The organism is Flavobacterium sp. LC2016-01 (genome assembly GCF_009711135.1).
GTDB lineage: Bacteria > Bacteroidota > Bacteroidia > Flavobacteriales > Flavobacteriaceae > Flavobacterium.
Genome location: NZ_WMIC01000010.1, coordinates 173,014 through 214,041, shown reverse-complemented (window position 1 = coordinate 214,041; position 41,028 = coordinate 173,014). Strand labels below are relative to the sequence as shown.

The 41,028-nt window shown below is 34.5% G+C and carries 41 protein-coding genes (1 of these 41 only partly in view); 11 read left to right on the top strand and 30 right to left on the bottom strand.

Annotation, left to right across the window (positions count from 1 at the left end; translation table 11 throughout):
* Nucleotides 1-243: 243 nt before the first annotated feature.
* From GKZ88_RS19380 to GKZ88_RS19300, 17 genes are all read right to left on the bottom strand, one after another.
* A complete protein-coding gene (locus GKZ88_RS19380; protein ID WP_155103967.1) occupies nt 244-756 on the bottom strand; it encodes an XdhC family protein in 513 nt (170 codons plus the stop codon).
* 294 nt (nt 757-1,050) lie between these two features.
* Nucleotides 1,051-4,743, bottom strand: coding sequence for a hypothetical protein (locus GKZ88_RS19375; RefSeq protein ID WP_155103966.1), 3,693 nt, complete (start codon nt 4,741-4,743; stop codon nt 1,051-1,053).
* Between the two features lie 238 nt (nt 4,744-4,981).
* Nucleotides 4,982-5,632 carry an NAD(P)H-binding protein gene (locus GKZ88_RS19370; protein ID WP_155103965.1) on the bottom strand — a complete coding sequence of 217 codons (651 nt, stop codon included), beginning with the start codon at nt 5,630-5,632 and terminating at the stop codon, nt 4,982-4,984.
* A 357-nt stretch (nt 5,633-5,989) separates the two neighbouring features.
* Nucleotides 5,990-6,523: a DsbA family protein gene (locus GKZ88_RS19365; RefSeq protein WP_155103964.1), complete on the bottom strand. Its 534-nt coding sequence runs from the start codon at nt 6,521-6,523 to the stop codon at nt 5,990-5,992.
* 26 nt (nt 6,524-6,549) lie between these two features.
* A complete protein-coding gene (locus tag GKZ88_RS19360; RefSeq protein ID WP_155103963.1) occupies nt 6,550-7,011 on the bottom strand; it encodes a redoxin domain-containing protein in 462 nt (153 codons plus the stop codon).
* A gap of 196 nt (nt 7,012-7,207) precedes the next feature.
* Nucleotides 7,208-7,741: a peroxiredoxin gene (locus tag GKZ88_RS19355; RefSeq protein WP_155103962.1), complete on the bottom strand. Its 534-nt coding sequence runs from the start codon at nt 7,739-7,741 to the stop codon at nt 7,208-7,210.
* Nucleotides 7,742-7,942: 201 nt separating this feature from the next.
* Entirely contained in the window at nt 7,943-8,716 is a 774-nt protein-coding gene (locus GKZ88_RS19350; RefSeq protein WP_155103961.1) for a DUF2490 domain-containing protein, read from the bottom strand.
* Between the two features lie 91 nt (nt 8,717-8,807).
* On the bottom strand, nt 8,808-9,551 hold the full coding sequence (locus tag GKZ88_RS19345; protein WP_155103960.1) for an SDR family oxidoreductase: 744 nt from the start codon (nt 9,549-9,551) through the stop codon (nt 8,808-8,810).
* A gap of 66 nt (nt 9,552-9,617) precedes the next feature.
* Entirely contained in the window at nt 9,618-10,031 is a 414-nt protein-coding gene (locus tag GKZ88_RS19340; RefSeq protein ID WP_155103959.1) for a DUF2721 domain-containing protein, read from the bottom strand.
* A 22-nt stretch (nt 10,032-10,053) separates the two neighbouring features.
* On the bottom strand, nt 10,054-11,415 hold the full coding sequence (locus GKZ88_RS19335) for an NAD-dependent succinate-semialdehyde dehydrogenase (RefSeq protein ID WP_155103958.1): 1,362 nt from the start codon (nt 11,413-11,415) through the stop codon (nt 10,054-10,056).
* A gap of 141 nt (nt 11,416-11,556) precedes the next feature.
* The gene (locus tag GKZ88_RS19330) at nt 11,557-12,225 is read right to left on the bottom strand and encodes a type 1 glutamine amidotransferase domain-containing protein (protein WP_155103957.1); all 669 of its coding nucleotides are present in this window, start codon (nt 12,223-12,225) and stop codon (nt 11,557-11,559) included.
* 38 nt (nt 12,226-12,263) lie between these two features.
* Complete coding sequence (locus tag GKZ88_RS19325; RefSeq protein ID WP_155103956.1) at nt 12,264-12,554, bottom strand: putative quinol monooxygenase; 291 nt, start codon at nt 12,552-12,554, stop codon at nt 12,264-12,266.
* A 316-nt stretch (nt 12,555-12,870) separates the two neighbouring features.
* Entirely contained in the window at nt 12,871-13,686 is an 816-nt protein-coding gene (locus tag GKZ88_RS19320) for an alpha/beta hydrolase (RefSeq protein ID WP_155103955.1), read from the bottom strand.
* Nucleotides 13,687-13,844: 158 nt separating this feature from the next.
* Complete coding sequence (locus GKZ88_RS19315) at nt 13,845-14,435, bottom strand: Crp/Fnr family transcriptional regulator (RefSeq protein ID WP_155103954.1); 591 nt, start codon at nt 14,433-14,435, stop codon at nt 13,845-13,847.
* A 148-nt stretch (nt 14,436-14,583) separates the two neighbouring features.
* Nucleotides 14,584-15,645, bottom strand: a complete 1,062-nt coding sequence (locus GKZ88_RS19310; protein ID WP_155103953.1) for an NADH:flavin oxidoreductase/NADH oxidase — start codon at nt 15,643-15,645, stop codon at nt 14,584-14,586.
* 62 nt (nt 15,646-15,707) lie between these two features.
* On the bottom strand, nt 15,708-16,103 hold the full coding sequence (locus tag GKZ88_RS19305) for a heme-binding protein (RefSeq protein ID WP_155103952.1): 396 nt from the start codon (nt 16,101-16,103) through the stop codon (nt 15,708-15,710).
* 355 nt (nt 16,104-16,458) lie between these two features.
* On the bottom strand, nt 16,459-18,027 hold the full coding sequence (locus tag GKZ88_RS19300; protein ID WP_155103951.1) for a Na+/H+ antiporter: 1,569 nt from the start codon (nt 18,025-18,027) through the stop codon (nt 16,459-16,461).
* 211 nt (nt 18,028-18,238) lie between these two features.
* On the opposite strand from GKZ88_RS19300, the gene fdhD reads away from it, so the two are divergent.
* The 4 genes from fdhD to GKZ88_RS19280 all read left to right on the top strand — a co-directional run bounded on the left by fdhD (nt 18,239) and on the right by GKZ88_RS19280 (nt 23,626).
* Nucleotides 18,239-19,120, top strand: coding sequence for a formate dehydrogenase accessory sulfurtransferase FdhD (gene fdhD, locus GKZ88_RS19295; RefSeq protein WP_155103950.1), 882 nt, complete (start codon nt 18,239-18,241; stop codon nt 19,118-19,120).
* Nucleotides 19,121-19,251: 131 nt separating this feature from the next.
* Entirely contained in the window at nt 19,252-21,621 is a 2,370-nt protein-coding gene (locus tag GKZ88_RS19290) for an FdhF/YdeP family oxidoreductase (RefSeq protein WP_155103949.1), read from the top strand.
* A 65-nt stretch (nt 21,622-21,686) separates the two neighbouring features.
* Nucleotides 21,687-22,604, top strand: a complete 918-nt coding sequence (locus tag GKZ88_RS19285; protein WP_155103948.1) for a bestrophin family ion channel — start codon at nt 21,687-21,689, stop codon at nt 22,602-22,604.
* A gap of 233 nt (nt 22,605-22,837) precedes the next feature.
* Nucleotides 22,838-23,626, top strand: a complete 789-nt coding sequence (locus GKZ88_RS19280; RefSeq protein WP_155103947.1) for a type 1 glutamine amidotransferase domain-containing protein — start codon at nt 22,838-22,840, stop codon at nt 23,624-23,626.
* 108 nt (nt 23,627-23,734) lie between these two features.
* On the opposite strand, the gene adhP is transcribed toward GKZ88_RS19280, so the two are convergent.
* The 3 genes from adhP to GKZ88_RS19265 form a co-directional block, all read right to left on the bottom strand.
* Nucleotides 23,735-24,775, bottom strand: a complete 1,041-nt coding sequence (gene adhP, locus GKZ88_RS19275) for an alcohol dehydrogenase AdhP (RefSeq protein ID WP_155103946.1) — start codon at nt 24,773-24,775, stop codon at nt 23,735-23,737.
* Nucleotides 24,776-25,030: 255 nt separating this feature from the next.
* Nucleotides 25,031-25,483 (bottom strand): GNAT family N-acetyltransferase, encoded by a 453-nt coding sequence (locus tag GKZ88_RS19270; protein WP_155103945.1) that lies wholly within the window; start codon nt 25,481-25,483, stop codon nt 25,031-25,033.
* A gap of 219 nt (nt 25,484-25,702) precedes the next feature.
* Complete coding sequence (locus GKZ88_RS19265; RefSeq protein ID WP_155103944.1) at nt 25,703-26,179, bottom strand: peroxiredoxin; 477 nt, start codon at nt 26,177-26,179, stop codon at nt 25,703-25,705.
* Between the two features lie 159 nt (nt 26,180-26,338).
* Between GKZ88_RS19265 and GKZ88_RS19260 the strand changes: the two genes are divergently transcribed.
* Nucleotides 26,339-26,977, top strand: a complete 639-nt coding sequence (locus GKZ88_RS19260; RefSeq protein ID WP_155103943.1) for a Crp/Fnr family transcriptional regulator — start codon at nt 26,339-26,341, stop codon at nt 26,975-26,977.
* A gap of 96 nt (nt 26,978-27,073) precedes the next feature.
* Nucleotides 27,074-28,132 (top strand): proline iminopeptidase-family hydrolase, encoded by a 1,059-nt coding sequence (locus GKZ88_RS19255; protein WP_230392561.1) that lies wholly within the window; start codon nt 27,074-27,076, stop codon nt 28,130-28,132.
* Nucleotides 28,133-28,178: 46 nt separating this feature from the next.
* Here GKZ88_RS19255 and GKZ88_RS19250 read toward each other — a convergent pair whose 3' ends face one another.
* Together GKZ88_RS19250 and GKZ88_RS19245 are read right to left on the bottom strand one after the other, a co-directional pair.
* Nucleotides 28,179-28,757 carry a Crp/Fnr family transcriptional regulator gene (locus GKZ88_RS19250; RefSeq protein ID WP_155103942.1) on the bottom strand — a complete coding sequence of 193 codons (579 nt, stop codon included), beginning with the start codon at nt 28,755-28,757 and terminating at the stop codon, nt 28,179-28,181.
* A gap of 122 nt (nt 28,758-28,879) precedes the next feature.
* Nucleotides 28,880-29,740 (bottom strand): alpha/beta hydrolase, encoded by an 861-nt coding sequence (locus tag GKZ88_RS19245; protein WP_155103941.1) that lies wholly within the window; start codon nt 29,738-29,740, stop codon nt 28,880-28,882.
* Nucleotides 29,741-30,141: 401 nt separating this feature from the next.
* Here GKZ88_RS19245 and GKZ88_RS19240 point away from each other — a divergent pair, with 401 nt between their 5' ends.
* From GKZ88_RS19240 to GKZ88_RS22555, 3 genes are all read left to right on the top strand, one after another.
* On the top strand, nt 30,142-31,062 hold the full coding sequence (locus GKZ88_RS19240; RefSeq protein WP_155103940.1) for a helix-turn-helix transcriptional regulator: 921 nt from the start codon (nt 30,142-30,144) through the stop codon (nt 31,060-31,062).
* Nucleotides 31,063-31,182: 120 nt separating this feature from the next.
* Nucleotides 31,183-32,040, top strand: a complete 858-nt coding sequence (locus tag GKZ88_RS19235; protein ID WP_196216500.1) for an AraC family transcriptional regulator — start codon at nt 31,183-31,185, stop codon at nt 32,038-32,040.
* 122 nt (nt 32,041-32,162) lie between these two features.
* Nucleotides 32,163-33,716, top strand: a complete 1,554-nt coding sequence (locus GKZ88_RS22555) for a sigma-54 dependent transcriptional regulator (protein WP_230392560.1) — start codon at nt 32,163-32,165, stop codon at nt 33,714-33,716.
* A 32-nt stretch (nt 33,717-33,748) separates the two neighbouring features.
* Here the strand turns inward: GKZ88_RS22555 and GKZ88_RS19225 are convergent, their stop codons facing one another.
* The 8 genes from GKZ88_RS19225 to GKZ88_RS19190 form a co-directional block, all read right to left on the bottom strand.
* The gene (locus tag GKZ88_RS19225) at nt 33,749-34,276 is read right to left on the bottom strand and encodes a YceI family protein (RefSeq protein ID WP_155103938.1); all 528 of its coding nucleotides are present in this window, start codon (nt 34,274-34,276) and stop codon (nt 33,749-33,751) included.
* Between the two features lie 14 nt (nt 34,277-34,290).
* The gene (locus GKZ88_RS19220; RefSeq protein ID WP_155103937.1) at nt 34,291-34,704 is read right to left on the bottom strand and encodes a nuclear transport factor 2 family protein; all 414 of its coding nucleotides are present in this window, start codon (nt 34,702-34,704) and stop codon (nt 34,291-34,293) included.
* A gap of 119 nt (nt 34,705-34,823) precedes the next feature.
* Nucleotides 34,824-35,510 carry an alpha/beta hydrolase gene (locus GKZ88_RS19215; protein WP_155103936.1) on the bottom strand — a complete coding sequence of 229 codons (687 nt, stop codon included), beginning with the start codon at nt 35,508-35,510 and terminating at the stop codon, nt 34,824-34,826.
* Between the two features lie 79 nt (nt 35,511-35,589).
* Entirely contained in the window at nt 35,590-36,459 is an 870-nt protein-coding gene (locus tag GKZ88_RS19210; RefSeq protein WP_155103935.1) for an alpha/beta hydrolase, read from the bottom strand.
* A gap of 47 nt (nt 36,460-36,506) precedes the next feature.
* Nucleotides 36,507-36,923 (bottom strand): nuclear transport factor 2 family protein, encoded by a 417-nt coding sequence (locus GKZ88_RS19205; protein ID WP_155103934.1) that lies wholly within the window; start codon nt 36,921-36,923, stop codon nt 36,507-36,509.
* A 33-nt stretch (nt 36,924-36,956) separates the two neighbouring features.
* Nucleotides 36,957-37,493: a carboxymuconolactone decarboxylase family protein gene (locus GKZ88_RS19200; protein ID WP_155103933.1), complete on the bottom strand. Its 537-nt coding sequence runs from the start codon at nt 37,491-37,493 to the stop codon at nt 36,957-36,959.
* Nucleotides 37,490-38,071, bottom strand: coding sequence for a DUF417 family protein (locus GKZ88_RS19195; RefSeq protein WP_155103932.1), 582 nt, complete (start codon nt 38,069-38,071; stop codon nt 37,490-37,492). The genes GKZ88_RS19200 and GKZ88_RS19195 overlap by 4 nt, the downstream gene beginning before the upstream one ends.
* 216 nt (nt 38,072-38,287) lie before the next feature.
* Nucleotides 38,288-38,482 (bottom strand): hypothetical protein, encoded by a 195-nt coding sequence (locus tag GKZ88_RS19190; protein WP_155103931.1) that lies wholly within the window; start codon nt 38,480-38,482, stop codon nt 38,288-38,290.
* Between the two features lie 675 nt (nt 38,483-39,157).
* On the opposite strand from GKZ88_RS19190, the gene GKZ88_RS19185 reads away from it, so the two are divergent.
* Together GKZ88_RS19185 and GKZ88_RS19180 are read left to right on the top strand one after the other, a co-directional pair.
* On the top strand, nt 39,158-40,519 hold the full coding sequence (locus GKZ88_RS19185; RefSeq protein WP_230392559.1) for a sigma-54 dependent transcriptional regulator: 1,362 nt from the start codon (nt 39,158-39,160) through the stop codon (nt 40,517-40,519).
* 287 nt (nt 40,520-40,806) lie between these two features.
* A protein-coding gene (locus GKZ88_RS19180; protein ID WP_155103929.1) for a histidine kinase dimerization/phosphoacceptor domain -containing protein crosses the window boundary here: on the top strand, nt 40,807-41,028 show its beginning. Its footprint extends 2,232 nt past the window's final position; the window shows 222 of its 2,454 coding nt (coding positions 1-222); the start codon lies at nt 40,807-40,809; the stop codon falls past the right edge of the window.

Sequence of the window (41,028 nt, the reverse complement as noted above, 5' to 3'; positions counted from 1 at the left end):
GAACCGAAGCCTAGCTTCCCTGGAAGTATATTTTTTATTGACATAATACCTATATTTTATTATTACTATTATTTTAGAAAAACGATTATCCTTAAATTAGAAACATGAAGTACTGCCGGAATATCACAATAATAAAAACTGCTGCTCCACATGTAAAATTCGTCAAAAATTGAATCTTAATATATTTCGAAAACGTCTTTTTTATTATAAATTCCTAATATTAAATCATTCACTATGAAATAATTATACAAAAACAGGCTTTAGCAATTGCGTATAAGAAGTTAGCGACTTATCTAATTCAGTACTTGAAAATCCAAAGCTCTGATCTCCTATGTGAAAAAGAGAACCTAAACCGGGCCGGGTGCCTGCTATTTTTTTATAAAAAGATTCTATTTGAAGTGGAAGTCTACCTCTTGTCGCTGCCTCAAAAGTATTCCATGCACAATCATCTGGTAAAAAAGGTTCCAGAAGTATGTACAGAAGACCGTCACTTCCCTGTCTGTAACGCCCCTCATAAACCATAATTTTAGCTTTGTCTGATAAAAGAACGGACTGACATTGCCTTAAAATTTCATCTTCAACAGGACCTTGGTTTACTGCTCCTGCAATAGTAGCATCTTCAAATACCAGCATTCTAAGCCCAGGCTGTCTATAAGAAGAACCTTCCACAGCAACAACTGTAGCCATTACCGCTTTAATTCCTTTCGCTTGAGAGCTCCTATAAGCTTCTTTTAATTTTAATAATTCATCTAGCATAGTTTTATATCATTTAAAAATCTTTTCCCTTCGCTTACAGGTGGTATTAAGGCTATTTAATCTGTAAAATTTACAAGTTGTTCTTTCTCTGCATAAGAATTATTAACTGCAATTCTTATTGACGTTAAATTTTGAAAATCAGGGTAAAATTCAATCCTTTTTTTTCTTTAATTCCAATACAGAGATCTCTTGTCTAAAGTCCAATTTTAGAATAGACTTTCTAACTATATCTCCTGCAATTCCAAATAACAAGATGTCCATAAATTATTTAATTTATTATTCTAAAAAAACTTCTTAATAGCTGAAATTGAATCCTATAAAAACAATATTTCCTTCCTCAGAATTGAAATACGCGGCCTGAAAACTTAGCGAACTCAATCCTCCTATCCAGATGCCTCCTCCCTGTGACGTGTGCCATTTTTGGGAAGGATCATCTTTGATCCATACACGACCAACATCAAATCCTCCATAAATACCAAAATCAATTGGCAGTATGCCCGTTTTAAAACTTGCAATTTTTAATTTAAGATTTGAACTGTCGTATAAACTGCTCTTGCCGCTGAAACGTTCATTGCGGTATCCTCGTAATCCGTGATTTCCTCCTAAAGAAGAAGCATGGTAGAAATAATAATTGTCGCCAAAAATGGTACGCCCTTCAACAAGGGTCTGAAACACAAGTCTTCCAGATTTGGTTAGCTTGTCTTCCAGTCCTACTTTGGCCAATGCATATCCAAAATTATTATCCTGATTATCGGTATTAAACTTCCAGCCTGCCTTGGTTTCTGCATATAAGCCTTGGGTAGAAAAATCCTCTGCATTTCGATTCTTATAAAGCAGTGATGCCTCTGCACCAACATAATTCTGATGTTCAAAAACAGCCGGATCCATATTGGACGTATTAAAATATCGGTCATCCATTTCTTCTACTTCATAACCTTCATACAGCGCCTTAACTTTAAGCTTACGGTATTGCAGACCTAAATTGAGATTGGTCTGTCTGGTTCTGGCACGATTGTAATCTTTTCCCAGTGCATCATCATTATTTAGCGTTTCATTCCCAAAACCAAAGAAATTATTCGAAAATCTCGCTCCTGAAAAGTAAGCTTCTGCCAACAGATTAACATGCGGAAAAATATTAAAAAAAGTACCGCTGTATCCTGCCTCAGCAGACTGATAGGTAAAATAATAATTTGCAAAAATCTCATGCTGCTGCTTGTGCGGATTTCCATTAAACCCATTATAGGTATACTTATCTTTTATACCCAGAAACACACCGTCATCTGTAGCAAAACCAACTGCAGGAAGCAGAATATTGCTGCTGGGAAGAAAATATCTGAAATGCAGGTTATTCGTTTCGTACAATGATGAAAACTGTTTTTGGGAAGGTTTCTCTGCATCAATTATATTCTGTTCATAATTGTAATCATAAACACGTGTTTTTTTACTGTTGTGTAACGTATAGCGATCTGTTCCGTATCCCCCGATCATCCGTATCAGTATTTCATTGTCGCCCTCGCCTTCTGTAATAAAAACATCATCTCCGTTTAATCCGTAAATCCAGGCTTCACAGGACTGATTGGAATTAAGATTTACAGCATAATACGGCACCGTGCTGTTTTCTTCGGTGAAGATCTCGATAACAGTACTTCCTTGTGGCTGTCTTTTTATGTGAAATATATCTTTATTGTCCGTTCCATAAATAATTACTTTTTTGTTGATCTGACCAGCATACTTTTCAGCAATTTTATCGATATTTTTAAGCCTGTTTTTAAATTTAATTTTGATGTTTTCCAAAGACTGATCCTCCATTTCTGAAGGTAATTTTGAAAAAGCATTGTCAATTACAGCATCAGTAATGCTTTTTTGAATGGATAACGCTTCCTCTTTCCAGATATTTTCATCATACTGTGAAACAAAAATTTTATCGAGATTATAGGCTTCAGAATTGAACCATTTTACGCTAGCTAAATCATCATCATACGTTTGCCAGAAACGAGTTTCGGGAACAGCGTGTTTTATCACAGTCAGAGCCGCTCCGTCAAATTTGGAAAATGCGGCATCACGATCGCGGGGTATTGGTACATAAACTCCTTCTTGATTTCCAGTTTCATGCAATGCCCATCTCCATTGATCTTCATGACGATCCCAATCTCCCAAAAGCATATCAAAAATTCTTGAACGGATATACTGGCGCTTGTCAATGCTGTATTTATCACTGTCACGGAGTTTTTCTAATACTTCAGTTGTACCAGCAAAATCCGTAATTGGCCCTTTAGTCTCCGATGATGAATGCTGATATCCTTTAAAATCCTTTTGTCCCTTAGAAGGTCGTTCTTCAATAAAATATAAACCATCTCCATATTGGTCATTCAAATCTCCAAATTTTGACTGTTTTGGAAAATAATAAAGTTTGGTGTCCGAATGATTAATTGAAGCGGCTTCGGCAATATCACTAACTGCAAGCTGTGCATAAGGATGTGAAGTAGTAAAAAAATCAGAAACCATATCTTCAGCAGAAGTGTTATCATAAGCATTTTGATCAAAAGCAATTCCTTTTAATTTGAATCGGAGAAATTTAAGTGCATCTTTTCGCAATGATCTCATAACATATTGACGTCCATCTCTATTTTCTAATCTTAAAGATTGCGATTGATGGCCCCCGCCTTCTTTTAAAATAGTCACACCTCCATATAAAGTATCCAGCAAAGCTGTTTTTGCTGTAATTGGGCTGGAGTAATATTTTCTATAATGTTCTCCCCAAAGCAATCTGTAAAACCCTGATTTTGAAGTTTCCTCATCTGTAAGTATCTGCGCTTTTGAAACAGCGGGAAAATCAGATTCAGATTTAGTGGTAACAGCCTTTTTTTCGATAACTGGCAAAGCGTTATTTACTTGATGACGATATAACAGTTTATCATTTTCAAAAGCATGAAATTCAACATCAGAGGAGCCATCTTCATAATAATTAAGCTTGGCATATCCATTAACACTCGAACTGAAAATCCCCTCGTAACTCAGTTTTCCGCCTGGTGCAGTTATGATTTCCTTTGATAATTTTGATGCTTCGCTTTTGGAAAGTGAACCGCTTATAATCTGATGAATACCGCCGCCTTCCAAATACTGTAGTCCAGCCTCATGTCCTGATACAATCGTAATATTATTTGATAATTTTGCCAGAGCTGATACAAAACTGGCCAGTTCTCTGTATCTATTGTAACTCAGATCCTTCGGACTGCTGCCACCCAATTTCCTTACGGCTTTATCTCCAAAACCTAGTATCGGTAAAGGATGCAGATAATCATTAAAACTGTATTTTCCTCCATGTTTTCCATTACTGAAAATAGGATGATGCATTACAATGATGACATTTTTAAAAGCAGCATCTCGGATCATACTTTCCAGTTCTTCCAAAAAACGTCTTCTGGTTTTTATATCTGGTGAATTTTCATTGATATATTTGACGTCATCCCAGTCAGAAATATACCATTGTGAATCTATAAATATAATTTCAAGATCTTTATTGACTGTAACACTAATTAGCGGATTGCCATTCTTAGGCTGTTGCTGAAAAGATTTATTACCTGCATCTTTTAAAATTTCCTGAGTAAAGGCTGTTTTTCGGCTGTCTTTGTATTTCCATTCAAAATCACCTGGAATGAAATATGTTTTGCCTTTAAAGTTTCCAGCTGCTGCTAATTGCTGCTCTATTGACTCCTTGTCAATGAGGCTGTCTTTTTTTTGTTCTGAAATATTATCTCCCAATAATAAAAGAGCTGAATTTTCGGGCGCCTCCTTAAGTATAGTTTGGAACTGCTGCAGATAATTGCTGTCTTTACCTCTCACTCCATAACCTCCTGTCAGATAAATGGACTGGTTCAGTTTTTTTTTGACCTCTTGGGAACTTACATCTCTTGACTGGTTATTAAATGTTGCACAAGCTGTAAAAAACAGTCCTGCACCCAGATATAAAATAAATATTTTTTTCATGATATTCTGTTTTAATGAAAAAGATAAACTGGACATTCCAGACCTGTCTAAAATCTTTGTCTAAAAGATTTAATAGTTCCGAAAAAAACAGTTCTATAATAACCCAGTAAGCAATCCATATACCATTTATACAAAAGCATATAAATCAACAATTTAAGCAAAAAATATTTTAGTTTTTATTATATCTCGCTAATTTATGTTCCAGAATTAGTGACATTTAAAAACAAATACCATCATTTCAAGTGTTTTTGGCAAAATCAAATATGCGATCGAGTTTGATAACAGAAGTACCTGTAGGCAATACTTTTGGTGCCTTTGCTAATTTCTCGGCAAGAAGCGATGTCGGCATAGGACTATATCTTTCCAATAGACCGATTGAATTAAACAGCTTCAGTGTGCCAACTATAATTTTTTCGCCCAAACGACTCGAACCATCTCTTAGAAGTAATCCCGGCTTGAAAATAATAAACTGTTCATAATCCATTTCTGAAATACTTTCTTCTATTTCTCCCTTCATTGTGGAGTAAAAAATACTACTGTCAACAGAAGCATTAAAAGAGGATAGCAGTACAAAAGAAAAAATGCCGTTTTCTCTGGCTAATCTTGCAAACGTCACAGGAATATCATAATCAATTTTCCACTGATTTTTTTTCGAGCCTGCATCTTTTAGAGTTGTTCCCAAACACGAAAAAATAACATCACCTACTATTAGCTTTTTGTAGCTTTCGATACTTGAAAAATCTATAATATGTTCTGCAAGCTTGTCATGTTGTTTTCCTGTTGAGCTTCGTACAAAAACGGTAACTTTTGAATAATCTTTGTCGGCCAAAAGTTCATCAACCAAAAATCCTCCTGTTGAACCCGTTGCTCCAATAATCACTGCTTTCATAGTTTTTTTTCGAATTATTTAGAGTTACTTGCATCAAAAAATAATATTTGAAATTCTTTCGAATTTATCGATATGTCAGATCTTTGAATCTGCTTCTTTTGCGGAAGAATTAAGGCTATCTTCTACTTTTTAATCTTCATTTTCTAAGAAAAAATATGCAGCAGTATCATCATAAAAGGAATTAGAAGAAGTATCAAGAGTAAGTGAATAATATCTTTATCTGATCTTTTCATAATGGTCCCTTCTAGTGTGATCTATTTATTTCAAAATTAGCATAAGGCAAAAACAAAATGATAGGAATAAATTCCTTTTAATTATAATTTTTAAAGATTTTAAATCCGGTATATTATTGTGTTTTTAGCCTTTTTGAATGATTCGATCAAATACCGACCATAACTCAGAATTCTGCCAGTTTCCATTGAATTTTTCACCATTGATAAAAAATGTGGGAGTTCCTGCAACCCCGCTTCGCACACCTCCATACATATCTGCTTCTACTTTTGAAGTGCTGTCTTGCGTAATTTCAGTAAAATCTTCAAGAAATTTTTCAATATTCAACCCCAACTTTTCACCCATTTCAAGAATGTTTTCAAGTTCCAGTTCCTCATCGGTTTCATACAAAGCATCATGCATTTGCCAATATTTATTCTGTCTGGCTGCTGCCTCCCCAGCTATGGCTGCAAGTCTGGCAAAGCGATGAATGTTCGTCAGGGGAAAATTTCTGAATATAAATTTGAGCTGCTCTCCATAATCCATCTGAAGTTTTTTTATAACATGATAGGCTTGACGGCAATAAGGACACTGATAATCTCCATATTCAACAAGTTCGATAAGAGCATTCTCATTACCTTGTATGTGATCTCTTTTTCCTATAGGTGAAATTAAAGACATAGGATTTTTTTTTAAAATTATTATATTCAATTTTTATCCAATTCTTCAAGTGCATTCAAAATACCGTCTGCACCCGGATTGACTCCTATTGGAGACTTGTAGTTCCAGCGGATGATTCCTTTTTCATCCAATACGTAAAGCGATCTTTGGCATTCTCCTAAATCCTTGTCATAAACTCCATAGAGCTCTGAAACAGCACCTTTAGGCTCAAAGTCGGAAAGCAGTGGGAAATGAAAATTTCTATCCCTGCTGTAAGCCAAATGACACCATTTACCATCAACCGATATACCTAAAAGCTCGGCATTATGCTCTTTAAAATATTTAAGAGTTTCGTTATAAAGAGACATCTGATCACCGCACACAGGACTCCAATCTGCCGGATAAAAGGCAAGAATTACTTTTTTGCCTCTAAGCTCACTTAAACTGATGTTTTGGTCAGGTGTAACGGGCAGTGAAAATTCAGGGGCTTCCATTCCAATATTTAACATGATAAATAGCTTTTTTGACTGCCTTACAGCAGCATAATTATTTAAAATTTAATACTTCTAATTTAGCTGCTTTAAAAAAGCCCATCGATATATTAAACCGCCATTTACTTATAAAAATTAAATATGCCGTGAAGTCATACAACTTTAGAGGAATCTTTATTTCTAAAATTCGAATTAGGTGTTACAATTACAAAAGCTAAACTTGGACAGCTAAAAAATCCAGTGTTCTCTCGACATGTTCTTCACCATTGAATAGGTTTCTGAATTTATAAATCAGAACTCCAGATCGGTCAAATATAAAAGTTTCCCTGCCTCTTATAAATATCCCTTTTTTAACACCAAACTGCATACTTACTATATTGCCGGTATCACTCAAAATCTTAAAAGGCAGATTATTTTTTTCTGCAAATTTTTTATGACTGGCAACATTGGCTGAATTAACACCTACTATCTGTATACCTGCCAGAGAAAAGGTGGTGAAAATTTCACTAAAGGCACGCGCTTGTGCTTTGGATGTATTCCCTCCATTAACAGGATAAAAATAAATTACAGTGATTTTTCCCAGAGTTCTTTCATTGCTTTTCCAAAGTGCTCCGTTCTGATCTTTTAAAGTAAATAAAGGAATTCGATCCCCTATCTTCAAACCTTCAAATTTTTTCTGGTTTAATTTCATAACTTTTATCTTGTTTTTAAACCATGTAAAAATCTTTAGAATAAATATCAATTCCATTCACATAGGATAATTTTTAGATAAAATTTCATTTTTCAATGATGTAAAAATAAAAGAGAAAAAAATAAAACCTTAGAAACAATATTTCCAGAAGTTCTAGTCAATAATATTACTTCTTAACCTATCAACGATGCATTCTACAGCAACAAAAAAGGCTACAATTGTAGCCTTTTTCTCCATTCATTAAAAAAAATATAAAAACTAAGGCGATTTTTGAAGGTCAAATTTTTGACGAATCAGCAGCCAAAATACTTGTCCGTGAATAAAACGGTTTGGAGTGAAAGTAGATAAATACTGATTTGACCAGATTAAGGAAACATTTAATTTTTTACTGAAATAAAAAGTGGGACTTATAAGAAATCTATTCTGATCAAATTGATTGTGTATAATGTTCTTACCGGCATTAATCATAATTTCATCTCCTATACCCAGTGACATCCTAATATCTGGATTTTTTTTGGAAAATTTAAATAATGGGATATCAAACATAATCATGTATCGAAAACGCCAATTAAACCAGTTAACGGAACCAACTTGGTCTGATGTTAAAGGTTCAAAAAATCTTTCTTCTACCCTTAATCTCTGATAAACTCCGATATTCCAAAACTTATTTTGTATCGACATTTCCTGATAGGGCCGATGTTCAATACGACTAAGCTTTTCATTATCATAGAAATAACCGATATGCGCAAAGCCAGCATGTATAGATACATTATCACTTAATTTATATTCGAACCCTGCTCTGATATAATAAACATTGCCCGTAATATAATTATCCATCCAGCGATAACCGGAATCTACGAGAATCAAAGACTTACTGCCCGTTTTTAACTGGGCAGAATATTCAAACCATTGTTGATTCTGTTCAATAACTTGCTTCTCCTGGGCGTCTGTGTACGCAACAACGAATAAAAAAGAGAGCAAAACAATCTTTACTCTTGTTTGTAAAACGATAGTAAATGACTGCGCTCTCATAATTTATTTTGTCAAGAATTTAAAAATATGTGCTTATTCTTCTAAAACTTAAATGATTCAAATAATTGACAAACCTTATAGAATCCTAAAATTAAAAATCCTGTATTGTTGGTCGAATTACAATTTCATTGATATCAACATCATCAGGCTGTTCTATAGCAAAGGTGATGGCTCTTGCCACTGAAGAAGGCGGAATTGCTAATTTGTAAAACTCATTCACGCCAACAGAACTTTCTTGGTGTTTTGTACTATTCTTCAGCTCAGAATCAATAGCCCCAGGCTCAATAGTTGTAACACGAATAATACTTCCAACTTCATGTCGCAAACCTTCACTTATTGCTCTGACCGCATATTTTGTTCCGCTGTAAACCGTGCCTCCAGGACTAAAAACTTTAATTCCTGCAACCGATCCTAAATTAATAATATGCCCCGATTTCTGTTTTTGAAAAATTGGCAGCGCCGCCGCAATACCATAGAGTACTCCCTTAATATTGATATCGATCATATTGTCCCACTCGTCCGTTCTTACATCGAACATCGGAGCAATAGGCATTATTCCTGCATTATTGATAATGACATCTATTCTGCCGTAAGTGCTTACTCCTTTATGAACAAGAGCCTGAACATCTTCTTTTTTAGTTACATCTGTCGCCCAATAAACGGCTTCGCCACCAGCCGACTTAATATCTTTTACGATACGTTCCAAATGTTCTGTACGCCTGGCGCCTAAAACAACTTTTGCGCCTTTTTCTGCAAGATGCCTCGCAGTAGCTTCTCCTAAGCCACTACTTGCTCCTGTTATTACTATTACTTTATTTTTAATATTTTTATCCATTTTGATGTTTTTAAATTATAAAATCATTTGCATGATATTCATAGCTTTTACTTTTGTTGTTAAAAATCATTTCTTATCTGATTCTTTTTGAAGTTCAAAATTGGTCAGAACAATGTGTAGTGCGCCAGTACTGTAATGAACCTCAACCAATAGCAAAATCAGCGAAATCGAAAATGTTATAACCGCTAAAGCAAATGCATATTCGCCATAAATTGGCTGCCCTATATAAATCAAATAAATCGAAGCCACAGTAAACAAATAACCAGCAACTGTCCATTCCTGCATATTTTTAATCAGACGCAGCCTTGTCTTTAAATTTTTAATTTGATCATATAGATAATGATCTGTTTCATTTTTTTCCTGCTGTACAATTAATTCCCGCACTAGGGCCCCTACTGCGTAAAATCGGTTGGTGTAAACCAGCATGAGCAGACTAAAAGCAGGGAAAAGTATGGATGGAGTATTGATAGAGATTTCCATGATAAGCTTTTTTAATGATCACTTATTCGTATTTGTTTATATAGACCGTTTTCACATTAACAAATTCCTGTATTCCTTCATAAGAAAGTTCACGGCCATAACCTGAAGATTTAACCCCGCCAAAAGGGAGTCTTGGATCACTTTTGACTCTTTCATTTATAAATACAGAACCGTCATCAAATTTTGGTATCAAGCGTCTTGCCCTTTGAAGATCTTCGGTAAAAATAGATGCTCCCAATCCGTAGATGCTGTCATTGGCTAATGCAACCGCCTGCTCTTCAGTATCAAAAAGAGTGATTCCTATAACTGGGCCGAAAGTTTCATCTGTGAAAACCGACATTTCCGGAGTTACATTTCCTAACACTGTCGGTTCTAAATAAGCCGCATTTCTTTTACCACCTGTCAGAATTTTTGCACCTTGCTTAACAGAATTCTGTACCGATGCTTCAAGTTCCTGGGCAAGATCTTCTCTGGCCATTGTACCGATGTAGGTATCTTTATCCATCGGATCACCACTTTTTAATGCTTTAACTGCAGCTACAAATTTTTGAGTAAATTCCTCCGCAACAGCACTATGTACAAGAAGGCGTTTTCCTGCGATACAGCTTTGTCCTGTATTTTGAAAACGGGAAAGAACGCATGTTTTAACAGTCTTATCAATATCTGCATCTTCTAAGACTACTAATGCATTGCTTCCTCCCAACTCCATCACACTTCTCTTGATTTCAGATCCGGCAATAGCGGCTACTGCACTTCCAGCTCCGTTGCTTCCTGTCAAGGCAACTGCTTTCACTTTTTTATTCCTTAAAATCTTTTCTACTTCCCCGCTTCTTATGGCAAGATTGGTAAAACATCCTTCAGGAAAACCTGCGCGCCAAAATATTTTTTGGATATTCTCAGCACATTCAATCACATTGCTGGCATGTTTTAAAATTCCGACATTACCTGCCATAAGAAGAGGAACTGCGAATCTGAAAACCTGCCATAGCGGGTAATTCCAAGGCATTACTGCTAATACTACACCCAAAGGTTCATGGGTTACATAACTATCAAAGGCTTCTGTAACTACCTTTCGGTCTGCCAGCTGCTTTTCTGCATTTTCTGCATAGTACTCACAAAGCCATGCACACTTTTCTATCTCATCAAGTGATAGTGTTATAGGCTTGCCCATTTCTTTGGTAATTGTTTCGGCATATTCCTGCTTATTTTTTCTGAGTTCTTTGGCGGCATCCAGCATTAATCTGCTTCTTTCCTTAAACGAAACCTCTCTCCAAGAAAGGAATGCGGTATCTGCTTTTTCAATCACCTTTTCAACCTGACCTGAGCTCAATTCTTCAATTTCAAATACTTCTTGTTGAGTATATGGATTTACTGACTTTATCATAATACATAATTATTGGTTAAACAATAAAATTTGAAGCAAAGGAATCAGGCTATCTTGAAATTGCTTGGCATTTTTAGGCGGAAAAATTTCTTTTTAGTACAGTTATATTTTTAAAAAATAGCCCAGATTCGATAAAGCAGATCAGGCTCCTAAAAGCGCTACGATTTTCTCGCCTACTCCTTTGCCTGATGCAGGATTCTGACCAGTAACCAAGTTACCGTCAGTAATACTGAATGGCTGCCAAGGATCTACGGTATGATATATAGCTCCTTGTTTAGTAAGTGCTGTTTGTAAATCAAAAGGCACATCTGCTTTTGCGTAATTCTCTTCTTCTAAAGTCGTAAATGAAGAAATATTTTTTCCATCTACAAGATATTTCCCATTGCTCAGCTTCACATTCAGTAATGATACCGGTCCATGACATACTGCCCCCACAACAGCACCACGCTCGTACGTTTCTTTGACAACTTTTTTAATAAGTGGGTCTTCAGCCATATCCGCCAGCGGTGCAAGACCTCCAGGAATAAAAATGGCGTCATAAGTACTTACATCCACAGTAGAAAGCTTAACTCCTTTTTGCATATCTGCCCAGCCTTTACCTGTTAAAAAACCTAGATTATCAGGATCTGCAGAAGATTCAAGATTATCAAGAAATGGACTTTCTCCTGTCAGACTGGCAAAATCAATATGATAACCTGCTCTTGCGAATTCGGCATAAGGATGCGCCACTTCTGGTAAAAAATTACCTGTTCTTCTATGGTTTGGCCCAATTGTATTGGTATTTGACGAAATAATTAAAACTTTTTTCATGATCTTAAAATTTTTATATTTATTACTATGTTTTTCAGTTAAATCAATTTTTTTACAACATAAACCGTACGTTCCTCCAAATAAGGCGCTATCTGATCTACGACAATTGATTGGTAATGTTTAGAATTTCTGTGTATTTCCTGTGCCTGCTGATCAACGTAACGTTCATGAAGTATCAGTTCATTTGGATTATCCTCCGACTGATAAATGGCATAATAAATATTCCCTTCTTCTTTTTTAGTTTTTTCAGCCAATTCAGGCAATAATTTAAGAATCTCAGCGGTCTCAGATTCCTTAATTTTCCATTTTACGATAACTTCTTTTTCCATGTTTTGTACGTATTATTATTTTTAAAATATTCTCATTCCTTTATAAATTCAAATCTGTTACTTCATTGTTACATCAAACTGACAAACAAGTACATAAAGCATTCATCTGTATAAATAACAACAACTTACAGACACAAAATTACGTACATGCTGGAGCGCAAAAATTGACCTATGGTAATAAACGAGTAGGAGAAAAATTTGGAGGAAGAAAATCTGAATTTGAATACATTTCAGTATTCATTTTTAATAATTTGCTCTTAATTAAAAAAGAAAGTAAAGAATTAAGAAAAGTAACGAAGATTATAAATGTGCTGCTTTATATTTTTTGTGCCGCTTTCACAATAATCTTAGTCACCTCTTCAGGCTGCGAAAGCATAGATACGTGGCTTGCTTTTAGATGAAAAGTTTCTGCTCCAATCTTTTTTGCCATATCTCTTTCCATTAAAGGCGATATAACCTGATCATTATCCGAAATAGCATAAAAACTAGGTTTTGACTTCCAGGCAGGATTCGAAACCGTAGCAGTAAGACAGCTTGAGTGAAAACGCCCTTGTACAGCGGCAACGACCTTAGCTTCAGCTTTTGGAAGGTCTTGAGCAAAATGTTCGACTACAGCTTCTTCGCGAAGACGAATATATCCATCACTGATAAGCCTATTATCAAGAGCAGGCGCCGGTGGATATTTTTTAACTTCATATGCATCTTTAGTAAGGCTAAGCGCGCTTTCATTTACATCTACCGCATAAGCTGCAATGTATACGAGAGCTTTGACTTTATCATCGTTTCCTGCCTCAGTAATAACTACTCCGGCCCAAGAATGTCCGACCAGAACAATAGGGCCCTCTATTTCTGCAAATACCCTTTTTACAGCTGCGACATCATCTTGCAGCGAAGTAAGCGGGTTTTGTACTGCTACAACCGTATAGCCCTGCTTTTGCAAAAGCGGAATAACCTTGCTCCAAGACGATCCGTCTGCAAATGCGCCGTGAACCAATACAATTGTGGGTTTTGGTGCGTTAGAAGTTTCATGCGTTGATTTTTTCTGTACTGTATTAAAGGAAATAGTTATCGCCGCCGCAGAAAGCAATAATACAGCAACTAAAATTCTTCGGAAAAAAATACTCTTTTTCATAATGATATAATTTAATATTAGACTTTATTTTTTGATAGCTTATGACAATTGGATACTGTCAATATTGATAGTAATCTTTTCAAGAATATTGCAACAAAAAATTAATGCATAATGGAAAACCACTGCACAAAATGAGTTTACAAAATGTTATAGATTTTTTACGGGATACTATTTTTTTTCTCTAAATCATTTCTGACTCTGCTGAGGCTTTCTGTTGTAATACCGAGATAGGAAGCCATATGATATTTTCTTATGTACTTTTCAATCTCAGGATAATTTTTTATAAACTTTAGATACTTTTCTTCTGCAGTAAGTTCTAATTCAGATAAAATTCTTTTTTGGTAACTGCCAAAAAAACGTTCCATCTTAATCCTAAAAAAGCTTTCTATTTGTGGAACTTCCTTATAAAGTAATTCCATGCTTTCTTTTGATATCTTATAAATGACAGCATCAGCAATACAATCAACATAAAAAATCGATTTTTCTCCAGTAAAAAAAGCGGTATAATCACTAATCCACCAATCATTAACAGCAAACTGCAATGTGTATTCTTTACCAGTCTGACTAATAAAATAAGACCTTAAACAGCCATCAAAAACAAAATACTGATCGTATACAAAATGATCTGGTCTCAAGAGAATATCTCCTTTTTTAGGAAAAAGCTCTTCAAACTTACTTTCAACAATTTTAATTTCTGCGGGAGTAAATTCAACTCCTTTAAAAATATCTTGTACAGTACATTTTTTCATGGCAGACTTTCCTTTACTTCTTTAAATTACATAAAGTTAACCGTCAAATGTCTAAACTCTTTATCAAATAAAAATTGACATACGATAAGATTTGGAATAATACTATAACTAAATATTGCTATTTTGTGAATCAAACAATTTAATAAAATTATCTGGCTCGCGCGTACTGAATAGGTCCATCAATCTTTACGTTTAATTCACCTGCTGCTGTCAAAGGAAAATAAGGGTCTCTTAAAAATTCCCTGGCCATAAATATCAAATCTGCATCTTCATTAACTAAAATAGATTCGGCCTGAACAGCATTTGTTATCAATCCTACAGTAGCTGTTAGTATACCTGTAGTTTTCTTTATTTTAGAAGCAAAAGGCATTTGATAAGCAGGTCCAACAGGAATTTTTTGATCGTGACTTAATCCGGCTGTCGTAACATCTACTACATCAGCGCCATGATCTTTAAGTGCCGCTGAAAGTGCCATAGAATCTTCAGAAGTCCAGCCACCTTCAACCCAGTCAGTACCGGGAATTCTAACAAATATCGGAACTTCAGGGGATACCGTTTTCTGAATCGCTTCCAAAATTTCAAGTACTAATCGCATCCTGTTATTTAAACTTCCTCCATAATTATCGGTTCGCTGATTTGTTAAGGGAGACAGAAACTGATGCAGCAAATATCCATGTCCGGCATGAATTTCTATAACTTGAAAACCTGCTTTTAATGCCCTGCTTGCAGCCGATTTGAAGTCTTCTATCACCTTTCTGATTCCGTCCTTATCCAGTTCAAGAGGCATGGGATAATTCTCGGAATAGGCTATCGCAGAAGGAGCAAATGGATGCCAGCCTCCATTGTCTGTACTCACTGCACTGTGCCCTTCCCAAGGTGCCATAGTACTGCCTTTTCTTCCTGAATGTGCCAGCTGAATTCCTGTTACGCTTCCTTGTTGTCTAAGGAAACTAGTAATCTGTAACAGCTTTTCTATATGCTCATCTTTCCATATTCCCAGATCATGCAATGAAATACGACCTTCAGGCGAAACAGCTGTAGCTTCTGTCAATATCAGAGCGGCTCCTCCCACAGCCCTGCTCCCCAAGTGTACAAAATGCCAATCATTAGCAAATCCATCAACAGAAGAATACTGACACATTGGTGAAACGACAATTCTGTTTTTTAATGTTATACCTTTTATTGTCAAAGGACTAAATAGCTTTGTCATCAGTACTTAATTTAGTTGATTATTTTGTTTCACTTAATCACAAAATGTCTTTTTACATTCATTTAAAGAAGACTTCCTGCAGTAGCGATTTCCAGATCTTCTTCAGAACTTCCTCCTGAAACACCTATATAGGCAATTATCTCATCCCCTTTTCGAACAGGAACTCCTCCTTTGAATCCTACGAGTCCTCCATTTGTATTCTCCATTCCGTAGCTTCGGGATTCGGGACTCAAAAAAGCATCTCCTAACTCATGGCTCGGTTTTCTAAAGAGCATTGCTGTTTTTGCTTTTCCCAAAGCGATATCAATAGATCCCAAATAGGCATTATCCATTCTTATAAAATATTTGAGAAATCCTGCCGTATCGAGCACAGCTATATTAACAGGAACATTCATCTCTGTTGCTTTACTTACTGCTTTTTCCAGTACTGTAAAGGCCTGTTTGCTTGAAATATCCATTTTTAAAATTTATCGTTACTATTTAATCTAATCCTCGTGGCTGATTTCAAAGCAAACCCTCTTACAGGCTTAAAACCCTGTAATTAACTTTCTAGAGCTATCACACAACTGTTTGTTACAGTTATGGGCAACTTAAACCGCTCATAATTGCAAACACTATCTACTGAAGGCAATTATAAACAATTAAACCATTTTCATTTGGGAGTAAACAAATTTAGATACTGTGGTAGAATTTGTTTCTGTGATAATATCACTAAAAGTTATAATAAATTAAGATTTAGAATATATGTCTTAAATTACTGCAAGACAGCAGAGATTAAGAGGTTTTATCTCTGTAAGAAGTAAATAAAATTAATTAATCCTGCTTAAGGTTTTCTTCTTCCAAATCGATTTTGTGTAGAAATCTCCTGATTATTTCTTCATCAACAAGTTCTCTGCTTCTATTTATTTTCAAAAGAATTTGTCGCTGCTCTTCAAGGATATTTTTATAAAGCGTAAAATCATCAGGCGGAATCGATTTATCTTTAGAATCAATATCAAATTCCCATTCTCTAACCCATTTTTGCAGATGTATGCTGTATTCTGATTCCTTTCCATTTAATTTTAAGTATTCTAAAGAAACTTTCGCTAATTCTTTTCTTAATAATTTTTCTGTTTCGGCTTTTGGCAGATGATCATGAAAACTAGGAATTCTAACTTTTTTTATAACAAAAGGAAGCGTTGTTCCCTGTAAAACTAATGTGGCTAAAATCACAATGAAGGTGATATAAAGAATCAAATTTCGATGAGGAAAAGGGCTGCCGTCGAGCGTAACAGGAATTGACAAAGCGGCAGCCAAAGAAACCACACCCCGCATTCCTGCCCATCCAAGCACAAAAGGAAGTCTATTGCCCGGATTCTTATCAGCAACAGTAATAAATAAACTGGCAATTTTGGTCACTATTACAGCACCATACGCCACTAACATTCTGCCAAACATAAGTACTAAGGTAATTAACAAAGCAAATAAAGTGGCATCATAAAAACTGATTCCTTCTTGTTTTAATCCTGACGTAATTTCTGGCAGGTCCAGACCAATTAATAAAAACACAAGTCCGTTAAGCAGAAATATAAAACTTTGCCAAACAGTCTCTGCTCTTAAACGCGATGAACTGCTCAAAAAATGATGTCTGTTATAGGATAAATAAAGACTGCCGCTTACAACAGCCAATATTCCTGAAGCATGAAATTCCTCTGCTGTTATATAAATTATATAGGGCGTTACTAAACTTAGGATAATATCCATATTCGCATCTGTTGGAAAAAATTTTTGGGTTTTACAAAAAATAACACCAATCAACATGCCTATACCTACACCTCCAATAACCATCCAAATAAAACTTAGTGCTGCCTCATACCAAATAAATTGTCCTGTAACGACAGAAATGAGGGCAAAACGAAAAATAATTAGTGAGGAAGCATCATTTAGAAGACTCTCTCCTTCAAGAATAGAGGAAACTCGTTTGGGAACTTTTACAAATTTTAAAATTGCCCCTGCACTTACTGCATCTGGCGGCGACACAATACCGCCAAGCAAAAAGCCTAGTGCAAGAGTAAAACCAGGAATAAAAAAATTAGCTACAAAAGCAACGGAAACTGCCGTTAGAAAAACTACTACAAAAGCAAAACTTCCAATTATTCTGCGCCAATGCCACAACTCCTTCCATGAATTGAACCATGCTGCATCATAGAGCAAAGGCGGAAGAAAAATTATAAAAATAAGTTCCGGTTCAATTTTTAAAACAGGAACTCCAGGTATAAAACTTATAATTAGTCCTGCAATTACCAACAATATAGGATATGCTAATTTGATTTTATTGCTAAGCATAATCAAAAAAACAATCAGGACCACTAAAGCTAAATAAAATGAGAAATCTTCTATCATAAAATAGTATCATATTTATATTAAAGTTCAAACAGCCATTAGCATAAAAACAACTCACAATCAACAACTTAATAGCTACTTATTCAAATTTATTAATAATGATTCAAATAACATAAGTCTTATTGAATAACTATAAGTTTTTACCAAAAAATCACATTCTTTATACTCTCGATTTTCCTAAATTTACCTAGTAACTTTTAAGGAATCTAATATGAAAATGAACGATTCGGAATTAGTTTCCATCAAAAATATAAGCCTTCAAAAGGTAAACGGATTTGAAAGTTCATTCTGCTCCGATATACTTTCTGTTGAAGAACCTCTCGAAATAAGGTTAAGATATGGCTCGCAGATAGAAAAAACGCAGAAAAATATTTCTGTTACCATGCGTACGCCCGGTGATGATTTTGACCTTGCAGTCGGTTTTTTGTTTACAGAAGGCATTATTTCTTCTTATCAGGATTTGGTAAAAATCTATCACATTGAAAAAGATTGCCAAATGCAGAAAAAGAATATTGTTCAGGCTGATTTAAAAGACGATTTAATTCCTGTTTTAATGCATACTGACAGAAACTTCTATACTACTTCCAGTTGCGGGGTATGCGGAAAAAGTTCCATTGAGTCCATTAAAACGACCTCTTCTTTTAATCACATAAACAAAGCTGAAATAACAGTTTTTCCACAAGTTCTTTACCAGCTTCCAAAAAAGTTAATGCTGGCTCAAACCAGTTTTGCATCCACAGGCGGTATTCATGCCTCCGGCCTTTTTTCTATTGAAGGAGACTTACTTCTTTTAAGGGAAGATGTTGGAAGACATAATGCCTTAGATAAATTGATTGGCAGCGCTTTGGCAAAAAACCTCTTGCCTTTAGATCAATATATTTTAGTCTTAAGTGGAAGAGCTAGTTTTGAGTTAATTCAAAAAGCTGCTATGGCAGGTATTTCAATTGTCGCGGCCATTGGTGCGCCGTCAAGCCTTGCTGTAGAACTGGCTAGAGAATTTAATATTACACTGCTTGGTTTTCTTAAAGATGGCAGATTCAATATTTATAATTCTGGAAATCATGTTTTAATCCCCATTTCTAATAAAAATTAACTTCAAATAAAAATGAGATTATATTAAGAATGCTTATATGTAATTAAGATAGGATACCCCTTTTAAGATTAATCTTTACTAACAATTTCATATGCATTTAAAACATTAAACAGCAATAAAATCTATAAGTCATGAAAGAAGATAACTCAAAAAAAAGTGGCGGATCTGAAACTAATAAATTGCCTAACGCTGAAAACCCTTATACGCTTTTACACCTTAAACTTACCAAAGTTGAAAATTGGGCAGCGGGTGTTCCTGCTGTGATGGCCGCGTTTAGCGACATCATAGAGGAAAAAACGATTATTCGCGGTACAAAAGCCTTGTTTAAAATGAATCAGGTTGGTGGTTTTGACTGTCCGAGCTGTGCATGGCCCGATCCTGATGATGAACGCTCGCATATTGGTGAATACTGTGAAAATGGAGCTAAAGCGCTTGCTGAAGAAGCAACTTCAAAAAAAATTACTGCAGAATTCTTTAAAAAGAATTCGGTGTACGATCTTGCAAAGCTGGATGATTATCATATCGGAAAAATGGGAAGACTTACCGAACCGATGTATCTTCCGAAGAATGGCACACACTACGAACCTATAAGCTGGGATAATGCTTTTAAAAAGATAGCCGGGCATCTAAATGCATTGGATTCTCCAGATCAGGCAGCGTTTTATACCTCAGGAAGAACAAGTAATGAAACATCCTTTCTGTACCAGCTTTTTGCCAAAGAATACGGAACCAATAATATGCCCGATTGTTCCAATATGTGCCACGAAACATCTGGTACAGCATTGAGTCCAACAATTGGAATTGGAAAAGGAACAGTGAGATTAGATGATTTTTATGATACGGATGTTATTATTATAATAGGTCAAAACCCAGGTACTAATTCTCCTAGAATGATGAGCGCGCTTTCAAGAGGCAAAAAAAATGGCGCAAAAATTATTGCCATCAATCCTTTACCAGAAGCAGGTTTAATGGGATTTCGAAATCCGCAGGAGATAAATGGCGTAATTAGAAGCGCAGTTAAACTTGCTGATTTATTTCTCCCAGTAAAAATTAATGGCGATATGGCTCTTTTAAAAGCTATCGAAATTTTATTAATTGAACTTGAAAAGCAAAACCCCGAAAAAGTTTTTGATCATGATTTTATCAGAGAAAAAACAGTTGGATATGACGCCTTTCTTAAACAGTTTGAAAAATACGATCTTGACGAACTTTGTGAACTTTCAGGCATTTCCATAGAAGCTCTTACTATTGCTGCGGAAATGATTGCTTTTAAAAAACGAATTATTGTTTGCTGGGGAATGGGACTTACCCAACAGCCAAATGGTGTAGACGTAATCAGAGAAATACTAAATATTCTGTTGCTTAAGGGAAGTATTGGAATACCCGGCGCAGGCGTCTGCCCTGTTCGTGGTCACAGTAATGTTCAGGGAAACAGAACAATGATGATTAATGAAAAACCTACTGAGGAACAGCTTGATCGGCTTCAGGAATTTTATGGATTTAAGACACCGCGTAAACACGGCTATGATGTTGTGCGCGCCATTAAAGCCATGCATGAAGATAACGTAAAACTACTTTTTAGTATGGGAGGTAATTTTTTATCGGCTACTCCAGATACTGCCTATACCGCTAGTGCATTGAGAAAACTGAATTTAACAGTATCGGTTTCTACAAAACTGAACCGCAGTCATTTAATTCATGGGAAGGAAGCTATTATTTTGCCAACATTATCCCGAAGTGATATTGATATGGTGAATGGTGAAGCGCAATTTATAACAACCGAAAACTCAATGGGAGTTGTACAGTCATCTAAAGGAATACTAAAACCCGTATCGGATAATCTTATTAATGAAACACAGATTGTTTGCCGAATGGCGATGGCGACTTTAGGAGATAAATCCGTAATTAACTGGCAGCGTTATCACGACAGCTATGATGCTGTTCGCGATGATATTGAACAATGTATTCCAGGTTTTGATAATTATAATGTAAGAGCCAGAGATAAAGGCGGTTTTTATCTGCCCAACGCTGCAAGGGAAGGAAATTTTATAACTGATCAATTTGGAGACAGAGCCCCATTTACTCTAACTGAAATTCCTGATAACACTCTTGGCGAAGATGAATATTTAATGGCGACAACCCGTACACACGATCAGTTCAATACTACAATTTATGGTCTCGACGATCGTTATCGCGGTATTAAGAACGAACGTCGCGTAATATTTATGAATAAAACGGATATTGAACAGGCAGGATTTAGTAGCGGAGATAAAGTAGATTTATTTAACTATGATGATAATATTGAGCGTATTGCTCCTTTATTTATTATTGTTTCTTATGAAATACCTAAAAAAAATGCCGTAACGTATTTCCCTGAAACCAATGTTCTTGTCTCGATAAATAATGTTGTAAAAGACAGTAATATGCCGGCTTCAAAATATGTAAAAATTAAGATTAAGAAACATGACCCAAAAATTTATGAGAGAATAAATCAATTGTAACGCTCTGTCTGCTATTTTTGTAAATATTTCCGCTGTCTATTTTTTAGAGCATAATCAAAATTAGTATGATAATAAAAGAGAAAGAACATTGGTTTAAAATGCTTTTTGTATGGCAGGGATCTGTATTGCCGCAATTGCTTCCGCGCCTTATTCTATTGTTTATTTTGTCTTGTATTATTGTTTATTTTAATGGAAATGTTTTCGACTTTAAAATTCCTCTTAATCCAGCGCCTTTAGCCTTATTTGGGTTCGTATTGGCCTTGTTTCTCGGATTTCGCAACAATGTCAGCTATGACCGTTTTTGGGAAGGCCGAAAGCTTTGGGGAGCTTTATTAAATCACACCAGATCATTAGCCCGACAAGCTCTGACTTTAACCAATTCTGCTGCAGACCACTCATTTAAAACCGAACTTATTTTGCTGCTTAGTGCTTTTGTGTACGCTTTAAAACATCAATTAAGAAATACTGATGCAGGACATGATTTGCAGCGATTTCTTAATGATAAACAATATGAAATTACAGCAAACGCAAAATACAAACCTATTGTAATTACAAAATTATTAGGTGAATGGATTCAGAAAGCCAGAAATGAAAATCTGATTGACTCTATTCAACAAGCAAGATTTGATGAAAACATTGATGCGCTGACGGACATAGTTGGAGGCTGTGAAAGAATTTCATCGACACCGTTTCCCTATACGTATCGTATTTTACTTCATCGAACCGTCTACGTTTACTGTTTCTTATTGCCCTTTGGATTAGTGGATAGTCTACAGTGGCTTACTCCGTTTATTGTTACTTTCGTCGCTTACACTTTTGTCGCTTTTGAAGCAATTGCAGATGAAATCGAAGATCCGTTTGGAGTCGAACCAAATGATTTGGCTTTGAACAGTCTTTCTGAAATGATCGAAAGCACAATATTCGAATTGGGTGGAATTAGCAAAGACCCAAAACCCGAAACAGGAAGAAGCATTATTGATTAAAAATAAATAATGTAATTCAACCAATCTTATTTTCTTTTCAAATCATAATTACAAAATCCATATAAGGAAAAAATCTGTTTGCCACTTCTTAAGGCATTAATTTCCTAAATGATTTTCTAAAATAATTCATTAAAATTTCACCATCTTCATTTTTTACCATAGATCAATTTCTAGCGCTTATATCAGACATAATTTTGCCTTGTAAATAATTACTAATTATAAAAAATAATACAATGAAAAATTTTCTGATTTTAACTGCTGCATTTTTATTCTCAGTTTCATACGGGCAAAATAAAAATGAAACAGTACCGGCAAAACAAAAAACAGCGGTACAAAACGTGACAAAAAAAATATTAATTATTGTTTCGAATGCGAATACAATTGGCCCAAACAATAGAAGAACGGGAACTTTTTTACCAGAAGTAGCACATCCTTATGCTGAATTCAACAGAGCAAATTATCAAATTGACTTTGCGAGCTTAACGGGCGACACTCCTTATTTGGATGCACTAAATTTAGCGAGCGATCCTGATAATCTTGCTTTCTTGACTGGCAAAGGATGGACAGATATGCAAAAGGCTGTTAAACTTTCAACTGTAGATGTAAGTGCTTATGATGCTATTTTTGTTCCAGGCGGACTTGCACCAATGGTGGATATGCCGGAGAATGCACTTCTTAAAAAAACTATTGTTCAGACCTACGAAAGAAATGCTGTTGTTGGCGCAGTTTGTCACGGTCCGGTATCTTTATTAAATGTAAAACTTAGCAATGGAAAATATCTTATTAACGGAAAAAATATTGCCTCTTTTACAACATTAGAAGAAGACAATTACGCTAGAGCAGATGTGCCTTTTGACTTGCAGACTGCGCTTGTTAAACAAGGAGCCAAATTTCACGCTGCTGCGCCTTGGTCTGCTAACAGTATTGCAGATGGTAATCTGGTTACAGGACAAAACCCTGCATCAGCCAAAGGTGTTGCTGAAAAAATGATTGCTATTTTGGATTCTTCAAAAACAAACTAAAACAAGTATTTACAACAGTTTGGTAGACAATAAAAAAGCCCTTCTTAAAGAGGGGCTTTTTTTATGCTGTTAATGTATTTTTACTGCGCAATTTTTTAATTGCAAAAATTAAACCGGAGTTGATATATCCAATACAACGCGGCCTTTTATTTTTCCATGTTCAAGGCGATCAAGAACATCATTAATATCTTCGAGTTTGCTTTTAGTTACAAATGTTTTCACTTTTCCCTGAATAGCCAAATCAATAGATTCTTGCAAATCTTCTCTATTACCGATTAAGGATCCGCGCACGGTATATTCGCATAAAACAGAATCAAAAATGGGTACTTTGATATCGCCATCGGGAATTCCCAGCAATGTAATGGTGCCTCCGCGTCTAATTGCTTTGTGAACATTTTCAAAAGCGGAATGCGATACCGCGGTAATTACTATGGCGTGTACACCTCCTACTTCTTTTTGCAGAAATTCTCCCGGATCATTTTTTGAAGCATTGACTAATAAATCTGCTCCTAATTCTTTTGCAAATGCAAGTTTTTCATCAGATATATCAATTGCAGCCACTTTATATCCCATAGCTTTTGCATATTGAACACCAAGATGTCCCAGTCCTCCAATACCTGAAATTGCGACCCAATTGCTCGGTTTTAAATTAGATGATTTTATGCCTTTGTAAACTGTTACGCCTGCACATAATATCGGAGCCATTTCGTAAAAATCAAATCCGCTGTCAGGAAAACGTCCAACATAATTGGCATCGGCAATTACATATTCTGCATAACTGCCATCAACACTGTAACCGCTGTTATCCTGATCACCGCATAAAGGTTCCGCTCCTGAAGAACAATAATCACAATGTCCGCAGGCTCTGTTCAGCCAAGGCACGCCTACAATATCACCCACTTTTAAACTAGTAACTGAAGGCCCTAATTTAGCAACATAACCAATTCCTTCGTGCCCCATTACTAATGGCATATGAGGTTTCACCGGCCATTCACCGTGTGCAGCATGAACATCACTGTGACAAACTCCGCACGCAACAACTTTTACTAAAACTTCATTTCCTTTAGGTTCCTTAACGGGAATTTCTTCAATTGTGAGGAGTTTGCCAAATTCTCTAACAACTGCCGCTTTCATAGTTTTTGGTATCATAATATTCATTTTTAAAGTTTATACTGTTTATTATCTGATATAAAATAATTGTGCTCAGTAAAACACAATAGAATTATATAAATCAGAAACTATATTGAATACTACGAATTTAGATATAGCTAAGAATTCTATTTCTGCTATTATCTTACTAAAACTTATGATTAATAAAGATTTTAATTTGGAGTAAAGGGAAATAAAAAAAGACAGTAAAATCAAAACTGTCTTTTTTATGAAACTTATTAATGTCTGTATTTTCTATTTTTTCAGATCATAACTATAGTAATCGTACTGAAAGGCTTTTTTGAATCCTAACTTCTCATAAAGCTTTTGGGCATTTTCATTGCTCTTTTCTGTACATAAATCGATTCTAATAATATCTTCTTGCTTTGCAAATTCAAAAACAGCATTTATTAAAGCTTGTGCAATTCCTTTTTTCCTTTCTTCGAGAAGAACAAACAGATCATTTAGAACAAGAATTTTTCCCAGTGAAAGTGTTGAATAAGAAGGATAATTCAAAACAAAACCAATTGGCTTTTCGTGTTCGTCAACCGCCAGAAATATAATAGCATCCTGATTTTCCAGTCTATCCGATAAAAATTTCTTGTACTTTTCGGTAGATGAAGGCAACTTATAAAACATCATATACTGATCAAAAATAGCTACTATTTTCTCGATATTATCAGATCCTTTTAATTTGATTATTTTCATTTTTTGTATGTGGAATAAAATATTTACTTTTTCTGTTTGAGCGGTTTCTTTACATTCGCTCAAACTGTTTTTATTTAGTCAAGCCTTCAAAATTCTTTAATTTCGTTTTCAAAAAAAATGATCTGTGGTAATAAAATTCAATAAAAAAAGCGTTTGAGTTGTAAGATTACAATTCAAACGCTTTTTAATTTCTAATAAAATTTATCTTCTAACAATAAATTATTTTCTCGTGCTTAAAAAACTCAGCGCTTTTTCAACGTGAATATCGCCTTTGAAAAAATTCCTGAATTTATAGATCAGAATTCCTTCTTTATCAAAAATAAAAGTCTCACGGCCACTTGCAAATAAAGCGCTTTTCACTCCAAATTGTTTAAGTACTTTATCTCCACTGTCACTTAAAAGGGTAAAGGGCAAATTATTCTTAAGAGCAAATTTCTTGTGGCTTTCAACACTGCCGGAATTAATTCCAACTACCTGTGCCCCTGCATCTGTAAAAGCTGTAAAACTGTCTCTAAAAGCACACGCTTCTTTTGTACAGATACCGCTTTCATCTTTTGGATAAAAATAAACAATACTGAGATATCCCAATGTGTTATCTTTGCTGTCCCATAATTCATGATCCTGATTTTTTAATTTAAAGGCTGGTATACGATCACCAATCTCTAACGTAACTTTCTTATTATGTGTTAATTCCATCGAATTTTATTTTAAATATTATAACGATGCAAAGTTCCAAATTACAAAGCTCATTTACATTAACATAGGTTAATTTCGTCATCGGAAGAAGATAAAAAATATAGTATTATTAATTATTTTTGTACACTAATACGAAAGTATCTCCTTCATTTTTTTATTATGGATCACCCTACTTTAGATATCTCAAAAATTCCAGCCGAACAGCATTTTGCGATTCCTTTCTTTGAATTTGTATCTAAAGATTTTGATCTCGATGCAAAAACGATGACCATGATTTCCAAACATTGCGAACTGGTTACCTATGAAAAAGGAAGCAGGTTATTAGATGCAGGTTCAGATTGCAGATACATCCATTTTATAATCAGTGGTGAAGGCATTTCATACTTTACCAATCATAATGGTAAAACTATTACCTGGTTTTTTCATTTCAACAAACCTGAAGGTTCTGTAAAAAATACTTTTGCTGTAGATTATAAAAGTTTTTTATCTGGTGAACCGGCAACAATATCAATCGAGACCTTATCAGAGGTAACTGCAATTCGTTTTTCGAGAGAGCATGTTCGCTTTCTTTCCGACAATTCTATACTATTTGAACGATGGATCCGAATCATAAACGAAAGAGCTTTTATTATGATTTATGATCGTGTTGCTACATTGCTGACACTTTCTGCCACAGAACGTTATAAAAAGTTTCTAAAAGATGAACCGTATTTACTTAATATGTTCAACAATTATTACATCGCCTCTTACCTTGATGTAGCGCCTCAATCGTTGAGCCGAATCAGAAAAAATATCTGATCGGAATTTTTCGCAAAAAAAATACCGTTTCTTAACATAGGTGAATGTGCAGGTATAAATCTATACAGATATTTGTGCTTCTTTAAATAAAAATCTATGACTAAATTAAGAAGCCCCAAATTATCCAAAGGATTTCTATGGCAATCAATGCTATTGCTAACTACTGTACTGTTGAGCTCTTGCTCTTTTTCAAAACACGAAAAATCAAATGAAATAAATTATTTCAGCCATGATTCGACACAGATTCAAACTGGTGGCGTAACGATGGTTCCGGTTTCTACTCCAAATGGAAAATACAAAGTCTGGACAAAACGTATTGGCAATAATCCGAAAATAAAAGTATTATTATTGGCAGGCGGACCAGGTTTTCCACACGATTATCTTGAAGTTTTTGAAAGTTTTTTTCCGGGTGAAGGCATCGAATTCTATTATTACGACGAACTCGGTTCTGGCAACTCTGACAAACCGAATGACACTACACGACATAGTATAGCAAGAGCCGTAGAAGAAGTCGAACAGGTACGCAAAGCATTAGGATTGAACAAGGATAACTTTTATCTGTTCGGGCATTCCTGGGGAGGTTTACTTGCGATGGAATACGCTGTTAAATATCAAAACAATCTTAAGGCGATGATTGTTTCAAACATGTCTTCAAGTGGAAAAGAATTTAACCGATATGTTCAGCAAGAACTGACAAAACAAATAGAACCTCAGGCATTGGACAGTATCAATAAACTGGCCGAAAAAAATGACTACGGAAATCCTAAATATATGGAATTGGTGATGAAGAATTTTTATTCCAAATTCATTTGCAGAATTCCAGTTGAAAATTGGCCTGAACCGTTGAACAGAGCATTAGGCAAACTCAATCAACCCTATTATATGAAGCTTCAGGGGCCAAGTGAATTTGGTTTTATCGGAAGTCTGAAAGATTGGGATGTCAGCCAGCGTCTAAAAGAAATTTACGTTCCGACATTAATGATTGGTGCGAAGTACGACGAAATGGATCCCGAACATATGAAATGGATGAGTAAACAGGTCAAAGATGGTCAATACTTATATTGCGCAAAAGGCAGTCATTTAAGTATGTATGATGAACAGCCTTTTTATATGAAAGGAGTTATCAATTTCATCAAAATGGTGGATCAAAAATAATTTAAAAAGTAAGGCTGTAAATAATTTTACAGCCTTTTAAATTATGCTATTTTTTCATCAGCTCGCTTCTCACTCTGCTTAAACTCTCTGTCGTAATTCCCAGATACGAAGCTAAATGATAATTCTTTATATGTTTTTCGATATCCGGATACGATTTCAAAAATCTTAAGTATTTTTCCTCCGCAGTCATCGCAAGATCAGATAAGATTCTTTTTTGATAGGTTCCGAAGAAGCGCTCCATTTTAATTCTGAAAAAACTTTCAATCTGCGGAACTTCTTTATAAAGTTCTTCCATACCTTGTTTTGATATTTTATAAATCGTAGCATTTTTGACACAATCAATATAAAACATAGATTTTTGATCGGTAAAAAAAGCTGTATAATCACTAATCCACCAGTCATTTACTGCAAATTGCAACGTATATTCTTTACCAGCTTCGGTAATAAAATAGGTTCTCAAACAGCCTTCATAAACAAAATACTGATAAGGTACAAATTCTCCCGGAGTAAGCAAAATACTTCCTTTTTCTACAAAAATCTCTGTGAACTTTTTTTCTGCTATTGCTACATCCGATTCAGAAAATTCGATTCCTTTAAAAATATCCCTAATTGATAATTTTTCCATGTTATTTAAATATTACAAACAGCTGATAAATGAGTATAATCTTTTTTCAATATCATAACAAATGTAATAATTAACCATGCTTTAAAATAATTTAACAAACTAATATCTTTTAAATATTGTTCCTATAAATGGCTTAAAAAATCATGTATATATTGAGCCACTGTACTATGATGTTCTTCGAGTAGAAAATGTCCTCCATTAATTTGGAAAACCTGAGCATTAGGAAGATCTTTTTTATAGGCATCACCTCCGGCTGAAACAAACATTACATCATTTTTTCCCCAAACAACTAGCGCTGGTGGCTGATGTTTTCTAAAATAATCCTGCCAATCATCATATTTCATTACGTTACTGCCGTAATCTCTAAACAATGCTAATTGTATCAAATCATTTCCCGGACGGTCTAAATAGTATTGATCCAAGGTATAGCTGTCGGGACTTATTTTGTCTACATTTTCAGCACCATTGAAGTATTGCCATTTGGTTGCTTCGAGCGTTAAAAAAAATCTGGCTTTGCTTTCTGTTTCATTATTCTGATTTTCAATATAAGCTGTTAACGGAGCCAATGCTTCGCCAAGACCTTCCAGATAGGCATTAGCGTTTTGAATGATCAGAGAGGAAATAAGCTCTGGTCTGCGTAGTGCAATTCTCATTCCGATCGGTCCGCCATAATCTTGTATATAAAGGTTTATATTTCGAAGATCCAGATGATCTATAAAATGTTCTATCGTATCGGATAGAGTATCAAATGTGTAATTGTATTCCTGAAGCGTTGGCGCACTACTTTGCCCAAAACCAGGATAATCAGGAGCAATTACATGAAATGATTCGGACAGAATTGCTATAAGATCCCTATACATATGCGATGAAGATGGAAAACCATGAAGCAATAATAAGGTCGAATCTTTACGAACACCTGTTTCGCGATAAAAAATAGTAAGACCATCAATATTCGCCGTTTTATAATAAACCTGATTTTTCATATGTCTTATTTATTAATTTATTTTTTATAAAAACCTGTCTCTCCTATACAAATTTACGCATTAATCAAAAGCGCAAATCTTTCATAATCCAATTAAAAATTACATAAAATAAAGATTTTTGAAATATAACATTTTGTAAATCTTTTTGTAAAATGGCGAAATAAAGTAAAAAATTCAAACTCATAAAAAACAAAAAACCCTCATAATCAACACTTTAACTAAAAAGGCAAAAAAATTGATTTGTACTCATAAACCATTAAGAACCAAATATTAAAGTTTATGAAAGCATTTCAAACCTCAGCAGTCCCAAATAAGAAGCAATTGAAAAAGGATAAAGATTCTATTTCCTCTGATAAACTTGACAAATCTTCTATACTATCCATTTCTCAATATCAATTAACATGAAACCGCTATTGACAACTGTTAGAAAATTCACTGACAGTCTGGCTTTTATGGATCTTCCTGTTTTTGATTATATCGATAGTGATGATTTTGCAATAGTTCGCATGGAACAACTCGGAATGGAGCTGCCTTATCAAACGCCAATTTTCAGACCCGATCATTATAGTATAATTGTCGTCGTTGAAGGAACTGTTACGTATTTCATAGGCAATTCTGTTTTTGAACTTAGTCAAAACTGCATACTTTTTTCAAGACCTGATTCATTTCTTGCCAGTAAATGGTCTGCTTTGGGTAAAGCATATACGATCACTTTCAGCAAAAAATTTCTTCTGCAACATTGGCCTTCAGGAATAGATGAAATTCAAAAATTAGAAAATTCTAAAAATTGCATTATAAAACTCGCGGATAAAATGATGAAAAGTTTTGAAACGACCTGTCTTGAAATTTACAACGAAGCCATTTCTAAAGAACCGTATAAACATGAATTAATCACAAATCTTATTTTTAATCTTCTCTTATTGATTCGTCAGGAACAATTTGGAAATAAGTCTGAGGATTTGCAAAAAAAATATAATGCCTACGTCACTAACTTTATCAATGACATTGAAGATAATTTCAGCAAGATCGCCTCAGGACATTCTAATACACTGCTTCATATCAATGATTATGCGAAAAAACAAAATCTTAATGAATCGACATTATCTAAAATTGTAAGTACTGCGACCGGAAAATCTGTTAATCAGTGGATTCACGAAAAACTAATCGAAGACATTCAGTATTTGCTGAAATATACCGATAAACCCATGAGAGATATTGCTACACTTTATGGTTTTTACGATCTCAATTATTTTTATAACTACTTCAAAAGACATACCCAAAATGCCCCAGGTACATTTAGAAGAGATTTTAGTCTTATGTAATTTTTAAGCAGTCTCGTTTCATCATTTTTTTAACGTTAAAAATTTATTATAATCATGATACCAAATGAAACCATTGAATGCAAAAAAGGGCTCACTAAAAGTAGTTCAGATAGGACATCTATGAAAAAACATGTAAACGATGATGAATTCGGGAGTCTTAATGTCAAATTTCATTCAGATCAGTCTCATGATACTGCATTGTGGTTCAATTCTAATTGTTTTTCGCTTACTTTAGCCATCAAAGCCTCTGGACTTTATACAACCAAAACAAACACATTAGAAGTCGCACCGAAAACACTTTTTTTCAGTCGGCCAGACACGCATCGGGAACTGAAATGGTATAGTCTTGATGAAATTTATCACATCAAATTTTCTGAACGATTTCTTGCCAAATATGCGGGAGTTGAACTTTTCAAAACATTTCCTTTTCTAGTGCTTGAGACCGTTATACCTGAAAATATGGCCTCTGAAAATTTTGAAGATCTTTGCAGTATCTGTCATCAAATTGACATCATTAATCGGGGAAACTCACCTTTCAAAAAAAATATTATTGCGAATCTGGTAACGCGTCTTCTGCTAAGAATTAAACGAAATTTTTGGCAAGATTATGATAAACAGCTCGCACAGGATAAAGAGCACGATATTTTAAAACAATTCATTAAAAACCTTGAACATCACTCCCAACTGTTACAAGAAGGCAAAGCTCGAACACAACTAAGGGTTAAAGACTATGCAAGTATGCAGGGAATTCATGCCAATTATCTTTCGGATGTAATTAAAAAAAGAACCGGGAAAATGGTAAGTCATTGGATTACCGAAAAAACGGTTCTTGCTGCCGAAAACTTACTTCAGAATAATTCACTTTCTATAAAAGAAATTTCATATCGCCTTGGATTTCCTTACATCTCCTACTTCACTATTTTTTTAAAAAAACATACAGGACATACTCCGCGAGACCTTCGTAATATTAAAATATAATGAACAAACACATTGATGTTTTAAAAATAAAAAGTAACTTTAATCACCTCTTCTATAACAAATTATTTGCATGAGAAATCATAATCGGCCGAATTAACTCTTTACAAACTAAAGCAGTAAATATGAGATCTAATTTAGATATTAAAACTCGTTTAGAACAAAGAGAATATGAGCAATCTCAACTTATTTTGATGAGCGGAAGCCTTGCTCCTATTAGTACAAAAACCGAGCTTAATGATGTCATAAATACTACATTAAAGCAAATAATTGGATTTAATCAGATGATGATTTGTCTTGAAAATGCATTGCAAAAAGACTACAATCTTTTTTATCATAATATTCCTTCCCACTACAATCAGTATAAAAATGAATATTTTATTGATAAATCTGAAATCTTTGCGACGGCTTTTAATTCGCCGGAACCTTTTGTTTTGTCCAAAAATAAATTTGCAAATAAAAACGGAGTTCCATTCTTAATAAAAGAAACTTTTAAAGATGCACAAAACATTGTTTTCTGCTCTATTCCGTTTAACTATTGCAAAGGAGTCCTAATCTTTGATTTTAAAGGTCTTCCTCCTGAAAGACACATTTTAAATATGATCAAAATGTTATCGCCTCAACTTGGAATTACGATAACAAATATTTTATTATTTGAAAAAAACATCCTTGCTTCTGGTCCAATTGAAACCTATATCAAAACATTCAATAATGAAGAAACAGCGGACAATATGGGAATTATTGGCAACAGTGAAGCTACAAAAAATCTTCGAAGCCTTATCAAACTTGTCAGCGTTACAAGCAGTAATGTTCTAATACAAGGCGAAAGCGGCACAGGAAAAGAACTTGTTGCAAAGGCTATTCATCAGAACTCAAAAAGAGCTAAAAAACCTTTCATAAAAATAAATTGTGCAGCAATCCCAGACAGTTTAATAGAAAGTGAACTATTTGGATATGAAAAAGGAAGCTTTAGCGGCGCCATATCTCAAAAAATTGGAAAATTTGAACAAGCACATCAAGGAACATTATTTCTTGATAATATAAATGAAATGACCTTAGACTTACAGGTAAAATTATTAAGAGCCATTCAGGAAAAAGAGATTCAGCGCATTGGAGGCAATACCACCATTATTGTCGATACCCGAATCATTACATCATGCAACAAAAATTTATTGGAAGAAGTAACTGCAGGGAATTTTAGAGCTGACTTGTTTTACAGAATCAATGTATTTCCAATTGAAATTGCGCCATTAAGGGATCGAAAAGATGATCTGGCAGACCTTGCCCTTTTCTTTGTAAATAACTATTGCTCAAAAAATGAAAAACCATTAAAAACAATTGCTCCTTCCCTCTTTAACTCCCTTAAAGCATATCACTGGCCGGGAAATGTAAGGGAATTAGAACATACCATAGAGAGAGCATTATTATTAACTCCAGGAAAAGTTATTAAAGAATTAGATTCAAATAACTACAAAACAATACTTTCTACTGATAATACTAGTATAAAACCATGGAATGAATTTGAAAAAGAATACATCCTTAAAGTACTTAAATTGTGTGGAGGAAAAATTTCCGGACCTAACGGTGCGGCTTCTTTTTTGAAAATACCTTACACCACACTGAATTCTAAAATGAAAAAACTAGGCATAAGTAAAAGACATTATTTATCGGATAATTAACTGTAAATGTGTTTTTCTGCAATTAAGTTTTTTTATCTCCTAATAAAACGAAGATCAATATTCAATTTTAGTTCTTCACTTATCGGAATGCCCGTATCAAACATTCTATTCATGTTTAGATCCCAATGCGTTCTATTAATTATTCCAGTAATAATAAAACTTGCTTTTATTACACCCCACGGTTCTTTCAACAAACCACTAAATTCAGCATCAAAAGTTACTAATCTTGTGACATTACAAAGTGTAAGGTTACCTGTAAGTTTGTAATTAACTTCGTCAATTTTATCAAAAGTAATCGCTTCAAAAGTAACTTTGGAAAATTGATTTACATAAAACAAATCAGCGATTGACTGATCTGCTTCAGATTCTTCTTTTTCAGTCGTGATGGATTTAATTTGACCATCAAATTCAATTTTAGCATTATCAAAAACATCAACACTGGTCGTAATTAATGATTTGAATTTACGTATTTCTCCAGGTACATTGGAAAACATCATATGATTTGCTTTGAATCCAATTTCAGAGTTTGCTCTATCAATAAACCATTTTGTTTTTCCCATGTTTTTATGAATTTTTATTTGAACTTTCGCTCTGTTCCTTCAATTGGCAAATCATTAATACTGGCATATCTTTTTTTCATTAAACCATTGTCGTCAAATTCCCAATTTTCGTTCCCATAAGCTCTAAACCATTGCCCTTGCGAATTATGATATTCATACTCAAATCTCACTGCTATTCTATTATCAGTATGAGCCCAGTATTCTTTTTTGAGTTTATAATTCAACTCTTTTCTCCATTTAATGAATAAAAAATCTATAATTTCTTCTGTTCCATTGATAAACAAATCACAACTTCTCCACTCGCTGTCAACTGTATACGCCTGTACTACACGATAAGGATCTTTGCTGTTCCAAGCATCTTCGGCCAGCTGTATTTTTTCTTTTGCTGTTCTGTCTGTAAAGGGAGGTATAGGGTATCTTTTCGACATAGTGATTATATTAAATTAATGTATCTCATTATTACAAACTTAACTATTGTCAAATGTTCCTTTTCTATAGCATTTTCATGAATAATTATAAAAAATAAATATTTCAAGAACCAGTAAAATCACGCTTTAATAGAAGCCGAAATAATAATATCTGCCACTGCTTCTGGCTGTGAAATATAAATAGCGTGACTGCCTTTAATATGCGTTACTTTGGTATTTGAGCGTTCATACATGGCTTCCTGAATTTCTGGTACAATACTTTTGTCTTCGGTGGCAATCGCTCCGTAAGTCGGTTTTGTTTTCCAAGCCGCATTTTTAATTGGTGTCACAAATCCTTTTGCATAAAAAGCGCCTTGGGAAGCGTACATAAAATCGGCATCTTCCTTTTTTAAATCGGCACAGACACCTGAATGATACTTATCTTTAGCATAATAAATAATTCCTTTATTATCTACTGGCAAAATCCCATTCTCCGCTGCTGGCGGTGCGGTCTGAATCCATTGCAAAGCAGTCTCGCCGTCGCCGGGCTGAAAAGCGGCAACATATACAAGTGATGATACACTCGGATGATTACCTGCTTCTGTAATCAAAACGCCTCCGTAAGAATGACCAACAAGAACAACCTCGCCTTCTTGCTTGTCTAAAGCCGTTTTTACTGCCTCTACTCCATCTTCAAGAGAAGTTAAAGGATTGTGTACAACAGTTACTTCATATCCTTTTTGAGTGAGTATTTTATAGATGCCTTTCCAACCTGAGCCATCTGCAAATGCGCCATGGACAAGTACTATATTTTTGATTGTTGTCATATTTTCCGGTTTTAAATATTATTTGTTTAAATTTTGCAATTAGTACGTGGAATAGGAATCTTTTAAGCACTACTTCAACTTATTTTTTACCCGTTTTTCTTTTAAGAAAATCTTTTATAAGTGCCGAAATTTCATCCCCGAAACTTTCTAATGCAAAATGACCCGTTGGAAAAAGATGAAACTCAAGATTTTTCACGTCTTTCTTAAAGGCTTCTGCTCCGGAACCTGGAAAAATATAATCATCTTTTCCATAAACAATAAGCATCTCTGGCTCATGTTTTCTAAAATATTCCTGCCACTCAGGATACAAAGTTACATTGGTCTGATAATCATAAAACATGGCTAATTGAATAGCATCATTTTCTAATCTTTCTAAATGTCTCAAATCGATTTCCCAATTATCTGGCGAAATTACAGCTGGATCAGGAACGCTATGGGTGTACTGCCATTTCAATCCGTTTGGATCATGAAAACCTCTGAGTGTGTTTTCGGCTTCCTTATTATTTCTGTCTTTCCAATATGCTTTAATCGGATCCCAAAAAGTTTCAAGACCTTCTTCATAAGCACAGCCATTTTGTACAATTAGCGTATCAATTCTTTCCGGATTTCTGCTTGCAATCCTAAAACCTATTGGAGCACCATAATCCATTAAATAAAGGCTGAATTTTTGAATATCCAGTTCATCTAATAACGTTTTCATTAAATTACTGAAATTCTCAAACGTATAAGCAAAACCAGACATTGGTGGTTGTTCAGTTCTTCCATAACCTGGATAATCTGGAGCAATTAAATGAAAATCATCTGCCAGATAATTAATCAGATTGCGAAACATATGCGAAGAAGTTGGGTAACCATGCAAGAGAAGAAGCGTTGGGTTTTCTTTGTTACCGGCTTCTCTATAAAAAATATCTACTCCATTAATTTTTTTTGTGTGATAACTTGTTTTCATAACATTGCTTTTTTAATTTATTTTTTAACCTTTTCATTTGTTTAAAGTCATTTAAACTTTCTTTCACTTTCTTTAATGGGAAGATCATTGATACTTGCAAACCTTCTTTTCATAATACCATCTTCATCAAATTCCCAATTTTCATTTCCATACGCTCTAAACCAGTCTCCATCGGAGTTATGATATTCATATTCAAATCTTACCGCAATGCGATTTTCCGTATGGGCCCAATATTCTTTTTTCAATTTATAATCGAGTTCTTTTTCCCACTTGCCCGTTAAAAACGCAATAATTTCTTCCCTGCCATTAATAAACAAATGACGGTTTCTCCACTCGCTATCAATCGTATACGCTTGGGCTATTCTATGGGGATCCTGGCTATTCCAGGCATCTTCGGCTAATTGTATTTTCTCCTTTGCTGATTCTAGTGTAAAAGGAGGAATTGGATATTTTTTCATGATCATTTTGATTCGTTATGGTTCTACAATTCCAATTATTTAAAGTTCTGAAGCTTTTGGAAAATCGATCGGTATTTCGGTAAGAGCATAAACATAATTTGTAAATGTTCGTACAGTTACAATACCTACAAGATCTATAAGATCTGTCTCAGTATAACCTGCGTCAAAAAAAGCATCTTTAAAAGATGCATCTGCTTCACCTTTATTTTCAGCCATAGATTTTGCGAGCTGCAAGGCGGTTTGAAATTTACTGTCATCAGATGAGCCCTTTCTTAATCCGAGTATTTCATCAGTATTATAACCTTTCATACCGGCAAGCATCGTATGTGCCGCAAGGCAATAATTGCAATGATTTACTTGCGAAACTACAAGGTTAATGCCTTCTCTTTCTTTGGCACTAAAAGTACCATGGCTAAAAGCCTCCTCAAACTCAAGAAAACCTTTAAGTGCATTGGCAGAATAACCAATTGTTGCATAAAGATTAGGCACTTTTCCAATTTTCTTAGTAATCGCTTCAAACAATAACTGCGATTGTTTACTCACTTGTTCTTTTGTTGGTACATTGATGGTTTTCATAATTGCATTTTTTTTATATTATTATTTCTTAGATACAATTTTGCCGACTCACTCATGGTAATTAGGGAACATCCTAAAAGCGCTATGTCTTTAATAACAAGTCGGCCTCTTCCGGATAAAAAAGGAAACCCATAATCAGAATCGCCGAGATTTGGTACCCAGCATTCCGGAGTCGTTATAAGAAAAGAAAGGGTTCCTAAAGTCGTAAAGAATATTAGTATACTTCCTATCATACTCCATAATGGCGCTACTCTATGTAATGCAACAAGAATACCGGCTCCTATTAAAAAAATACCTAGTCCTTTTGAAAAACCATAAGTATTATTCTGAAGATTCCATTCGTGATTTTGTGCTATAAATTCCCCTTCTTTATTTTGATACGTTTTATAGTCTTTGGGTGCGTTATAAAAGAAACTCATAAAGGGACTATTTGCTACAAACGGAACTATTCCGTCTGCTTCATAAGCAAAAAATTTAAGACTGCCGATCCATATAAAAATTACTGCAATTGCAAATCGTACAGTGACTTTAGCGTAGTTCTCTAATTGAGCAATTTGATGTATTATAAAATGTTTCATAATGTAATTTGCTTTTGTTTCAAACAAATTTACATCAGACATACAACAGCAGATAATAACAAAAAAGGATATTACTTATAAAAATCAACTGCACTTTGTAAAATGAATCTAATTTCCATTGTAGTTTATATATCAATCAGAATCAGGTTTTTATGAATTTCCACAGCGATTAAAACAAAAAACGCCTCAATTTGGTAATTGAGACGTTGTCAGGTTTTATTTTTTTTCTTCATTATTCAACTGATCATCGAAATCTGGCTTTTCACCTTTAAACTTATGAGTGTCAACATCGTAATTTTCGTCGTTTGTTAAAATTTCATCATGATCTTTATATTGATGTTTCCTCATATCACTTCGATGATCAGAACCGCTTTTTTGGGTCTTCTTCTGATTTTGATTTTTTGAGTTCATATCACTAAGTTTATAATTCACTAAAATTAATTAAACTCCAGATTTTCAAATCTGTATAATTCGTCATTTTAATTATAAAATTTAAAGGTTATTCCTCATGGCAATGATCAGCAAAATGAACAAATCTTTTTAGTTTCAATTAAAAAAACACCAATGAATTATAATAGCAGCAAATCTACTTAAGAAAGAAATCTTTAATTTTTATAATTAAATGTCTTTTTTCGACATTTTTTCAAGAGCGAACTTTATTATCTTAGTACTAAAAATATAAGAGCAGACATTTACCAAAACTAATTTTACACTGCTGCATAAAACACCCTCAAAAAATATTTTACTTACAAATAAAGACTCCGTAAGTTATTAAAGAAACGAATAGTTGTTGTTGTTTTTTAGAATAGCTATATGGAACAATATGCTGTAAATTTAGTGATAAGCACTCAACAGGATTATCTTAAATTATTCGCCTTTCCACCAGACAAGTCTAGTGTTTGACAATTGGAACCTGTTGTCATGAAATAAAAACTAAATTCCTAGAAGTTTTGTTTGAATTTTGTGAACAAAAACCTTTAAGGTTTAGTCCAATGAAACAACTGCTTAAAACTTTTAATATATAATAATAAAATTTAACTTTATAAAAAAAACTCGCATTTAAGTCCCAACTATAAGATGGAAGATATGCAAAAAATATTAATTGTTGAGGATGAATATATCGTGGCCATCGACCTCAAAATGCTATTACAAAAAAATGGTTACACTGTAGTTGGTATAGCATCATCTGTTGAGCAAGCGAGGGTATTGATAACCAATGATAAGCCTGACTGGGTACTTCTGGATATTATACTTCAAGGTGAAGAAACAGGAATAGACCTTGCATTAGAATTAAAAAATTGTAAAACGCCATTCTTGTTTATCTCCGCAAATACTGACCTGTCAACTCTGGAAGCTGTAAAAAAAACAGAGCCTTATGGTTTCTTGGTAAAACCTTTCAGACATAGGGATTTACTGGTGATGCTGGATATTGCCAGATACCGACATATTGTGGAAAATCAAACTAAAAAATATTTAACTGGAAATGAGACACAATCAGCCGTATTTGAGGGGATTATTGGAAAGAGTCCTTTATTAAGCGAAATATTTTCAAAAATAAACATTGTTGCGCCAACTGAAACATCAGTACTGATTACAGGTGAAAGCGGTACAGGCAAAGAAAGAGTTGCGCATGTCATTCATGAAAATTCACAACGCAAAAACAAACCTTTGGTAATAATAAATTGCGCAGCGCTTCCATTTTCACTACTTGAATCAGAGCTGTTTGGATATGAAAAAGGAGCATTTACAGGAGCTGATTCACAAAGAATTGGCAAGTTTGAACAGGCAAATGGAGGAACGCTTTTTCTTGATGAAATTGGAGAACTTCCTCTCGAAGCTCAGGCGAAACTTCTGCGGGTACTTCAAGAAAAAGAAATTGAACGCATTAGTGGCGATAAAACCATAAAAGTTGATGTCCGAATCATTACAGCCACTAATAAAAACCTTGAGCGTGAGGTTGCCGAAGGCCATTTCAGACTCGATTTATATTATAGGCTTAATGTATTTCCTATAGAACTTCCTCCACTGCGCGAAAGAAAAGAAGATATAAAAGAACTCGCGATGTATTTCCTTGAAAAATTCGCCATAGGCTATGAGAAAAATATCAAAGGTTTTTCTCCTGCAGTACTCGAACAATTAAAAAACCATAATTGGCCTGGCAACATTCGTGAGCTAGAGCATCTTATTGAACGCAGTACCTTGCTTGCCACAGGAGACGAGATTACCCAAATCAACATACCGATAATTTCTGATTTACCTCACACAGCTACAGAAAAAGGTGATCTCCAGTCCTTGCAGGATATGGAACGAAATCATATCATGCAGGTGCTACAAGCGTGCAATGGTAAAGTATACGGACCTGGAGGAGCAGCAGAAATACTAAAAGTAAACCCTACCACTCTTTATGCTAAAATGAAAAAACTAGGCATCTCTCACGAACACTTTTAATTTTAAAAAAAGGCAAATACGAACATTCTCATCATTGAAAGTCAGTTCTTGATGATCTAAATTTGCTTCACCTTTCTGCATAGCCGAATGTTATTCGGAGTCTTGTTATTTTTTTTAATCTTATAAATTATAGTAATAACCTTAAAAATTTGACAATGACCTGTATATTTGAGCATTACATCTTGCTTTTGATACTTTTTCATCTTAAATGATTATTTTTATAAAACCCAATTCTTTTCAAAGCAAAAATAATTTATTCGCAAGCCAATTGAATTCTGACAAATAAGATGAAAGCACTGTACCTTTTAAGTTTTGTTATAACAATCACGTTTCAGAGTTACGCCCAAATAAATAATCCGTATGTAAATTACGATCTAAAAAAAACAAAGCTGCTGATTAAAAGTACTGGGATGTACATATATTCTTCCAATCAAGGTTTTGTAGACGTTGACAGCACAATGATACTAGCCTGTACATACAATAAAGTTCCAGTATCAATACTTTATGAG

Coding starts and splice junctions, on each gene's coding strand:
- GKZ88_RS19345 (WP_155103960.1), bottom strand. CDS start 9,551: ATGGATAAAAATATTAAAAATAAAGTAATAGTAATAACAGGAGCAAGT.
- GKZ88_RS19190 (WP_155103931.1), bottom strand. CDS start 38,482: ATGAACTCAAAAAATCAAAATCAGAAGAAGACCCAAAAAAGCGGTTCT.
- GKZ88_RS19215 (WP_155103936.1), bottom strand. CDS start 35,510: ATGACAACAATCAAAAATATAGTACTTGTCCATGGCGCATTTGCAGAT.
- GKZ88_RS19260 (WP_155103943.1), top strand. CDS start 26,339: ATGGATCACCCTACTTTAGATATCTCAAAAATTCCAGCCGAACAGCAT.
- GKZ88_RS19200 (WP_155103933.1), bottom strand. CDS start 37,493: ATGAAAACCATCAATGTACCAACAAAAGAACAAGTGAGTAAACAATCG.
- GKZ88_RS19255 (WP_230392561.1), top strand. CDS start 27,074: ATGACTAAATTAAGAAGCCCCAAATTATCCAAAGGATTTCTATGGCAA.
- GKZ88_RS19240 (WP_155103940.1), top strand. CDS start 30,142: ATGAAACCGCTATTGACAACTGTTAGAAAATTCACTGACAGTCTGGCT.
- GKZ88_RS19280 (WP_155103947.1), top strand. CDS start 22,838: ATGAAAAATTTTCTGATTTTAACTGCTGCATTTTTATTCTCAGTTTCA.
- GKZ88_RS19250 (WP_155103942.1), bottom strand. CDS start 28,757: ATGGAAAAATTATCAATTAGGGATATTTTTAAAGGAATCGAATTTTCT.
- GKZ88_RS19360 (WP_155103963.1), bottom strand. CDS start 7,011: ATGTTAAATATTGGAATGGAAGCCCCTGAATTTTCACTGCCCGTTACA.
- GKZ88_RS19225 (WP_155103938.1), bottom strand. CDS start 34,276: ATGGGAAAAACAAAATGGTTTATTGATAGAGCAAACTCTGAAATTGGA.
- adhP (WP_155103946.1), bottom strand. CDS start 24,775: ATGATACCAAAAACTATGAAAGCGGCAGTTGTTAGAGAATTTGGCAAA.
- GKZ88_RS19320 (WP_155103955.1), bottom strand. CDS start 13,686: ATGAAAAAGAGTATTTTTTTCCGAAGAATTTTAGTTGCTGTATTATTG.
- GKZ88_RS19375 (WP_155103966.1), bottom strand. CDS start 4,743: ATGAAAAAAATATTTATTTTATATCTGGGTGCAGGACTGTTTTTTACA.
- GKZ88_RS19235 (WP_196216500.1), top strand. CDS start 31,183: ATGAAAAAACATGTAAACGATGATGAATTCGGGAGTCTTAATGTCAAA.
- GKZ88_RS19195 (WP_155103932.1), bottom strand. CDS start 38,071: ATGAAACATTTTATAATACATCAAATTGCTCAATTAGAGAACTACGCT.
- fdhD (WP_155103950.1), top strand. CDS start 18,239: ATGAAAATGAACGATTCGGAATTAGTTTCCATCAAAAATATAAGCCTT.
- GKZ88_RS19380 (WP_155103967.1), bottom strand. CDS start 756: ATGCTAGATGAATTATTAAAATTAAAAGAAGCTTATAGGAGCTCTCAA.
- GKZ88_RS19355 (WP_155103962.1), bottom strand. CDS start 7,741: ATGGAATTGATATTTATTCTAAAGATTTTTACATGGTTTAAAAACAAG.
- GKZ88_RS19310 (WP_155103953.1), bottom strand. CDS start 15,645: ATGACAAAGCTATTTAGTCCTTTGACAATAAAAGGTATAACATTAAAA.
- GKZ88_RS19305 (WP_155103952.1), bottom strand. CDS start 16,103: ATGGATATTTCAAGCAAACAGGCCTTTACAGTACTGGAAAAAGCAGTA.
- GKZ88_RS19290 (WP_155103949.1), top strand. CDS start 19,252: ATGAAAGAAGATAACTCAAAAAAAAGTGGCGGATCTGAAACTAATAAA.
- GKZ88_RS19335 (WP_155103958.1), bottom strand. CDS start 11,415: ATGATAAAGTCAGTAAATCCATATACTCAACAAGAAGTATTTGAAATT.
- GKZ88_RS19370 (WP_155103965.1), bottom strand. CDS start 5,632: ATGAAAGCAGTGATTATTGGAGCAACGGGTTCAACAGGAGGATTTTTG.
- GKZ88_RS19205 (WP_155103934.1), bottom strand. CDS start 36,923: ATGATCATGAAAAAATATCCAATTCCTCCTTTTACACTAGAATCAGCA.
- GKZ88_RS19220 (WP_155103937.1), bottom strand. CDS start 34,704: ATGTCGAAAAGATACCCTATACCTCCCTTTACAGACAGAACAGCAAAA.
- GKZ88_RS19325 (WP_155103956.1), bottom strand. CDS start 12,554: ATGGAAAAAGAAGTTATCGTAAAATGGAAAATTAAGGAATCTGAGACC.
- GKZ88_RS19265 (WP_155103944.1), bottom strand. CDS start 26,179: ATGGAATTAACACATAATAAGAAAGTTACGTTAGAGATTGGTGATCGT.
- GKZ88_RS19285 (WP_155103948.1), top strand. CDS start 21,687: ATGATAATAAAAGAGAAAGAACATTGGTTTAAAATGCTTTTTGTATGG.
- GKZ88_RS19270 (WP_155103945.1), bottom strand. CDS start 25,483: ATGAAAATAATCAAATTAAAAGGATCTGATAATATCGAGAAAATAGTA.
- GKZ88_RS19315 (WP_155103954.1), bottom strand. CDS start 14,435: ATGAAAAAATGTACTGTACAAGATATTTTTAAAGGAGTTGAATTTACT.
- GKZ88_RS19350 (WP_155103961.1), bottom strand. CDS start 8,716: ATGAGAGCGCAGTCATTTACTATCGTTTTACAAACAAGAGTAAAGATT.
- GKZ88_RS19365 (WP_155103964.1), bottom strand. CDS start 6,523: ATGTCTTTAATTTCACCTATAGGAAAAAGAGATCACATACAAGGTAAT.
- GKZ88_RS22555 (WP_230392560.1), top strand. CDS start 32,163: ATGAGATCTAATTTAGATATTAAAACTCGTTTAGAACAAAGAGAATAT.
- GKZ88_RS19245 (WP_155103941.1), bottom strand. CDS start 29,740: ATGAAAAATCAGGTTTATTATAAAACGGCGAATATTGATGGTCTTACT.
- GKZ88_RS19210 (WP_155103935.1), bottom strand. CDS start 36,459: ATGAAAACAAGTTATCACACAAAAAAAATTAATGGAGTAGATATTTTT.
- GKZ88_RS19330 (WP_155103957.1), bottom strand. CDS start 12,225: ATGAAAAAAGTTTTAATTATTTCGTCAAATACCAATACAATTGGGCCA.
- GKZ88_RS19340 (WP_155103959.1), bottom strand. CDS start 10,031: ATGGAAATCTCTATCAATACTCCATCCATACTTTTCCCTGCTTTTAGT.
- GKZ88_RS19300 (WP_155103951.1), bottom strand. CDS start 18,027: ATGATAGAAGATTTCTCATTTTATTTAGCTTTAGTGGTCCTGATTGTT.
- GKZ88_RS19185 (WP_230392559.1), top strand. CDS start 39,158: ATGCAAAAAATATTAATTGTTGAGGATGAATATATCGTGGCCATCGAC.